General features: G+C 74.2%; 50 protein-coding genes and 1 riboswitch (2 of these 51 running past the window's edge). Of the genes, 33 read left to right on the top strand and 17 right to left on the bottom strand.

Annotation, left to right across the window (positions count from 1 at the left end):
* Positions 1-1,287, bottom strand: the 5' portion of a protein-coding gene (gene pknB, locus ADL22_RS20510; protein WP_079064291.1) for a Stk1 family PASTA domain-containing Ser/Thr kinase. 705 nt of this gene lie to the left of the window's left edge; the window shows 1,287 of its 1,992 coding nt (coding positions 1-1,287); the start codon lies at positions 1,285-1,287; its stop codon lies beyond the left edge, outside the window.
* A 186-nt stretch (positions 1,288-1,473) separates the two neighbouring features.
* Here pknB and ADL22_RS20505 point away from each other — a divergent pair, with 186 nt between their 5' ends.
* The 3 genes from ADL22_RS20505 (at position 1,474) to ADL22_RS20495 (ending at position 4,400) form a co-directional block, all read left to right on the top strand.
* Complete coding sequence (locus tag ADL22_RS20505) at positions 1,474-1,881, top strand: MerR family transcriptional regulator (protein ID WP_420711582.1); 408 nt, start codon at positions 1,474-1,476, stop codon at positions 1,879-1,881.
* Positions 1,882-1,995: 114 nt separating this feature from the next.
* Complete coding sequence (locus ADL22_RS20500; protein WP_234430781.1) at positions 1,996-2,409, top strand: tRNA-dependent cyclodipeptide synthase; 414 nt, start codon at positions 1,996-1,998, stop codon at positions 2,407-2,409.
* A complete protein-coding gene (locus ADL22_RS20495; RefSeq protein ID WP_066981540.1) occupies positions 2,406-4,400 on the top strand; it encodes an ATP-binding protein in 1,995 nt (664 codons plus the stop codon). Before ADL22_RS20500 ends, ADL22_RS20495 begins: the two co-directional genes overlap by 4 nt.
* A 116-nt stretch (positions 4,401-4,516) precedes the next feature.
* On the opposite strand, the gene ADL22_RS20490 is transcribed toward ADL22_RS20495, so the two are convergent.
* The 3 genes from ADL22_RS20490 to thiO all read right to left on the bottom strand — a co-directional run bounded on the left by ADL22_RS20490 (position 4,517) and on the right by thiO (position 6,901).
* Entirely contained in the window at positions 4,517-5,374 is an 858-nt protein-coding gene (locus tag ADL22_RS20490; RefSeq protein WP_066981537.1) for a thiazole synthase, read from the bottom strand.
* 4 nt (positions 5,375-5,378) lie between these two features.
* The gene (thiS, locus tag ADL22_RS20485) at positions 5,379-5,579 is read right to left on the bottom strand and encodes a sulfur carrier protein ThiS (RefSeq protein WP_066981717.1); all 201 of its coding nucleotides are present in this window, start codon (positions 5,577-5,579) and stop codon (positions 5,379-5,381) included.
* Positions 5,580-5,656: 77 nt separating this feature from the next.
* Positions 5,657-6,901, bottom strand: a complete 1,245-nt coding sequence (gene thiO / locus ADL22_RS20480; protein WP_079064290.1) for a glycine oxidase ThiO — start codon at positions 6,899-6,901, stop codon at positions 5,657-5,659.
* Positions 6,899-7,011: riboswitch (TPP riboswitch) on the bottom strand. It overlaps the preceding gene by 3 nt.
* 166 nt (positions 7,012-7,177) lie before the next feature.
* On the opposite strand from thiO, the gene ADL22_RS20475 reads away from it, so the two are divergent.
* The 5 genes from ADL22_RS20475 to ADL22_RS20455 all read left to right on the top strand — a co-directional run bounded on the left by ADL22_RS20475 (position 7,178) and on the right by ADL22_RS20455 (position 12,064).
* On the top strand, positions 7,178-8,449 hold the full coding sequence (locus ADL22_RS20475; RefSeq protein WP_066981534.1) for an NAD(P)/FAD-dependent oxidoreductase: 1,272 nt from the start codon (positions 7,178-7,180) through the stop codon (positions 8,447-8,449).
* 147 nt (positions 8,450-8,596) lie between these two features.
* Complete coding sequence (locus tag ADL22_RS20470; protein ID WP_066981531.1) at positions 8,597-8,962, top strand: Rv2175c family DNA-binding protein; 366 nt, start codon at positions 8,597-8,599, stop codon at positions 8,960-8,962.
* 99 nt (positions 8,963-9,061) lie between these two features.
* Positions 9,062-9,709, top strand: coding sequence for a thiamine phosphate synthase (gene thiE / locus ADL22_RS20465; protein ID WP_066981528.1), 648 nt, complete (start codon positions 9,062-9,064; stop codon positions 9,707-9,709).
* Positions 9,710-9,842: 133 nt separating this feature from the next.
* Positions 9,843-10,760, top strand: coding sequence for a methylenetetrahydrofolate reductase [NAD(P)H] (metF, locus tag ADL22_RS20460; RefSeq protein ID WP_066981526.1), 918 nt, complete (start codon positions 9,843-9,845; stop codon positions 10,758-10,760).
* Positions 10,761-10,801: 41 nt separating this feature from the next.
* Positions 10,802-12,064, top strand: a complete 1,263-nt coding sequence (locus ADL22_RS20455; RefSeq protein ID WP_066981523.1) for a hypothetical protein — start codon at positions 10,802-10,804, stop codon at positions 12,062-12,064.
* Positions 12,065-12,112: 48 nt separating this feature from the next.
* Here ADL22_RS20455 and ADL22_RS20450 read toward each other — a convergent pair whose 3' ends face one another.
* From ADL22_RS20450 to ADL22_RS20440, 3 genes are all read right to left on the bottom strand, one after another.
* Entirely contained in the window at positions 12,113-13,636 is a 1,524-nt protein-coding gene (locus tag ADL22_RS20450; RefSeq protein WP_079064289.1) for a phytoene desaturase family protein, read from the bottom strand.
* A gap of 78 nt (positions 13,637-13,714) precedes the next feature.
* Positions 13,715-14,347 (bottom strand): DUF4126 domain-containing protein, encoded by a 633-nt coding sequence (locus ADL22_RS20445; protein WP_066981518.1) that lies wholly within the window; start codon positions 14,345-14,347, stop codon positions 13,715-13,717.
* A gap of 380 nt (positions 14,348-14,727) precedes the next feature.
* Positions 14,728-15,342 carry a TetR/AcrR family transcriptional regulator gene (locus ADL22_RS20440; protein ID WP_066981515.1) on the bottom strand — a complete coding sequence of 205 codons (615 nt, stop codon included), beginning with the start codon at positions 15,340-15,342 and terminating at the stop codon, positions 14,728-14,730.
* A 249-nt stretch (positions 15,343-15,591) separates the two neighbouring features.
* Between ADL22_RS20440 and ADL22_RS20435 the strand changes: the two genes are divergently transcribed.
* From ADL22_RS20435 to ADL22_RS20425, 3 genes are all read left to right on the top strand, one after another.
* The gene (locus ADL22_RS20435) at positions 15,592-16,095 is read left to right on the top strand and encodes an SAV_6107 family HEPN domain-containing protein (RefSeq protein WP_066981512.1); all 504 of its coding nucleotides are present in this window, start codon (positions 15,592-15,594) and stop codon (positions 16,093-16,095) included.
* Positions 16,096-16,269: 174 nt separating this feature from the next.
* A complete protein-coding gene (locus ADL22_RS20430; RefSeq protein WP_066981509.1) occupies positions 16,270-17,025 on the top strand; it encodes a class I SAM-dependent methyltransferase in 756 nt (251 codons plus the stop codon).
* Positions 17,026-17,462: 437 nt separating this feature from the next.
* Complete coding sequence (locus ADL22_RS20425; protein ID WP_066981506.1) at positions 17,463-17,858, top strand: DUF3040 domain-containing protein; 396 nt, start codon at positions 17,463-17,465, stop codon at positions 17,856-17,858.
* 346 nt (positions 17,859-18,204) lie between these two features.
* Here the strand turns inward: ADL22_RS20425 and ADL22_RS20420 are convergent, their stop codons facing one another.
* From ADL22_RS20420 to ADL22_RS20405, 4 genes are all read right to left on the bottom strand, one after another.
* On the bottom strand, positions 18,205-20,634 hold the full coding sequence (locus ADL22_RS20420; protein WP_066981503.1) for a transglutaminaseTgpA domain-containing protein: 2,430 nt from the start codon (positions 20,632-20,634) through the stop codon (positions 18,205-18,207).
* Positions 20,635-20,637: 3 nt separating this feature from the next.
* Positions 20,638-21,996 (bottom strand): DUF58 domain-containing protein, encoded by a 1,359-nt coding sequence (locus ADL22_RS20415; protein ID WP_066981716.1) that lies wholly within the window; start codon positions 21,994-21,996, stop codon positions 20,638-20,640.
* Positions 21,996-23,021 (bottom strand): AAA family ATPase, encoded by a 1,026-nt coding sequence (locus ADL22_RS20410; RefSeq protein WP_066981500.1) that lies wholly within the window; start codon positions 23,019-23,021, stop codon positions 21,996-21,998. Before ADL22_RS20410 ends, ADL22_RS20415 begins: the two co-directional genes overlap by 1 nt.
* Before the next feature lie 246 nt (positions 23,022-23,267).
* Positions 23,268-23,828 (bottom strand): beta-class carbonic anhydrase, encoded by a 561-nt coding sequence (locus tag ADL22_RS20405; protein ID WP_066981497.1) that lies wholly within the window; start codon positions 23,826-23,828, stop codon positions 23,268-23,270.
* A gap of 409 nt (positions 23,829-24,237) precedes the next feature.
* Between ADL22_RS20405 and rsmH the strand changes: the two genes are divergently transcribed.
* The 16 genes from rsmH (at position 24,238) to ADL22_RS20325 (ending at position 42,336) form a co-directional block, all read left to right on the top strand.
* Positions 24,238-25,197 (top strand): 16S rRNA (cytosine(1402)-N(4))-methyltransferase RsmH, encoded by a 960-nt coding sequence (rsmH, locus tag ADL22_RS20400; RefSeq protein WP_079064287.1) that lies wholly within the window; start codon positions 24,238-24,240, stop codon positions 25,195-25,197.
* Positions 25,194-25,853, top strand: coding sequence for a hypothetical protein (locus ADL22_RS20395; RefSeq protein WP_066981491.1), 660 nt, complete (start codon positions 25,194-25,196; stop codon positions 25,851-25,853). The genes rsmH and ADL22_RS20395 overlap by 4 nt, the downstream gene beginning before the upstream one ends.
* Positions 25,854-25,967: 114 nt before the next feature.
* Positions 25,968-27,941 carry a peptidoglycan D,D-transpeptidase FtsI family protein gene (locus tag ADL22_RS20390; protein ID WP_079064286.1) on the top strand — a complete coding sequence of 658 codons (1,974 nt, stop codon included), beginning with the start codon at positions 25,968-25,970 and terminating at the stop codon, positions 27,939-27,941.
* Positions 27,942-27,959: 18 nt separating this feature from the next.
* Positions 27,960-29,696, top strand: coding sequence for a UDP-N-acetylmuramoyl-L-alanyl-D-glutamate--2,6-diaminopimelate ligase (locus tag ADL22_RS20385; protein WP_066981488.1), 1,737 nt, complete (start codon positions 27,960-27,962; stop codon positions 29,694-29,696).
* Positions 29,697-29,758: 62 nt separating this feature from the next.
* A complete protein-coding gene (locus ADL22_RS20380; RefSeq protein WP_066981485.1) occupies positions 29,759-31,198 on the top strand; it encodes a UDP-N-acetylmuramoyl-tripeptide--D-alanyl-D-alanine ligase in 1,440 nt (479 codons plus the stop codon).
* A gap of 5 nt (positions 31,199-31,203) precedes the next feature.
* On the top strand, positions 31,204-32,268 hold the full coding sequence (mraY, locus tag ADL22_RS20375) for a phospho-N-acetylmuramoyl-pentapeptide-transferase (protein WP_066981482.1): 1,065 nt from the start codon (positions 31,204-31,206) through the stop codon (positions 32,266-32,268).
* The gene (murD, locus tag ADL22_RS20370; RefSeq protein ID WP_066981479.1) at positions 32,265-33,716 is read left to right on the top strand and encodes a UDP-N-acetylmuramoyl-L-alanine--D-glutamate ligase; all 1,452 of its coding nucleotides are present in this window, start codon (positions 32,265-32,267) and stop codon (positions 33,714-33,716) included. Before mraY ends, murD begins: the two co-directional genes overlap by 4 nt.
* A 59-nt stretch (positions 33,717-33,775) precedes the next feature.
* Positions 33,776-35,125, top strand: coding sequence for a putative lipid II flippase FtsW (gene ftsW, locus ADL22_RS20365; protein ID WP_066981476.1), 1,350 nt, complete (start codon positions 33,776-33,778; stop codon positions 35,123-35,125).
* A gap of 6 nt (positions 35,126-35,131) precedes the next feature.
* Positions 35,132-36,223 carry an undecaprenyldiphospho-muramoylpentapeptide beta-N-acetylglucosaminyltransferase gene (gene murG, locus ADL22_RS20360; RefSeq protein WP_066981474.1) on the top strand — a complete coding sequence of 364 codons (1,092 nt, stop codon included), beginning with the start codon at positions 35,132-35,134 and terminating at the stop codon, positions 36,221-36,223.
* 22 nt (positions 36,224-36,245) lie between these two features.
* Positions 36,246-37,061 carry a cell division protein FtsQ/DivIB gene (locus ADL22_RS20355; protein WP_066981470.1) on the top strand — a complete coding sequence of 272 codons (816 nt, stop codon included), beginning with the start codon at positions 36,246-36,248 and terminating at the stop codon, positions 37,059-37,061.
* Positions 37,062-37,343: 282 nt separating this feature from the next.
* Positions 37,344-38,582, top strand: coding sequence for a cell division protein FtsZ (gene ftsZ, locus ADL22_RS20350; protein ID WP_066981467.1), 1,239 nt, complete (start codon positions 37,344-37,346; stop codon positions 38,580-38,582).
* Positions 38,583-38,596: 14 nt separating this feature from the next.
* On the top strand, positions 38,597-39,349 hold the full coding sequence (gene pgeF, locus ADL22_RS20345) for a peptidoglycan editing factor PgeF (RefSeq protein WP_066981464.1): 753 nt from the start codon (positions 38,597-38,599) through the stop codon (positions 39,347-39,349).
* Positions 39,346-40,080, top strand: coding sequence for a YggS family pyridoxal phosphate-dependent enzyme (locus tag ADL22_RS20340; protein WP_234430779.1), 735 nt, complete (start codon positions 39,346-39,348; stop codon positions 40,078-40,080). The genes pgeF and ADL22_RS20340 overlap by 4 nt, the downstream gene beginning before the upstream one ends.
* 124 nt (positions 40,081-40,204) lie before the next feature.
* Complete coding sequence (locus tag ADL22_RS20335; protein ID WP_066981459.1) at positions 40,205-40,825, top strand: cell division protein SepF; 621 nt, start codon at positions 40,205-40,207, stop codon at positions 40,823-40,825.
* A gap of 67 nt (positions 40,826-40,892) precedes the next feature.
* Positions 40,893-41,186 (top strand): YggT family protein, encoded by a 294-nt coding sequence (locus tag ADL22_RS20330; RefSeq protein ID WP_066981456.1) that lies wholly within the window; start codon positions 40,893-40,895, stop codon positions 41,184-41,186.
* A 49-nt stretch (positions 41,187-41,235) separates the two neighbouring features.
* Entirely contained in the window at positions 41,236-42,336 is a 1,101-nt protein-coding gene (locus tag ADL22_RS20325; protein ID WP_066981453.1) for a DivIVA domain-containing protein, read from the top strand.
* A 235-nt stretch (positions 42,337-42,571) separates the two neighbouring features.
* Here ADL22_RS20325 and ileS read toward each other — a convergent pair whose 3' ends face one another.
* Positions 42,572-45,715, bottom strand: a complete 3,144-nt coding sequence (ileS, locus tag ADL22_RS20320; protein ID WP_066981450.1) for an isoleucine--tRNA ligase — start codon at positions 45,713-45,715, stop codon at positions 42,572-42,574.
* A gap of 505 nt (positions 45,716-46,220) precedes the next feature.
* Complete coding sequence (locus tag ADL22_RS37015; protein ID WP_420711581.1) at positions 46,221-46,544, bottom strand: hypothetical protein; 324 nt, start codon at positions 46,542-46,544, stop codon at positions 46,221-46,223.
* Between ADL22_RS37015 and ADL22_RS37010 the strand changes: the two genes are divergently transcribed.
* From ADL22_RS37010 to ADL22_RS20300, 4 genes are all read left to right on the top strand, one after another.
* Positions 46,543-47,022 (top strand): TraR/DksA family transcriptional regulator, encoded by a 480-nt coding sequence (locus tag ADL22_RS37010; protein ID WP_420711580.1) that lies wholly within the window; start codon positions 46,543-46,545, stop codon positions 47,020-47,022. The genes ADL22_RS37015 and ADL22_RS37010 overlap by 2 nt on opposite strands.
* 136 nt (positions 47,023-47,158) lie before the next feature.
* Positions 47,159-47,761 (top strand): signal peptidase II, encoded by a 603-nt coding sequence (gene lspA, locus ADL22_RS20310; RefSeq protein WP_066981444.1) that lies wholly within the window; start codon positions 47,159-47,161, stop codon positions 47,759-47,761.
* A 92-nt stretch (positions 47,762-47,853) separates the two neighbouring features.
* Positions 47,854-48,795 carry an RluA family pseudouridine synthase gene (locus ADL22_RS20305; protein ID WP_066981441.1) on the top strand — a complete coding sequence of 314 codons (942 nt, stop codon included), beginning with the start codon at positions 47,854-47,856 and terminating at the stop codon, positions 48,793-48,795.
* 121 nt (positions 48,796-48,916) lie between these two features.
* Entirely contained in the window at positions 48,917-50,509 is a 1,593-nt protein-coding gene (locus ADL22_RS20300) for a Na+/H+ antiporter (RefSeq protein WP_066981438.1), read from the top strand.
* A 50-nt stretch (positions 50,510-50,559) separates the two neighbouring features.
* Here the strand turns inward: ADL22_RS20300 and ADL22_RS20295 are convergent, their stop codons facing one another.
* Complete coding sequence (locus tag ADL22_RS20295; protein ID WP_066981711.1) at positions 50,560-51,630, bottom strand: mechanosensitive ion channel family protein; 1,071 nt, start codon at positions 51,628-51,630, stop codon at positions 50,560-50,562.
* 96 nt (positions 51,631-51,726) lie between these two features.
* On the opposite strand from ADL22_RS20295, the gene ADL22_RS20290 reads away from it, so the two are divergent.
* Positions 51,727-52,350, top strand: coding sequence for a dienelactone hydrolase family protein (locus ADL22_RS20290; RefSeq protein WP_066981435.1), 624 nt, complete (start codon positions 51,727-51,729; stop codon positions 52,348-52,350).
* Between the two features lie 53 nt (positions 52,351-52,403).
* Here ADL22_RS20290 and ADL22_RS20285 read toward each other — a convergent pair whose 3' ends face one another.
* The 3 genes from ADL22_RS20285 to ADL22_RS20275 form a co-directional block, all read right to left on the bottom strand.
* Positions 52,404-53,342, bottom strand: a complete 939-nt coding sequence (locus ADL22_RS20285; RefSeq protein WP_066981432.1) for a thioredoxin domain-containing protein — start codon at positions 53,340-53,342, stop codon at positions 52,404-52,406.
* A gap of 150 nt (positions 53,343-53,492) precedes the next feature.
* Complete coding sequence (locus ADL22_RS20280) at positions 53,493-54,338, bottom strand: thioredoxin domain-containing protein (RefSeq protein WP_066981429.1); 846 nt, start codon at positions 54,336-54,338, stop codon at positions 53,493-53,495.
* Between the two features lie 103 nt (positions 54,339-54,441).
* On the bottom strand, positions 54,442-55,098 hold the full coding sequence (locus ADL22_RS20275) for a hypothetical protein (RefSeq protein ID WP_066981425.1): 657 nt from the start codon (positions 55,096-55,098) through the stop codon (positions 54,442-54,444).
* A 230-nt stretch (positions 55,099-55,328) separates the two neighbouring features.
* On the opposite strand from ADL22_RS20275, the gene dnaE reads away from it, so the two are divergent.
* On the top strand, positions 55,329-57,330 hold the 5' portion of the coding sequence (gene dnaE / locus ADL22_RS20270; RefSeq protein ID WP_066981422.1) for a DNA polymerase III subunit alpha. 1,550 nt of this gene lie beyond the right edge of the window; the window shows 2,002 of its 3,552 coding nt (coding positions 1-2,002); the start codon lies at positions 55,329-55,331; its stop codon lies off the right edge, out of view.

The following is a 57,330-nucleotide window of genomic DNA, read 5'->3' as shown; positions in this document are numbered from 1 at the left end:
GTAGCCGCGGGTCACCTTCACCCGCAGGCCCTCACCGCGCAGCGTCTGCTCCGCCTTGGCCTGCGGCATGTCCAGCACCGCCGGGACGCGGGTGAACTGGCCGGAGTTGATGTACCAGACGCCCGTACCGAGGCCCAGGACGAGCAGGACGGCCGCGAGGACGGCGGCGAGCCGGCGGCGCCGGACGCGGCTGCCGGGACCGCTGGGGGCGGCAGGGGCGGCCGGGCCGTCCGGGGGCGGGCGCAGCCGGGTCGTCCGGCCGTCCGCGTCCGCCGCGGCGGCCGGCGGCACCTCCAGGCGGCTGGTGCGGTCCAGCCCGGCGCCCTCCTCGGCCCCCGGCAGGGCGAGCTGCACCCCGGCGGGGCGCGGCAGCACGTCCGTCCGCTCGTCGTCCGCGGAGACCGGCCTGGCCTGCGGCGGGTCCAGGTCCAGCTGCTCGTCGGTCAGCCGCGCGCGGGCCGCCCGGGCGCTGGCCAGCAGCGCCACCGCGTCCTGCGGGCGCTCCTCCGGGTCGCGGGCGGCGGCGGCCGCGACCAGCGCGTCCAGCTCCGGCGCCAGGCCCGGGACCAGCTCGGAGGGCGGGGTGATGTCGTCGTGCAGATGGCTGTAGAGGATCTGCGCGGCTGAGCCGCCGGTGTGCGGCTTGCCGCCGGTGAGCATCTCGTAGAGCACCACCCCGCAGGCGTAGACGTCCACCCGGGCGTCCGCGGTGCCGTGCTCCATCTGCTCGGGGGCGAGGTACGAGACCGTGCCCAGGACCGAGCCGGTGGACGACGTGGTGTGCGTGTCCACCGCCCGGACCAGGCCGAAGTCGGCGACCTTGACCCGGCCGTCGTCGCCGATCAGGACGTTCTCCGGCTTCATGTCGCGGTGCACCAGACCGGCCCGGTGGGCCGCGCCCAGGGCCGCCAGGATCGGCTCCAGGATGTCCAGGGCGGCCCGCGGCCGGAGCGCGCCGCGCTCGCGCAGCACGTCCCGCAGGGTGCAGCCGGCGACGTACTCCATGGCCAGATAGACGTACGTGCCGTCGGTGCCCTGGTCGAAGACGCCGACGACGTTCGGGTGCGAGAGCCGGGCGACGGACTTGGCCTCCCGGATGAAGCGGTCGACGAACGCCCCGTCCACGGCCAGGCTCGGGTGCATGACCTTCAGCGCCAGCACGCGGTCCAGCCGGGTGTCCACGGCACGGTAGACGGTGGCCATGCCGCCGGCGGCGATGCGGCCCTCGACGCGGTACCGGCCGTCGAGCAGCCGGCCCACGAGCGGGTCCTGGAGCGTCGTATCCACGGCAGACGAGTCTACGAGGCCGCGCCGACACGCCGTACGCTCCGGCCGCCGGCCCGGGGGACCGCAGCGGAACCGTGACACGCGGCGGGCGGCGGCCCCCGGCGGGGCACGGAATAATCCCGTCCCGGCCGTGGTCGCACCTGTCGGAGCGGCGCCCGGCCGCCACGGCAACGGAAGGGGGAGGGCATGACCCTGCTGATCGGCGAACTGGCCCGGCGGACGGGCACCACCGAGCGGCTGCTGCGCTACTACGAGGAGCAGGGCCTGCTGAGCCCCGAGCGGACCCCCGCCGGCTACCGCGTCTACCAGGACGCCGACGTCGCCCAGGTGCGCCGCATCCGCACCCTGCTGACCTCCGGGCTGAACACCGCGACCATCGCCCAGGTGCTGCCCTGCCTGCGCGACGACGACGGCCGGCTGGTGCCGACCTGCCCGCAGCTGCTCGGCGAGCTGCACCGCGAACGCGACCGGCTCACCGGCTCCATCGAGGCCCTGCTGGCCTCCCGCGCCCTCCTCGACGAGGTGATCACGGCCGCGCCGCCGGAGTTCGCGGCGGGGGCCGAGCGGGCGGGCGTGGGGGCCGGCGCGGCCTGAGCGGCGGCCGGGGCGCCGCTTCGCCGTATTCCGTCGTTCCGGTTGGCACGGCGGCGCCCAGGGGCTGTACTGGTGGGCACCAACTTCACTCTGGACACGCCAACGGGGGTATACGTGTCGGACCTCGAAGTGATGCTCGGTCAGATCGTGCCGGCCGCGGGAGCGGCGGTGGCCGCGTACGGCGCCGCGGTGCTGCGGCAGGCGGAGGACGAGGCGGCCGGCGCCACCGTGCGGCTCGGCCGGCGGATCCTCGCCCGCCTTCGGGGCCGCGCCGCCGACCCGGCCGCGCTCGACGGGGCGGTGGCGGACCTCGCCGCCGAACCGGACGATCCGGACGCGCTGGCCGCCCTGCGCTTCCAGATCAGGCGGGCCCTCGCGGCCGATCCCGCGCTCGTCCAGGAGATCGCCGCGCTGCTCCCCGCCGCCGGGCCGGACCGGAACGGCGGAGCCGGCAGCGTGGCGGTGGGCGGGGACGTCTCGGGAATCGTCTCGGTCGGAGACGGTGCGACGAACATCGTCCGCCGGTGACGGGCGACCGCGAGGTGCCGGACGAGGCCGCGCCCGCCGGCGAGCGCGCGCGGGCCGCCCGCGACGGCGCACCCGTCGTCGTGCACGGCGACGTCACCGGCATCGTCGCCACCGGCGCCCACTCCCTCAACGTCATCTACGACGGGCGCGCCCTGGTCGAGATCACCAGCCTCCGCGACCTCACCCCGCGGCAGCCGCCGCCGCTGCCGGCCGCGGGCCGGACCACGCTGTTCGGCCGGGACGCGCTGGTGGCGGACGTGGTCGCGCGGATCCGCGGCGGCGGCAGCGCGCAGCTCTACGGGAAGCCGGGGGTCGGCAAGAAGGCCGTGGCCGCGGCCGTCCACCGCGAACTGGCCGTCCAGGGGCGCCGGGGCCACGTCCTGTATCCCCGCACCGGGGCGGACGAGGAGGAGTCGCTGCAGACGCTCTACGGGCGGCTCGCCGGGGCGCTCTTCGGGACGCACTTCCTGCGGGCCGTCGACGAGACGCAGCTGCGCGCGGCCGTGGCCGCCGCCGACTTCGCCGGCGCGCACCTCACCGTCATCGACTGCGCCCTGCCGCAGAGCGATCTGACGCGGCTCCTGGAGACCTTCCCCGGCTGCACCTTCCTGTTCACGTCCCCGTACGCGACGCTGCCGGACACCGAAGGGGCCCATCCCGTCCGGCCGCTGTCCCGTACCGCCGCCGTCGAGCTGCTCAGCGCCGAGATCGGGCTCCCGCTCGGCCCGGCGGGGCTGCGGAACCTCCAGTTCGACCACGTGTGGCGGGAGTCGGGCGGCGAACCGCAGCGGATCTGCCAGTACGCCCAGTTCATCAAGGGGATCGACCAGTGGGAGCGGCGGGTCCGCGAGGACGGCGAACCGCCGGACGAGCCGGCTCCGGTCGACCCGGCACTGCTCAGCCCGCGGCGCCAGGCCGAAGCGCTGGCCGTCGCCCTGAGCGAGCCCGCCCGGCGCGCCCTGCTCGCGCTGGCGACGTTCGGGACCGCGCTGCCCGCCGCCTGGATCGCCCCGGTCACCGGATACCCGCAGGACGGCGCGGCCGTCGCGGAGCTGCACGACCGGCGGCTGGTCCGGCACGTCGGCGGGGCGTACGGGATCACCGAGGACGCCGCGGCGGCGGTCCGCGGCCAGGAGTGGGCGCCGGCCGCGGCGGCCACCGCGGCGGAGGGCCTGCTCGCGGCGTTCGCCCGGCAGGACGGACCGTCCGGGCCCGAACCGGACCCGTACCTCTTCCTGGCCGTCGCCCGGGCGCTGGTCCACGAGGAGCGGTGGGCGCTCGCCGCCCGCTTCGCGCGGACCGCCGGGCCCCGGGCGCTGACCCAGGGACGCGGGCAGCCGGCGCTCCAGCTGTACGTGCTCGGCCGGATGGCGGCCGCGCGCAGCGGCCTGGCCAAGGAGGTCGAGTTCTACGACCGGGCCGAGAAGCTGACCCGCGACCTCCTCGACGGCGACAAGGCGGGCACCGCCGCGGTCGCCGCGGTGCTGCTCGCCCCGGCTCTCGGGGCGGCCGCGGTCGAGGGCGGCAAGACCCTCGGCTTCCTGGGGAAGCTCGCCGCCACCGTCTCCACCAAGACGGGTGCCGCCGTGACCGCCGGTGCGGTCGTGGTGGCGGCGACCACCGTGGTCGTGGCGGTGAACGCGAACGCCATGCCCGCGGGCTGCAAACCGGCCTACGCGGCCCTGGAGGCGTACAGCGGCAGCGACAAGACCCGCACGTACGACCAACTGGCGGACGATACGCGGACGTTGACCTCGGCGCTCCGGTCCGCCGCCGCCGAGGCGTCCGAGGCGGACATCAAGTCGAAATTCACCCAGCACGCGGACGGCCTGGACACCGAGACGGCGGCCGCGGTGCGCAAGAACAGGGAGCAGATGAACGTGAAGTACCCGCCGCACCCCGACGTCATCGCGGCCCTCGCGGGCAGCGAGCGGCTGCGCCACCAGATCTCGACCCTCCAGGCGATCCGGGCGGTCTGCCCGAGCGAGTGACTCGGCGAGCGGCGCCCGGGGGAGGGCACCCGGGCGCCGCTCAGGTCACCGGTCGGCCCTCCGGACCGCGCGTCAGCGGTCGGTTTCGACCGCGGACCGAACCGCTGCCGCCGGCCTCAGCCGTGGAACGCCGGCCGTTCCGGGTCCAGGTCCGCGACGCCCTCCCCGGGGGAGGAGGCCAGGGCGAAGTGGCGGCGGGGGATCCGGCCCGCCCGGTGGGCCAGGCGGCCGGCGGCCACCGCGTGGCGCATCGCCGCGGCCATCAGCTCCGGCTCCTGGGCCCGGGTCACCGCCGACGCCAGCATCACCGCCGCGCAGCCCAGCTCCATGGCCAGCGCGGCGTCCGAGGCGGTGCCGGCGCCCGCGTCCAGGATGACCGGGACGCCCGCGCGCTCGGTGATCAGCTGGAAGTTGTGCGGATTGCGGATGCCCAGGCCGGAGCCGATCGGCGAGCCGAGCGGCATGATCGCCGCGCACCCCGCGTCCTCCAGCTTCCGGGCCAGCACCGGATCGTCATTGGTGTACGGGAGGACGGTGAACCCGTCGTCCACCAGGGTCTCGGCGGCGTCCAGCAGCTCGACCGGGTCGGGCAGCAGGGTCCGCTCGTCGGCGACCACCTCCAGCTTCACCCAGTCCGTGCCCAGCGCCTCCCGGGCGAGCCGGGCGGTGAGCACCGCCTCGCCCGCGGTGAAGCAGCCCGCGGTGTTGGGCAGCACCCGGACGCCGTTGCGGCGCAGGACGGACAGCACCGAGCCCTGCACGGTCGGGTCCAGCCGCCGCATGGCGACCGTCGTCAGCTCCGTCCCGGAGGCCAGCAGCGCCCGTTCCAGGACGTCGAGGCTGGGGGCGCCGCCGGTGCCCATGATGAGCCGGGAGCGGAAGGCGGTGCCGGCGATGACCAGGGGGTCGGCGGCGGGGTCGTCCGGGGCGGGGGCCGCGGGGGCGGTGCCCCGTTCCGCTGCGGTACCGGTCATGCGGTCAGCCTCCCTGGACGGCGGTGAGCACTTCGACGCGGTCGCCGTCGCCGAGCGCGGTGGCGGCCCACTGGGTGCGCGGCACCACGGTCTCGTTGACCGCGGCGGCGACCCCGGAGGAGGCCCGGGACAGCGTGGCGACCAGGTGGTCGAGGGTCAGCCCGGCCGGGAACCGGCGGGCCTCCCCGTTCACCGAGACGGACACCGTGGCGCCCTCGGGGGCGCCGGGGGCGAGGGACGGGGCGGGGGACGGCGCGGAGGCGCCGGGGGTACCGGGGGCGCTCATACGGGCTGCTCCTCCAGGGTGCGGGCGCGCCCGGTCCCCCCGCAGGCGGGGGAGAAGCGCGCGGGGGAGAACGGGCGGGCCGCTTCCGGCAGGTCCCCGGTGGCCAGCACCTCGGCCAGCACGTCACCGGTGACCGGCGTCAGCAGGACGCCGTTGCGGAAGTGGCCGGTGGCCAGGTGGAGGCCGGGCAGCTCGGTCGGGCCGAGCAGCGGCGCGTTGTCGGGGGAGCCGGGGCGCAGTCCGGCGCGGCTCTCGGTCAGCGGCAGCTCGGTGATCCCCGGGACCAGCTCGTGGGCGTCCCGCAGCAGCTCGTAGACCCCGCCGGCGGTGACCGTGGTGTCCCAGCCCAGCTCCTCGCTGGTGGCGCCGAGGACCAGTTCACCGCTCTCCCGCGGCACCAGGTAGACGGGATTGCCGCGGACCACGGCCCGTACGGTGCGGGACAGGAACGCCTGCCCCCCGGGGAGCGCGTCCGGCATCCGCAGCCGCAGCACCTGGCCCTTGACCGGCCGCACCGGCGGCAGCACCGCCTCCGGGACGCCGGCCAGCCGGCCGCTGCGGCTGCCCCCCGCCAGGACGACCTGGCCGGCCGCCACCCGGGTCCCGTCGCCGAGTTCGGCCCCCGCGGCGCGCCCGCCGGCCACCGTCAGCCGCTCGGCCCAGGTGCGGTGGAAGACCACCCCGGCCCGCTCGCAGGCGGCCAGCAGCGCGCTCGCCAGCCGGCGCGGATCGACCTGGTGGTCGCCGTCCACCCGGAGGCCGCCGCGCACCCCGGGGGCCAGCATCGGCTCCAGGCGGCGGCACTCCCGCCCGGTCAGCCACTGGGAGTCCAGCCCGCACCGGGCCTGGAGGGCGTGCAGCTCCCGCAGATACGCGCGGTCGTCGGCGTCCAGCGCGACGGCCAGGGTGCCGCAGCGGCGGTAGCCGATCCGCTGCCCGCTCGCCTCCTCCAGCTCCGCGGTGAAGTCCGGATAGCGGCGCGCGGAGGCGAGGTTGAGGTCCAGCAGGGTCTCCTCGCCGTAGTGCAGCTCGGTGACCGCGGCCAGCATGCCGGCCGCGACCGACGCCGCGCCGCCGCCGGGCGCGGGATCGGCCACCGCGGCGCGCAGTCCCCGGCCGGCCGCCCGCCAGGCGGTGACCAGCCCGATGACGCCGCCGCCGATGACCAGGACATCGGGGTGCCCGGTGCCCGGCCGCCCCGATGGCGCGGCGGACGATGATGGTGTGGCGGATGGATGCATGGGCGTCCAGCCCCTCCCTTCGCCGGCATGACCCGGATCAGGTTCGTACGGTCGGAGGCCGGCCAGCCTCCCTCTCAGCCCGGTCCGTCCGGGCTCCCGCGAGTGCGTGCAGCCGCCACCCTAATACGGGGCGCCACGCGCCGTAAGGGAGCGCCCCGGCGCGCGCCCCCGGTGCCCGCGGGTGTTCCGGCCGCCCGGCCGGGCCGTTGACGCTGTGTCAGAGATCTCCTTGCGCGCTGCTGCGGGCCGCGTCCTCCGCCGTCCTACAGTGAGCGGGTGAGCGAGCAGAGCAAGTCCCCCCAGGCCCCTGACCGCACCCCGCGCGTGGTGATCGCGGGCGCCGGGATGGCGGGTGTGCAGACCGCCGTGGCGCTGCGCGAACAAGGCTGGCGCGGCGCGATCACGCTCCTCGGCGACGAGCCCCACCAGCCCTACGACCGCCCCCCGCTCTCCAAGGCGGTGCTGCTCGGCAAGGCCGACGGCGCCACCCTGGACGTCGACTTCCCCGGCCTCGGCATCGACCTGCGCCTCGGCTGCCGGGCCACCGCGCTGCGCCCCGCCGACCGGCTGGTCGAGACCGACCAGGGGCCGGTCCGCTACGACTACGCGGTGCTCGCCACCGGGGCCGCGCCGGTCCGGCTGCCCGGCACCGAGGGCCTGTCCGGCGTCCACCTGCTGCGCACCCTCGACGACGCCGAGCGGCTGCGCCCGGAACTCGCCGGCCGGCGGCGCATCGTGGTGGTCGGGGCCGGCTGGATCGGCGCGGAGTTCGCCACCGCCGCCCGCGAGGCGGGCTGCGAGGTGACCGTCGTGGAGGCCGCCGACCGACCGCTCGCCGGGGCGCTGCCCCCGGAGGTCGCCCGCTACATGGCCGGCTGGTACGGGGACGCCGGCGCGGAGCTGCGGACCGGGGTCGCGGTCGCCTCGGTCGCCCCGGGGGCGGTGACCCTGGCGGACGGCACGGTCCTGCCCGCCGACACCGTCGTCGTCGGCATCGGCGCCCGGCCCGCCACCGCCTGGCTGGCCGGCTCCGGCGTCGCCCTCTCGCCCGTGGACGGCTCGGTCCTCGCCGACGAGCGGCTGCACACCTCCGTCCCCGGTGTCTACGCGGTCGGCGACTGCGCCTCCTTCCCCTCGGCCCGCTACGGCACCCGGCTGCTGGTCCACCACTGGGACAACGCCCTCCAGGGCCCGCGCGCGGTGGCCGAGAACATCGCCCGCGGCGAGGCGGAGGGCGTGGTCTACGACCCGGTCCCGTACTTCTGGTCCGAGCAGTTCGGGCGGTTCGTCCAGTACGCCGGGTACCACGGCGACGCCGACGAGCTGGTCTGGCGCGGCGATCCGGCGGGCGCGGCCTGGTCGGTGCTGTGGCTGCGGCGCGCGGACGGCCCGGACGCCGTGGCGGGGGCCGGCCGGCTGGTCGCGCTGCTCGCGGTGGGCCGGCCGCGCGACCTCGCCCAGGGGCGCCGCCTCATCGAGCGCGGGGCGCTGCTGGACCGGGAACGGGCCGCGGACGCCACCGTTCCGCTCAAGGCGGCGGTGCGGTAGGGGCTCCGGTACGCGGCCGGCCGGCGGCCCGTTGGGCGGCCGCCGCCGGGCCGGGCGGCGCGCGGCGCTCGGCCGGCCGGGCGCGGCGCGCACCCCGACGGCGAGGCCCGGCTACCGGCTGTCAGTGGGAGGTGGCAGGCTTGTCCTGTGACCGAGATTGACGCAAAGATCGATGGACTCGTCCCCGCCTGGCTCACCCTCCCCGACATCGCCGAAGAGCTCGACGTCGAGGTGACCCGCGTGCGGCAGCTGGTGAAGGAGGGCCAGCTCATCGCCGTCCGCCGCGGCGAGAACCGCGTGCTCCAGGTGCCCGCCGCATTCATCAAGGACGGCAAGGTCGTCAAGGGCCTGGCCGGCACGCTGACCCTGCTGCGGGACGACGGCTTCACCGACGAGGAGATGCTGGAGTGGCTCTTCACCGCCGATGACACCCTGCCCGGCACGCCGGCGGACGCGCTGCGCGAGAATCGCGGCACGGAGGTCAAGCGCCGCGCCCAGGCGCTCGCCGTCTAAGGGCACCTCCGGCAGCAACCGCACCATCCACAACCGCATCCGCGGCGTACGGACCGGCCCCGCCCGCTCCGTACGCCGCCGACGAGGGGGAGCCGCCCGATGACCACCGCCCGCCAGGCCCTGTCCGACGCCCGCCTGTATCTGTGCACGGACGCCCGCACCCGCCAGGGCGACCTCCCGGAGTTCCTCGACGCGGTGCTCTCCTCCGGCGTGGACATCGTCCAGCTCCGCGACAAGGGCATGGAGGCCGGCGAGGAGCTGCGCCACCTGGAGGTCTTCGCGGACGCCTGCCGCCGGCACGGCACCCTCCTCGCCGTCAACGACCGCGCCGATGTCGCGCACGCCGCCGGCGCCGACGTCCTCCACCTCGGCCAGGGCGACCTGCCGGTCCCGGCCGCCCGCGCGCTGCTCGGTCCGGCGCCCCTGATAGGCCGCTCCACCCACGCCGAGGCCGAGGTGGACGCCGCCCTCACCGAGCCCGGCGTGGACTACTTCTGCACCGGCCCCTGCTGGCCGACGCCCACCAAGCCCGGCCGGCCAGCCCCCGGTCTCGACCTCGTCCGCTACACGGCCGCCCGCGCCCCCGAGCGCCCCTGGTTCGCGATCGGCGGTATCGACGCCGGGAATCTCGACGAGGTGCTGGACGCGGGCGCCCGCCGGGTCGTGGTGGTCCGCGCGATCACCGAGGCCGACGACCCGGGCGCGGCCGCAGCCGAGCTGGCCAAGCGGGTCCGGGCCCGCTCCTGACGGCCCCGGCGGGTGGCCGCCGGGAGACCGCTCCCTGGCCCCGAGATGTCCACGTAGTGGACAGGAACCGCACCAACCAGGCATTACGCCGATGCCGGTTGGTGTCCGTCAGGGGTGTGGTTAACCTGCCCGTATGGCACTGGGTACAGCTTCCACCAGGACAGATCGCGCACACACCGTGCGCGACCTGCTTGCTTCCGGCAAGCAGTCCTATTCGTTCGAGTTCGCCGCGCCGAAGACCGAGAAGGGCGAGCGGACGTTGTGGAACGCCATTCGCCGCATCGAGGCCGTCTCCCCGACCTTCGTATCGGTGACCTACGGCGCCGGCGGCACCTCCCGCGACGGCACGGTCCGCGCCACCGAGCGCATCGCCACCGACACCACCCTCACCCCGGTCGCCCACCTGACCGCGGTCAACCACTCCACCGCCGAGCTGCGCAACATCATCGGCCAGTACGCCGGCGCCGGGATCCGCAATATGCTCGCGCTGCGCGGCGACCCGCCGGGCGACCCCATGGGCGAGTGGGTCCGCCACCCGGACGGCGTCGGCTACGCCGCCGATCTCGTCCGCCTGATCAAGGAGTCCGGCGACTTCTGCGTCGGCGTGGCCGCCTTCCCCGAGATGCACCCGCGCTCGACGGACTGGGACGCCGACATCCGGCACTTCGTCGACAAGTGCCGGGCCGGCGCCGACTTCGCGATCACGCAGATGTTCTTCTACCCGGAGGACTACTTCCGGCTCCGGGACCGGGTCGCCGCCGCGGGTTGCTCCACGCCCATCATCCCGGAGATCATGCCGGTCACGAACGTGCGCCAGATCGAGCGGTTCGCGCAGCTCAGCAACGCCGCGTTCCCGCCCGAGCTCGCGGCCCGCATCCTCGCGGTCAAGGACGACCCCGCGGCGGTACGCTCCATTGGCATCGAGTACGCGACCGAGCTGTGTGCGCGCTTGATGGCCGAGGACGTGCCCGGGTTGCACTTCATCACCCTGAACCACTCCACGGCGACCCTGGAAATCTACGAGAACCTGGGGCTGCACCAGCGGCCCTGACCGGTGGCCGGAATCCGTGATCCGGCGGAAGAGGGGCGCAAATGGGCTGGACGATCCTCTACATCGCGTTCGGCCTGGTCGCTCTGTGGCTGCTGGGGGAGGTCCTCTTCCAGCACAAGGCCCGGCTGCGCTGGCGCGCGCTGGCGCTGGCCGGCTTCCTCGGTGTGGTCATCGGCGTGATCATCCCGTCGGTGATCGTGGTCGCCCTCGGCGCGATCGCCTTCGCCACCGGGCAGACGTATGTGACGCTCTCGGTCCGCCGCGGCTTCGCGGCCGGCTGGACGGTGGGCGGCCGGCCCAAGCCGAACCGCCGGCGCCGCGCCCGCCCGGCCCGCGGCGCGGGGCCGACGCTCCAGGTCTCCGGGCTGGCGGAGGAGCGGGCGGCGGAGGGGGCCGCCGGGGCTGGTGCCGGTGCCGGGGAGAACGATCCGGCGGGGGAGGGGACGGCTGGTCACGAGGCCGGCGGTCACGACGTCAGTGGCCACGAGGTCAGCGGCCACGATCCGTATGCCGCGCAGCCGGCCGCGGCGCCGGCCGGGGCGGCGACCGGCGGGCCGGCCGCCCCCGGCGCGGACTTCGGATACGCCTTCGCCGACGCCCCCACCGTCTACGCCCCGCAGCCGCTGCCGGACGAGACCGGCGCCTACGGCGTCTACAGCCCCGACGCCCGCGCCGACCGGGCCGCCGCCCCCGTCAGCTACGACCTCTTCGGCAACGCCACCACCGACGGCGACCCCGCCGAATACGGCCAGGACCCCGCCAACGGCTATGGCTACGGCGGGAGTTACGGCGGACAGGCCGGCCACGACGGCTACGGCACCCACGACGGCCGCGCCGACCCGTACCCGGCCTACGACGGCTCCTACCAGGGCGCCCAGGCCCCCTACTCCGACCCGTACATCGGCACCCAGCAGTACGCCGCGGCCTACGACCCGTACGAGGAGCCGGACCCCTTCGGCGGGACGCGCGGGGCGCCGTACGCCCCGGGCCCGCACGACGGGTCCGGCGGCCGGCAGGACCAGCAGTACGGCGAGCAGCACTTCGGCGAGCAGCACTACGGCGAGGGTTACGGGGACCAGGGCTACGGCGACCAGCACTACGGGGGCCAAGGCTACGGCGACCGGAACCACGGTCAGGGCTACCACCCGGGGACCCCCACCCCGCCGGACGGCGTATGGGTGCCGCAGCAGCGCGACACCGGGCACGCCGCCGCCGACCAGCAGCCGCAGCAGCCGCCCTACCCGCCGCAGCCGGGCCACGAGGGCCAGCCGGGCCCCTACGACGGGCAGCGCTACCCCTATTAGCCGCTAGGAGCTATTAGCCGCTACGAGCCCCGGCCGCCGGCCCCGGGCTCACTGCGAGCCGTGCCAGTCGTCGCCGTGCACGATCAGGCCCGCGACCAGCGCACCGGACATCCCGGCGTGCGCCAGCCCGCCGCCCGGGTGCGACCAGCCGCCGACCGCGTACAGCCCCGGTATCCGGGTGCGGTTGGCCGGGCGCAGGAAGCGCCCTTCCTGGCCCGGCAGCGCCGGGCCAGGCACCGGGCCGCTGTCCGCGGGGCTCAGCACCTCCCGCCACAGCTCCCGCTCCGGCAGGTCCGGTATGGCGGCCCCGGCGGCGCGGACCAGCCCGTCCGCCGCCGCCCGCAGGGTCTCGGCGTCCCGCCAGTCCACCGGGCCGTGCGGCGCGACGGTGGCCGTCAGGGTGACCGCCTCGTGCTCGTCGTCGGGCCGGGTGGCCGGGTCGTCGGGGCGCAGCACCGCCACCGTCGGCCGGGCGCAGGGCTCGCGGTGGCCGCGCCCGTCGCCGCCGCCGAAGACGGCAGCCAGCTCCGCCTCGCGGTCCGCGGCGTGCACCACCGTGCGGTGCGGCGCGTCCGCCGGGCGGGCGCCGCGCAGCGCCAGACAGACCGTCAGCCGGGCCGTGCGGGGCGCGCCGCCATCGGGGCGGACGTCGTCCGCGCCCCAGGGCTCGCGGCCGCCGCACAGCGCGGGCAGCCCCGCCGGGTCGAGGCCGGCGACCACGTACTCCGCGTCCACCACCCGCCCGCCGGCCAGCTCGACGCCCGCCGCCCGGCCGTCCTTCTCCGTGATCCGCACCACCTCCGCGCCGAAGGTGAACTCCACGCCCCGGGCCCGGCAGCGCTCGTACAGCGCCTCGGCCAGCGCCCGCATCCCGCCGCGGACGTACCATCTGCCGAAGGTCTGCTCCATGTACGGGAGCACGGCGGCGCTCGCGGGGGCGGTGCGCGGGTCGAAGCCGTGGGCCAGCGCGTGGCTCTCCAGGAGGGCCACCAGCCGGGGGTCGGCCAGCTCGCGCGCCGCGATCCCGGCGAGCGTGGCGGTGGTCGGCCCCTTGGCCCGGCCCCGCCCGAACAGGCCGCGCCGGCGCACCGCCGGATACGGGTCGCGGCCCAGCACCCGCCAGTCCGCCCACAGCGGCTCCTCCAGCAGCGGGCGGCGGGTGGCGTCCCACGCCTCGCGGGCGCGGACCATGACCTCGCTCCAGCGCTCACCGCACCCGGCGCCCAGCGCCCCGTCCAGGGCCTCCATGACCCCGGCCCGGGAGGCGTTGGGCAGCGTGGCGGTGGTGCCGTCGGCGAAGACGTGGCGGCTCGCGGGATCGACCTGGGCCAGCCCGACGCACGCCTCCAGCGGCTCGCGGCCGGTCTTGAGGAACAGATCGCGGTAGACCGCCGGGAGGTGAAGCAGACCGGGGCCGGTGTCGAACGCGAAGCCGTCCCGCTCATACCTGCCCACCGCGCCGCCGTACGTCGAGCCGCGCTCGAACACCGCCACCCGGTGGCCCGCGACGGCCAGCCGGGCGGCGGCCGTCATGGCGCCCGTCCCGGCGCCGATCACCGCAATCCCTGCCATGCCTGCGACTGTAACCGGCGGCACTGACAACGCCCGCCGCCGGCCGCCCCGACCCTTTCCGGACCGGCCGGTTCCGGCTCAGCCGTCCTGCGGCGCCAGCCCGTCCCCGGTCGCGGGCCCCCTCCGCTCCCGCTTCTCCGCGCGCCGCTCCCGCCTCCGCCGCAGATACCGGCGGATCCGCGACCACAGGAAGACCACCACGGCGATGCCCGCGACCAGCAGCGCCGCCGCGATGCCCGCCGCCACCCACGGGTGGAACAGCGCGAACGCCACCAGCCCGGCGACGCCCAGGTCCTCGGCCAGGCTCAGCACGATGTTGCTGGCGGGCTCGGGCGAGGTGTTGACCGCGATCCGCGTACCGGCCTTGACCAGGTGGCTCAGCAGCGCGGTGGAGCCGCCCACGGCGCCGGCCGCCAGCTCCGGCAGCGAGCCGTCGTGCCCGGCCAGCAGCGCCGCCACCACACCGCCGGCGACCGGCCGGACCACGGTGTGCACCGCGTCCCAGACCGAGTCCACGTACGGGATCTTGTCGGCCACCGCCTCGGCCAGGAAGAGCACCGCGGCGGCGATCAGCACATCGGGCCGCTCCAGGGCCGCCGGCACCTCGTCGGAGACGCCGGTCGCGCCGAGCACGCCGAGCAGCAGGACGACGGCGTAGGCGTTGACGCCGCTCGCCCAGCCGCTGGTGAAGACCAGGGGAAGTACGGACACGCGCCGATCGTAGGCGCTCCGGGGGCGCCGTGCCCCGGTAACGGGTGAGGGGTGCTCAGCCCGTGAGTATCCGTACTCAGACGCCGAGATGAGTAGGTACGCGGATGGGCCGGGGGCGGCCCGGACGGAAGAGTGGGGGCCACGGACGGGAAGCGGCGCCGCACCGCCGGCACGGGGCGGCGGAGCGGCGCGGCTCCCGGACGGCACGGGGAAGGACCGGAGGCTCCACGGGGGAACAACCGGAGCCCTCCACGGGGGAAATACGGGGGAACCACGGGGGGCGGCGCCGCCCTGGTCGGATCGGTCGGGGGAACGATCCGTGCCAGGGCGGCGCCGTCGTGCTGCTGCCCGTTGACGCCGCCGGCCGTTCACCCCGTCCCTCAGGCGGGGCGCCCGGACACCCGCCCCTGGAGGAGCCGGGACAGCGCCGCGTGCACGTCGTCGATCGACCGGTCCGGCTGGTACGACCGCCAGTCCAGCGCGGCCACCAGCACCATCCCGAACAGCGCGGACGCGGTCAGCGGGATGTCGATCTCCTCGCTCAGCTCCCCGCCGGCCACCGCCTCCCGCAGCACGTCCTCCACCACCGTGATGGCCCGCTCCCGCACCACCATCAGCGTGGACTGCCAGGCCCGGTTGGTGCGCCACAGCTCGGCGACGTAGAGCTGGGTGAGCGCCGGGTAGCGGGCGATGAAGACCAGGCCCGCCCGGATCATCGCGTCCAGCGCGTCGACCCGGGTGCCGCCCCGGTCGGCGACCTCCTCCGAGGCCGCCTGGAGGGAGGTCGCCAGCAGCTCGATACCGTGCCGCAGCAGCTCCTCGAAGAGGACGTTCTTGCTCGCGAAGTTGTAGTAGACGGTGCCCTTCGCGACCCCCGCCCGTTCCGCGATCTCGTCCACCGTGGTGGAGGAGAAGCCCTGTTCGGCGATGAGGGTGACCGCGGCCTCGAAGAGCTTGCGCCGGGTGGCGTCGCGGCGAGTGTTGGAGCTGTCCATGGGGGTTGATTGTGCCGGGTGCCGCTGTGCGCCCGCTCACAGGCCCGGCCCGGGGGCGTTCGCGTACCCGGCCTCGGGCGGCGGGCCGCGAGCGCGCGACCCATGCGGCCCCCCGAAACCTCCGCACCTCTCCCGTTCCTGACGAAACCGCAGGTCAGAGGCGATTGTCAGTGGTGTGCCGCACGATGGGCGCATACGGTCCGCATCGGCATCCGGCCCCGGCCGGCATGCGACGACAGGAGGTTCGTCATGGCAGCTCGTCCCGCCGCGGGCAGCTCCGCGGCGTACGGTCCCCCGAGCGATGTCCACCCCGTCCTGCGGCGCGCGGCCGCCCCGCCCGCCGCCCTCGACCTGCTCACCAAGGCCCGGGACGGCCTCGACGAGGCGCGCGCCCTGGAATCCCCCAACGAGCGGTTCGCCACCGCCCATCTCGCCGCCCTGCGCGCGGCGGCCGCGGTGCTCGCCGTGCGCGGCCGGCCCGAGCCCACCGCCCGCGGCCGCAAGCGCATCCGCAGCGCCTGGGAGGTCCTGCCCGAGGTCGCGCCCGAACTCGCCGAGTGGAGCGCCCTGTTCGCCGCCGGCGCCGCCCGCCGGGCCCGCGCCGAGGCGGGCATAGCCGGCGCGGCGGCGCCGCGCGACGCCGACGACCTGCTGCGGGACGCCGGAATGTTCCTCCGCCTGGTCGAGCGGACGCTCCGGCTCCAGCCGGTGCTGCCGGCGGTGCCCCCGCAGCGGGCCGGCCGCGCCGGCTGACCGCCCGGCCGCGTCCGGTGCGCGGTGCGGCGGTGCTCCGTCCCGTCCCGCGCCCGCGCGGCGGCGGGACGGCCCGGCCGCGCGCGGTGTGCGGGCCGCGCACGGCGGCGGCCGCCCGACGGAATAGGGTGGTGAACGACTGGATGTCCCTGTCCCGCCGAGGAGCCACCCACCGTGTCTGACCCGCTGCGCCCGCGCGCATCCCTTCGTACCGCCGTGGTCTGGGACGTCCTCAAAGACGCCCTGGAGCGCCGGGTCAAGGCGGCCGGGCGCGACGCCCTGGACGTCCTCGACACCGGCGGCGGAAGCGGCAACTTCGCCGTGCCGGTGGCCCGCCTCGGCCACCGCGTCACCGTCGTCGACCCCAGCCCCAACGCCCTCTTCGCCCTGGAGCGGCGGGCCGCCGAGGCCGGGGTCGCCGACCGGATCCGCGGCGTCCAGGGCGACGCCCACGGCCTCTTCGACGTCGTCGAGCGCGGTGGCTACGACGCGGTGCTGTGCCACGGCGTCCTGGAGTACGTCGACGACCCCGCCGAGGGCCTGGCCAACGTCGCCGGCGCGCTGCGGCCCGCCGGCACCCTCAGCCTGCTCGCCGCCGGCCTGGGCGGCGCGGTCCTCGCCCGCGCCCTGGCGGGCCACTTCACCGAGGCCCGCCGCGCCCTGACCGACCCCGCGGGCCGCTGGGGCGAGGGCGACCCGGTGCCCCGCCGCTTCACCGCCGAGCAGCTCACCGAGCTGGTCACCGCCACCGGCCTCCAGGTCGGCGCGGTGCACGGCGTCCGGGTCTTCGCCGACCTCGTCCCCGGCGTCCTGGTCGACACCGAGCCCGGCGCCCTGGACGCCCTGCTCAAGCTGGAGGCCGCCGCCGCCGAGCAGCCGGCCTTCCACTCCGTCGCCACCCAGCTCCACGTCCTCGCCGAACGCGACTGACCGGGGACGGTCGGCTGCGGGCTGCGGGCTGCGGGCTGCGGGTTGCGGGTTACGGGGCCGGGGCGCGCGGCGGCGTGCGGACGTGGCGCCCCGGTCGGCGCCGGTCCGCGCCCCGGGTCTCCCGGCCCGGTCCCGCGCGGGCCTGCGGAGGCCATCGGCCGGGGGCCGGGCCGGTGGCCCGGGCCGCTGTCCCCGGGCACCGCGTGCGGTCGGCCACAGGCCACCCGAACAGCCGCTTCGCCCCGTATGATCGAGGTACGACGTTCCGGCATGACGGACTGGCGGGTGGGGAATGCAGCCAGCATCACCATCAGCCGCCGCGGCGGTGCGGACGGTGAATTGGCGTAGAGGGGCGGGTTTCACGGGGGCGATTCCCTGCCTATCCTGAAAGGGTCGCACCCCGGTCGCCCCCCGCGACCGACGAGTAGGAGGACTCCGTGCCGCTCTCGGAGCACGAGCAGCGCATGCTCGAGCAAATGGAGCGAGCGCTGTACGCCGAAGATCCCAAGTTCGCGACAGCGCTTGAGGGAAGCGGGCTGCGTACGTACACCCGGCGACGGGTCTACCAAGCGGTCGCGGGCTTCCTGGTGGGTATCGCCCTGCTCATGGCCGGAATGGTCGCGCAGCAGATCTGGGTCAGCGTCGTCGGCTTCCTCGTCATGCTCGGCTGCGCCGTGCTGGCCGTCACCGGCTGGCGCAAGGCCCCCCGCCCCGGCGACCGGACCGCGGGCCCCGGCGGCCCCCAGGCACGCCGCCAGTCCAGGCCGCGCCGCTCCATGATGGACCGCATCGAGGACCGCTGGCAGCGCCGCCGCGACGAACAGGGCCACTGACCCCCGGCCCCGTATGGGGCGCGATCCCGTTCTCCTGCCTGCCCCACCTACCGGCCAGCCGTCCGCATCCGGCCAATTCCGCGACCCTTTTTCGCTGAGCCTTTTCCGTTCCCTGGCTGCCACTGAGCCTGTTCCGGCTGCCTTCTCGGCCCGGGCCCCGGCTGCTTTTCCGGCACGCCCGCGCCCAGCTCGGGGCTCCGCGCCCTTGCGCCCCGGCGGCTGGCGCCCGCCCGGTTTTCTGCCGCCAGTGGCCCCTGGCCCCTGGCCCCTGGCCCGTTCCGTCTTGCCCGCCCGACTCCGGCGGCTCCCCTCCCCGCGCGCCTGCCGCAATACGTAACGCCCCCGCCTACCCCCGTCCCGCCCCTCGCCGCAGTGCAGTCCGGACGGTCGCGGCCGCGCGGCGGGCGAGGGTGGCCGGGCGGCTGGTGCGGCAGCGGTGGAGGAGGGCGGAGCAGCGGGTCGCGGTGGTGTGGCGGAGGCGGGCGGCGGAGCGGGGGGCGAGGTGGGCGCGGAGGCGTACGGGGCGCGGCGCGGCGGTGTGCAGGCCGGCGCGGACCTGCCGGACGTCCGCGGCGAGGCCGGTCGCCGGCAGGGGGTGCGGGGCGTACAGGGCCTGTTCGACGGCGGTGGCGACGCGGCGGGCGGCGTCGGCGGCGTCCGGCGGGAGTTTTCCGATGCGAATGATCCGGGCGGCGGCGGCCCGGGGCGTCAGCGAGCGGTCCGGGAGGATGCCGTGGTCCCAGCCGGTGTCGAGCAGCTCCTGCCAGGCGGCGAGGGTGGCCGCCGCGGCGTCCCCGGCCGGTCCGGGGCCGGACAGCCGCCGGGCGCGGACCCTGGCCCGCCACAGCACCGGCACCGCGGGCACCGAGAGGAGGACGAGCGCGCCGAGCGTGAGGAGGACGAGCGTCCACGGCAGCCCGCCGCCGTGCGGCGACTGGGCCGTGGGTGTCGCGGGCGCCGCGGCGCAGCCGCCCCCGCCCCCTGGCCCCCCGGGGCCGGCACGGCGCTCCCCCGGCCCGCAGCTCGGGGCCGTCGACGGCCCCGCGGAAGGCGCCTCCGACGGCGTGCCGGCGCGGTCAGGAGCACCGGAGGCGCCGGTACGGTCGGCGTCCGGGTAGGCGTAGTCGGGGACGGTGCCGCGGCTCGGGGTGGGTTCGAAACGGGTCCAGCCGACGCCCTGGAAGTACAGCTCGGGCCAGGCGTGGGCGTCCTTCAGGCCCACCGACGTCGTGCCGTCCGGCTGGCGGGTGCCGGGGGTGAAGCCGACCGCGACCCGGGCCGGGATGCCCAGGGTGCGGGCCATCGCCGCCATGGTGAACGAGAAGTGGACGCAGAAGCCCTCCTTGTCCTCCAGGAAGCGGGCGATCGCCTCGGTGCCGCTGCCCGCGCGGACCTCGGTGTTGTAGCTGAAGCCGCCGTCGACCGCGAACCAGTCCTGGAGCCGGACGGCCTTGTCGTACGCGGTGCGGGCGCCGCGGGTGACCTGGTCGGCGGTGGTGCGGACGATCGGCGGGAGGTCGGGGGGGACCTGGGTGTACTCGCGCTCCAGGGCGGCGGGCGGCGCCGGGGCGGCGGCGAGCTGGCGGGCGGTGGGCCGCACCTGGAGGCTTTCGACCTGGTACTGGAGGCCGTGGGTGTTCTGGCCGCGGTCGCCGACCAGGGTGCGGCCCTCGGGCTCGAACCGCCAGCGGCCGGGGAGGTCCACCCGGGCCGCCGGGTAGGGCAGCGGGAGCCAGTTCTGGGCGTACCACGCGGCGGTGGAGACGGAGGTGGTGATCCGGGTGACCGCCACGTCGGTGCTGAGGCCGGGCGGGCGCGGCAGCTCGCCGGGGACGTCGGTGACGGTGCGCTCGGAGGGCTTCCAGGCCGTCCCGTCGAACTGGTCCAGGGCGACGATGCGGAGATACAGGTCGCGGGTGTCGGCGGCGGTGGTGCGGTAGTTCAGGACCTCGCGGTCCTCGGGTTGGTTGAGGCTGTCCTGGAGGGAGACCAGGGGGTTGACGGCGGAGATGGTGCCGCCCCCGCCGTCCGGGCCCGTACCGCCGGCGGACGGGCCGAGCAGGCCGCCGCCCAGGGACGGCAGGACGGCGGGGACCAGCAGCGCCACGCCCAGGGCCAGTGCGCCGATGCGCCGGCCCGTGCGGACGGGCACCGGGGCGCCGTGCGTACCGTCCGGGCGGGGGCGGCCGAAGACCCGGCCCCACTGGGCGAGCCGGTCGCGGCCCTCGGCGAGCAGGAGCAGGAGATAGCCGGCCGCGGCGACCAGGAACCACAGCCAGCCCGAGCCGCCCGGGGACAGCCCGGCCGCGACGGAGTACAGCGCGAGCAGCGGCAGCCCGGCGGGCGCGGCGCTGCGGTACGTGACCGCCAGCGCGTCCACCAGCAGGCCGACCAGCAGCACCCCGGCCACCAGCAGCAGCTTGATGCCGGGCGTGACCGGGGCAGGGATGGCGTACCGGCCGACGTCCCGCAGCCCGGCCCGGGCCAGATCGGCGAGGGCCTCGGCGGCGTCCGGCCCCGGCAGCACCCCGGCTATCGCGTGGCCCCGGGCGAACAGGGCGGTCAGGAGGAGGACGGCCGCCAGCGCCTGCGCGCCGAGGGTCAGCGGTCTGGCCAGCGGCACCCGCCGGGCCAGCGCGCCCACGCCCGTCACCAGCGCCAGCACCGCCGCCGCCTGGAAGAGCCAGGTGACCGGATCCACCAGCGGCAGCAGCGCGCACCCGGCGCACAGCGTCGCCGCGATCGCGGCCAGCGCCAGCCGCGCCCGTCCGCTCATGCCCTACGCCCCCCTCCGCCCGGCGGCCCACCCGGGGTCGGCGCCCGCCGCCCCGGCACCGTCCGCCGCCCGCCACAGATCGGCCAGCGCGTCGCCCGGCGCCACCGGCAGCGCCGTCCAGCCCGCCTCGCGCAGCCGCCGCAGCCGCTCGCCGACCGGCGCAGCCCCGGTGGCGAAGCGGATGCCACCGGGCCCCAGGGCCCAGGCGTCGCCGTCCAGGACGAAGGCGACCGCGGTGGCGCAGCGCCGCCGGATCCGGCCGGCCAGCGCCGCCTGCTCCTCGTCCAGATCGCCGAAGAAGGCGACCAGCAGGCCCTCGCCGCCGCCGCGCAGGGCGTCGTACGCCCCGGCGAGGGTCTCCTCCTCGGAGTGGCGCACCACGGCGAGGGTGTCCAGCAGCAGGCCTGCGGCGTCCCCCGGCTCCCCGGCGGCCCCGCCGGCCTCCGGGCCGGGCACCGCGCCGCCGGTGTCGGTCAGCAGCCGCACCGAGAAGCCGAGCCCGAGCAGGTGGACGGCCACCGAGGCGGCGCCGGCCACCGCCCATTCGAAGGCCGAGTCGGGTCCGGAGCCGTCGTGGGCCACCGCCCGGGTGTCCAGCAGGACCGTGCAGCGGGCCCGGCGCGGCTGCTCCTCGCGGCGCACCATCAGCTCGCCGTGGCGCGCGGTGGCCCGCCAGTGGACCCGGCGCAGATCGTCGCCGTGGCGGTAGCCGCGCGGAATGACGTCGTCCTCGCCGGCCGCCGCGAGCGCGCTGTGCCGCCCGTCGCCGTACCCGGAGCTCTCGCCGGCCAGCCGGACCGCCGGCAGCGGCTCGACCCGCGGCACCACCGTCAGGGTGTCGGACGTGCTGAACGCGCGGGTCAGCTCGCACATCCCGAACGGGTCGGCCATCCGCAGCTGCAACGGGCCCAGCGGATAGCGGCCGCGCAGGTCGGAGCGGACGCGGTAGGACACCTCGCGGCTGCCGCCGGGCTCGACGCGGTCCAGTACGAAGCGCGGGCGCGGCCCGAGGACGTAGGGGACGCGGTCCTGGAGCATCAGGACGCCGGTGGGGAAGCGGGCGACGTTCTCCACCCGGAGGCGCACCTGGGCCTCGGCGCCCGCCGGGACCCGGGCGGGCGCCAGCGCGCGGCCGCCCGCGACGCGGTAGCGGGTGCGGTGCAGCACCAGGACGCACACCAGCGGCAGCGCCGCCAGCAGCAGCCCGACCCGCAGCAGATCCGCCTGCCCCAGGAGATAGGCGCAGGCCGCGGCGGCCGCCCCGGCCGCCAGGAACGACCGGCCGCGGGTGGTCAGCCCCCCGAAGGCGGCGCGCAGCCCGCCGCCCCCCTCCGGTGCCCCCGTGCTCCCCCCCGCGGACATCAGGCCCCCCGGGGGCCGGGCGGCCGCAGGCCGGGCGCGGACTGCCCCCACTGCGGGGCGGACGGCTCCGGGACCGGGGTGCGGCGGACGATCTCCAGCACCACCTGCTCGGCCGACCGGCGGTTCAACTGCGCCTGGGCGGTGGGCAGCAGACGGTGCGCCAGCACCGGGACGGCCAGGCTCTGCACATCGTCCGGGAGCGCGAACTCCCGCCCGGCCATGGCCGCCGCGGCCTTCGCCGCGCGCAGCAGATGGAGCGTGGCCCGGGGCGAGGCGCCGAGCCGCAGATCGGGGTGGTGGCGGGTGGCGGCGACCAGCTCGACGGCGTACCGCCGCACGGCCTCGGCGACGTGGACGGCGCGCACCGCCTCGGTCAGCCGCACGATCTCCTGGGCGCCCGCCACCGGGCGCAGCCCGTCCAGCGGGGAGGCGCCGCCGTGCACATCGAGCATCCGCAGCTCGGCCGCGGGGGAGGGGTAGCCGATCGAGACCCGGGCCATGAAGCGGTCGCGCTGCGCCTCGGGGAGGGGGTAGGTGCCCTCCATCTCGACGGGATTCTGGGTCGCGACGACCATGAACGGGCTGGGGAGCGGGTAGCTCTGCCCGTCCATGGTGACCTGGCGCTCCTCCATCGACTCCAGCAGCGCGGACTGGGTCTTGGGGGAGGCGCGGTTGATCTCGTCGCCGATCACGATCTGGGCGAAGATCGCGCCGGGCTTGAACTCGAACTCCTGCCGCTGCTGGTCGTAGACGCTGACGCCGGTGATGTCGGAGGGCAGCAGATCGGGGGTGAACTGGATGCGGCGCACCGAGCAGTCGATGGACCGGGCCAGGGCCTTGGCGAGCATGGTCTTGCCGACGCCCGGCACGTCCTCGATGAGCAGATGGCCCTCGGCCAGCAGGACCGTCAGCGCGAGCCGTACGACCTCCGGCTTGCCCTCGATCACGGCCTCCACCGACCGGTGCACCCGCCCGGCGGTGGTGGTCAGATCGGCGAGGCTCGCTCGTTCGTCATACGTCGTCACTCGGCCCTCCTCGGCCCGTTTCCGGGTGGCCGACGCCCCTCGGCGGCCCTCCCCGTGTGCGCGGACGCGCCCGGCCGCGGCCGGGGCGATGTCACCTACGCATTCTTGCCGCCCGCGCGGCCCCGCGTCATGGCCTGTGGACAACTCACACCGCCCGGTCCGGACCAAGCGGACAAGCCCGGCGAACCGGGTGGGAGGGGGAGGTGGACGGGGCCGGCCGCACCGCGCGGCGGGCCCCGGCGCGGCTCAGTCCCGCGGGTCGATCTCCCGCAGCAGCCCCGTGGTGACGTCGAAGACGAACCCGCGCACATCGTCGGTGTGCGGCAGGAACGGCGAGGTGCGCACCCGCTGCATGGACTGCCGCACGTCCTCGTCCAGGTCCTTGAACGCCTCGACCGCCCAGGTGGGCCGCTGGCCGACCTCGGCCGCCAGCTCGTGCCGGAAGTCCTCGGTCAGGCTGAGCAGCCCGCAGCCGGTGTGGTGGATGAGGACCACCGACCGGGTGCCCAGCGCCCGCTGGCTGATCGTCAGGGAGCGGATGATGTCGTCGGTCACCACCCCGCCCGCGTTGCGGATGGTGTGGCAGTCGCCCAGCTCCAGGCCCAGCGCGGCGTGCAGGTCCAGCCGGGCGTCCATGCAGGCCACCACGGCGACCCGGCGCACGGGGCGGGCGTCCATCCCGGGGTCGGTGAAACCGGCCGCGTAGCGCCGGTTCGCCTCCACCAGGCGGTCGGTCACGGTGCCGCCCCCGGAGGCGGCACCGGTGTCGGCGGACGGGGCGGACGGCTGGGACGCGGGTATGGCCATGGCCTCACGGTAATCGCTCCCGGCCGCCCCGGCCCCTCCGGTCCGCGGGCGTACGAGGCGGCCGCCCGGCGTGTGAGGTACTCCACAGCCCCCGGCGGCGGGGACGAAGCCGAACAAACGCCCCGTACGCACCCCGCGGGGGACGCGCGGAACCGGTTGATTGACCGGGACGGCAGGTGGACTAAAGTGACGCGAAGTGGGAGGCGTGACGCTCTCCTCGGATCTTCGATCCCTCGCGTGCGTGACCGTACGTACGGTTCGGCCTCCTCCCGCTCCACCGGTCTTCCGACGTCACTTCCCCGTCGCCGGAGGGCCACTTCCCCTTCAGAGCGGGCGGGGACCAAGCGGTACGTGCGGCATCCCCCAGCCAACGGCCGGGACCCACCTGCCGCCCACCATCGGAAGGCGCATGAGCAGCAACACTCGCCACGTACCCGTCATGCTCCAGCGGTGCCTGGACATGCTCGCCCCCGCGCTCACCGAGCCCGGCGCGGTCGTCGTCGACTGCACCCTCGGCCTCGGCGGGCACAGCGAGGCGCTGCTCTCCGCCTTCCCCGAGGCCCGGCTCGTCGCCCTGGACCGCGACCCGTCCGCGCTCCGGCTGGCGGGAGAGCGGCTGGCCCCCTATGGGGACCGCGCCACCCTCGTGCACGCCGTCTACGACGAGCTGCCCCAGGTCCTCGACCGGCTCGGACTGCCCCGCGTGCAGGCCGTCCTGTTCGACCTCGGCGTCTCCTCCATGCAGCTCGACGAGGCCGACCGCGGCTTCGCGTACGCCCAGGACGCCCCCCTCGACATGCGGATGGACCAGACGACCGGCATCAGCGCCGCCGAGGTCCTCAACACCTACCCGCCCGGTGAACTGGTGCGGATCCTGCGCGCCTACGGGGAGGAGAAGCAGGCCAAGCGGATCGTCGCGGCGGTCGTCCGGGAGCGCGAGAAGGAGCCGTTCACCAACAGCGCCCGGCTGGTCGAGCTGATCCGGGACGCGCTGCCGCAGGCCGCCAAGCGCACCGGCGGCAATCCCGCCAAGCGCACGTTCCAGGCGCTGCGCATCGAGGTCAACGGCGAGCTGGCCTGCGTCGAGCGGGCCATTCCGGCCGCCGTGCGGGCGCTCGCGGTGGGCGGCCGGATCGCCGTGCTCTCGTACCACTCGCTGGAGGACCGGCTGGTCAAGCAGGTCTTCGCGGCCGGCGCGGCCACCACCGCGCCGCCCGGCCTGCCGGTCGTCCCCGAGCGCTACCAGCCCCGCCTGAAGCTGCTGACCCGGGGCGCCGAGCTGCCCACCGAGGAGGAGGTCGCCGAGAACCGCCGGGCGGCCCCCGCCCGGCTGCGCGGCGCCGAGCGCATCCGCGAGGACATCGCGTGAGACGGCCGGGGGGAAGCCCGCGCGGCCGGCAGCGCCTGGCCGCGCTGCTGCCCTCCGCGCCGCGCACCGGCACCGCCGCGCGCGCCCCCTTCGTCCTGCTGGTCGTGGTGCTGCTCGGATCCGGGCTGATCGGCCTGCTGCTGCTCAACTCCGCGCTCAACCAAGGGTCGTTCGAGCTGAGCCGGCTGGAGCGGCGGACCGGCGAGCTGACCGACGAGCAGCAGGCCCTCCAGCAGGAGGTGGACGGCTACTCCGCGCCCGGCGCGCTGGCCCGCCGGGCCCGCGAGCTGGGCATGGTGCCCGGCGGCAACCCGGCGTTCCTGCTGCCGGACGGCACGGTGCGCGGCGCCCCCGGACCGGCCCCGGCCGCCGGCGCCGCGCTGTCCGCGTCCGCCGGGCCGCTCGCGCCCCTCACCGCGGCCGTGCGGCCCGCCGCGCCGGCGAGCCTGCCGCCGGCCCTCGCGCCGCAGCCGGTGCGGTCCCCGGCCGGGCCGCTGGCCCCCAGCACCCCGGGCGTCCCGTCGTCCCCGGGCCCGCTGGCCGCGCCCGAGGCCCCGGCCTCCGTCCTCACGCCCGACTCGCCCGCCCCGCCGGCCCCCGCCGCCCGTGCCGCGGGCCCGTCGGCCGGCCCCACCCCGCCCGCCACCGGCAGGTGACCCCGTGACGCCCGCACCCGCCTCCCGCCGCGGCGCGCCCACCCGCCCGTACGGCGCCGCCCCGCGCCCCGTCTTGTGCCCCGCCACCCCCGCGTACGCCCCGGAGACCGCGGTATGACCGAGCCCAGGGATCCCCGCCGTGTGCCGCGCCCGGCCCGGTCCGGCGGCCGTCCGCCGGCCCGCCGGTCCGGCACCGCCCGGCCGCCCGCCGCCCGCCGCCCGGGCCCGCCGGGCCGCCCCCGGCCCGCCACCGGGCCGCTGCGGCCGGTCAGCCCGCGCCCCCGGCTGCGGCTGATCGCGCTGGCGCTGACGCTGGTGATGTTCGCCTTCACCGTCCGCCTGGTGCAGGTGCAGGGCGTGGACGCCGCGGCGTACGCGGCCAAGGCCAACGAGAACCGCTACGTCCCGGTCAAGCTCGCCGCCGAGCGCGGCGCGATCACCGACCGCAACGGCGTCGACCTCGCCACCACCGTGGACGCGTACGACATCACCGCCGACCCCAGCCTGCTGGCGCCCGCCAAGATCAAGATCACGGACGCCCCGGCGCGGGCCGCCGCGCTGCTCGCGCCGATCCTCGGCGAGTCCCGGCAGACCCTCGCCGCCAAGCTCGACCGGCCGGCGTCCCGCTACGTCCTGCTGGCCCGCCAGCGCACCCCCCAGGTCTGGAAGCGGATCAAGGAACTGCGCGGCAAACTGGACGCGGAGGCGGCCGCCGCCCCCAAGAGCGCGCCCCGCCCCAACGTCCTGGTGGGCATCTTCGCCGACAAGCACAGCAAGCGGGTCTACCCGGGCGGCGACCTCGCCGCGGGCGTCCTCGGCTTCGTCAACGGCCAGGGCCGCGGCGCCGGCGGCCTGGAGGCCCAGCTCGACAAGGAGCTGGCGGGCAAGGACGGCAAGCTGGTCTACGCCCAGTCCGGCGGCCGCCGGGTGCCCACCGCCGACACCCAGGAGCACCCCGCCGTCCCCGGGAGCGACGTCCAGCTCACCCTGGACCGCGACATCCAGTGGGCGGCCCAGCAGGCGATCAGCGAACAGGTCTCCCGCTCCCGCGCCGACCGCGGCTACGTCGTCGTCCAGGACACCCGCACCGGCCAGATCCTGGCGCTGGCGAACGCCCCCGGCTTCGACCCGAACGACATCACCCGGGCGTCCCCCGAGGCGCTCGGCAACCCCGCGCTCACCGACGCCTTCGAGCCCGGCTCCACCAGCAAGGTGATGTCGATGGCCGCCGTCCTGGAGGAGGGCGCCGCGACCCCGTACACCCGGGTCACCGTCCCCAACCGCCTCCACCGGGGCGACCGGCTCTTCTCCGACGACGTCGACCACGCCACCTGGCACCTCACGCTCAACGGCGTGCTCGCCAAGTCCAGCAACATCGGCACCATCCTGGCGGCCGGCCAGCTGGGCGCCACCCAGCCGCAGGCCAACCAGGTCCTCTACTCCTACCTGCGGAAATTCGGCATCGGCCGGCCCACCGGACTGAACTTCCCCGGCGAGACGGACGGCATCCTGGCCAAGCCCCAGGACTGGAACACCTCCCAGCAGTACACCATCCCCTTCGGCCAGGGCCTGTCCCTGAACGCCGTGCAGGCCGCCTCCGTCTACTCCACGATCGCCAACGGCGGCGTCCGGATCGCGCCCACCCTCGTCCGCGGCACCACCGGCCCGGACGGCCGCTACGCCCCGGCGCCCCCGCCCGCCCGGTCCCGGGTGGTGAGCGAGAAGACCGCCACCACGCTGGCCGCCATGCTGGAATCGGTGGTGGACGACGAGGAGGGCACCGGAGCGAAGGCGAAGATCGACGGCTACCGCGTCGGCGGCAAGACCGGCACCTCCAACCGGGTGGACCCGAAGACCGGCCGCTACCACGGCTACACCGCCTCCTTCGCCGGTTTCGCGCCCGCCGACCAGCCCCGCGTCACCGTCTACTGCGCCATCCAGAACCCCACCCGGGGCAGCTACTTCGGCGGCCAGATCTGCGGCCCGGTCTTCCAGCGGGTCATGACCTTCGCGCTGAAGTCCCTCCAGGTCCCCCCGACCGGTACGCCCTCCCCCCGGCTGCCGGTCACCTTCACGCCAGGCGAATGAAATCGAGGCAACCCCGCCGTGACGACCATCACTCCCGACGGCCCGCAGCCCCCCGGCGACAGCGGCCCGCCGACGCCCTCACTTCGCCCCGGGCCCGTTCTGCCCGGTACGCTCACCGCCGTGTCACAAGCTGATCAGTCCCCGAAACCCCAGCCCGCGGAGAGGGGCGGCCCCGGTGGATACCCGGGCGCCCCGCGCCCTGAGGAGGTCCGCCCCACCCCCCTGGCCGACCTCGCCCGGCAGCTCGCGGTCCCGGTACCGGACGGCGCCGGCGCGGTCCGGGTCACCGGCATCACGCACGACTCCCGTGCGGTCCGCCCCGGCGACGTCTACGCCGCGCTGCCCGGCGCCCGCCTGCACGGCGCCGACTTCGTCGCCCAGGCCGCCGACCTCGGCGCCGCGGCGATCCTGACCGACCCCTCGGGCGCCGGGCGGGCCGCCGCGACCGGCCTGCCGGTGCTGGTCGCCGACGACCCGCGGGCCCGGATGGGCGCCCTGGCCGCCGCGATCTACGGGACGCCGGGCGCGGACCTCCTCCAGATCGGGATCACCGGGACGTCCGGCAAGACCACCACCGCGTACCTCATCGAGGGCGGGCTGCGGGCCGCGGCCGCCAAGGAGGGCGGCGGGCTCACCGGACTGATCGGCACCGTCGAGTCGCGGATCGGCGACGAGCGGCTGAAGTCCGAGCGGACCACGCCCGAGGCCACCGACCTCCAGGCGCTGTTCGCGGTGATGCGCGAGCGCGGCGTGCGCTCGGTCGCCATGGAGGTCTCCAGCCACGCGCTGGTCCTCGGCCGGGTCGACGGCTGCGTCTTCGACGTGGCGGTCTTCACCAACCTCAGCCCGGAGCACATGGAGTTCCACTCCGGTATGGAGGACTACTTCCAGGCCAAGGCGCAGCTGTTCACCAAGGCCCGCAGCCGGGCCGGGGTGGTCAATCTGGACGACGAGTACGGCCGCCGGCTGGCCGCCGGCGCGTCCGAGGTGCCGGTCACCACGTTCTCCGCCGAGGGCCACCCGGACGCCGACTGGCGCGCCGCCGACGTCGAGGTCGGCGCGCTCGGCTCCACCTTCACCGTGCACGGCCCCGGGGGCGTGGTGCTGCGCGCCGCCTCCCCGATCGCCGGCCCGTTCAACGTCTCCAACGCGCTCGCCGCGATCACCGCGCTCGCGGTGGCGGGTGTGGACCCGCAGACCGCCGCCGCCGGCGTCGCCGCGGTCCCCGGCGTCCCCGGCCGCCTGGAGCGGGTGGACGCCGGCCAGCCGTATCTCGCGGTCGTCGACTACGCGCACAAGACGGACGCCGTCGAATCGGTTCTGCGCGCCCTGCGCAAGGTCACCGCCGGCAAGCTGCACGCCGTCCTCGGCTGCGGCGGCGACCGGGACCGGCAGAAGCGGATGCCGATGGGCGCCGCGGTGGCCCGGCTCGCCGACACCGCCGTGCTGACCTCCGACAACCCCCGCTCCGAGGATCCGCTCGCGATCCTCGCCACCATGCTCGCGGGCGCCGCCGAGGTGCCCGTCCACGAACGCGGCACCGTCCTCGTCGAGGAGGACCGGGCCGCCGCCATCGCCGCCGCGGTCGCCCGCGCGGAGCCCGGCGACACCGTGATCGTCGCCGGCAAGGGCCACGAACAGGGCCAGGACATCGCCGGAGTGGTCCGCCCCTTCGACGATCGCCAGGTGCTGCGCGACGCCATCGCCGCGTCGCGGAAACCGCAGCCGTCACAGCAGCCGAACCACCAGGGATGACACACCGCCATGCGCGCACAATCCTCTTGTTGGCACCTCCTGCACGGCCCCGGGGGTGACCTGTGATCTCCCTGACCCTCGCCGAGATCGGACGCATCACCGGCGGGCAGCAGCACGACATACCGGACCCGGACCGCGTGGTCACCGGGCCGGTCGTCTCCGACTCCCGGGCGGTCCGCCCGGGTGGCTTGTTCGTTGCGTTCGCCGGTGAGCGGGTGGACGGCCACGACTTCGCCGCGGGCGCGGTCGAAGCCGGTGCGGCGGCCGTCCTCGCGGCCCGCCCGGTCGGTGTCCCGGCGATCGTCGTGGACGACGTCGTCGCAGCTCTCGGCGCTCTCGCCCGCGCCGTCGTGGAGCGGCTGGGCACCACCGTCATCGGCCTGACCGGCTCCGTCGGCAAGACCGGCACCAAGGACCTGATCGCCCAGCTGCTCCAGCGGCACGGTCCCACGGTGTGGCCGGAAGGCAACCTCAACAACGAGATCGGGCTGCCGCTCACCGCGCTCCGCGCCGACGCCACCACCCGCCACCTCGTGCTGGAGATGGGCGCCCGCGGCATCGGCCACATCCGCTACCTCGCCGAGCTGACCCCGCCCCGCGTCGGCGTGGTGCTCAACGTCGGCTCCGCGCACGTCGGCGAGTTCGGCGGCCGGGAGAAGATCGCGCAGGCCAAGGGGGAACTGGTCGAGGCGCTGCCGGCCGCCGAGGACGGCGGGGTGGCGGTGCTCAACGCCGACGACCCGTTCGTCCGCGCCATGGCGTCCCGCACCAAGGCCCGCACGGTCTTCTTCGGCGAGTCCGCCGAGGCGTCGATCCGTGCCGAGAATGTCCGGCTCAACGCCCTCGGGCAGCCCGCCTTCACGCTTCACACACCCTCCGGGTGCGGCGATGTGACCATGCGGCTGTACGGTGAGCACCACGTGTCGAACGCGCTCGCCGCGGCCGCCGTCGCCCATGAGTTGGGCATGCCCGCAGACGGGATCGCCACCGCGCTCTCCGAAGCCGGCACGCTCTCCCGCTGGCGGATGGAGGTCACCGAGCGCGCGGACGGCGTGACGGTCGTCAACGACGCCTACAACGCGAACCCCGAGTCCATGCGAGCGGCGCTGCGTGCGCTGGTCGCCATGGGCGCCGCCAAGTCGGCGGAGGGGGGCCGCACGTGGGCGGTGCTCGGTGAGATGGCCGAGCTGGGCGAGGAGTCACTCGCCGAACACGACGCGGTCGGACGGCTGGTCGTCCGGCTCAACGTCAGCAAGCTCGTGGCGGTCGGCGGCAGGGAAGCGGCCTGGCTCGACATGGGCGCCAAGAACGAGGGTTCGTGGGGTGAGGAGTCGGTGCACGTGTCCGACGCGCGGGCGGCGGTCGACCTGTTGCGCAGGGAGCTGCGACCGGGAGACGTCGTGCTGGTGAAGGCGTCCAGGTCGGTGGGTCTGGAGCGGGTGGCCGCGGCATTGCTGGACGGCGAGGGTGCCGGGACCGAGGGCGGGGCCGCGTCCCGATGAACTCCATGAAGCAGATCCTCTTCTCCGGGATGATCGGGCTCTTCCTGACCCTGATCGGCACCCCCCTGCTCATCAAGCTGCTGGCCAGGAAGGGGTACGGGCAGTTCATCCGCGATGACGGCCCGCGCACCCACGGCAGCAAGAAGGGCACGCCCACCATGGGCGGTATCTCCTTCATCCTGGCCACGATCATCGCCTACGCCCTGACGAAGGTGATCACCTCCAGCGACCCGACGTTCTCGGGCGTCCTGGTGCTCTTCCTCTTCGCGGGCATGGGCCTGGTCGGCTTCCTCGACGACTACATCAAGATCGTCAAGCAGCGGTCGCTGGGCCTGCGGGCCAAGGCGAAGATGGCCGGCCAGCTGATCGTCGGCATCGCCTTCGCGGTGCTCTCGCTGCAGTTCGCCGACCTGCGGGGCGCCACCCCGGCCTCCGACCGGCTCTCCTTCACCCAGGACTTCGGCTGGCAGATCGGCCCGGTGCTGTTCGTCATCTGGGCGCTGTTCATGATCCTGGCGATGTCCAACGGCGTGAACCTCACCGACGGCCTCGACGGCCTGGCCACCGGCGCCTCGGTGATGGTCTTCGGCGCGTACACCTTCATCGGCATCTGGCAGTACCAGGAGTCCTGCGCCAACCAGATCACCGCCGGACCCGGCTGCTACGAGGTCCGCGACCCGCTCGACCTGGCGGTGGTCGCCTCGGCCCTGATGGGCGCCTGCTTCGGCTTCCTGTGGTGGAACACCTCGCCCGCCAAGATCTTCATGGGCGACACCGGTTCGCTGGCCCTGGGCGGCGCGCTGGCCGGTCTGGCGATCTGCTCCCGCACCGAACTGCTGCTGGCCGTCCTGGGCGGTCTGTTCGTCCTGATCACCATGTCCGTGGTCATCCAGGTCGGTTCGTTCCGCATGACCGGCAAGCGGGTCTTCCGGATGGCGCCACTCCAGCACCACTTCGAACTCAAGGGGTGGTCCGAAGTCCTTGTCGTGGTCCGGTTCTGGATCATCCAGGGCATGTGCGTGATCGTCGGTCTGGGCATCTTCTACGGCGGCTGGCAGGCGGCGAAGTGACCGTGTACGACCCGCGCTCCCCGGAGGACTTCGCCGGACACCGCGTGACCGTGGCCGGCCTCGGCGTGAGCGGCGTCCCCGCCGCCCGCGCCCTGGCCGGGCTCGGCGCCCGCGTCACCGTCGTCAACGGCGGCGACGGCGAACGGGAGCGGGCCCAGGCCGCCGAACTGGAAAAGCTCGGCATCACCGTCCGGCTCGGCGACGGCGAGACCCTCCCCGAGGGCACCGAGGTCGTCGTCACCTCCCCGGGGTGGAAGCCCACCAGCCCGCTCTTCCGGGCGGCCGGGGAAGCCGGCGTCCCGGTATGGGGCGATGTCGAACTGGCCTGGCGGCTGCGCGGCCCGCACTCCGCCCCCTGGCTGGCGGTCACCGGCACCAACGGCAAGACCACCACCGTCCGGATGCTGGCCGCGATCCTGTCCGCGGCCGGGCTGCGCACCGCCGCGGTCGGCAACATCGGCGTCCCGCTGGTCGACGTGGTCCTCGGCGAGGGCCGCGCGCAGGAGACCACGTACGACGTCCTGGCCGTGGAGCTCTCCAGCTACCAGCTGCACTGGGCCCCGTCCGTACGGGCGCACTCCGCGGCCGTGCTCAACCTCGCGCCGGACCACCTCGACTGGCACGGCTCCATGGAGGCGTACGCCGCCGACAAGGGCCGGATCTACGAGGGCAACACCGTCGCCTGCGTCTACAACGCCGCCGACCCGGCCACCGAGGACCTGGTCCGCGCGGCCGACGTCGAGGAGGGCTGCCGGGCGATCGGCTTCACCCTCGGCACCCCGGGCCCGTCCCAACTCGGCGTCGTCGACGGCATCCTCGTCGACCGCGCCTTCGTCGAGGACCGGCACCGGCAGGCCCAGGAGCTGGCCGAGGTCGCGGACGTCACCCCGGCCGCGCCGCACAACATCGCCAACGCGCTGGCCGCCGCCGCGCTGGCCCGCGCCTTCGGCGTCCCGGCCGCCGCGGTCCGCGCCGGCCTGCGCGCCTTCCGCCCCGACGCGCACCGCATCGAGCACATCGCGGACGTCGCCGGGGTCGCCTACGTCGACGACTCCAAGGCCACCAACACCCACGCCGCCGAGGCGTCGTTGGCGGCGTACGAGCCGATCGTGTGGATCGCCGGCGGCCTGGCGAAGGGCGCCACCTTCGACGAGCTGGTGGCCGGGGCCGCCGGGCGGCTGCGCGGGGTGGTCCTGATCGGCGCCGACCGGGCGCTGATCCGCGACGCGCTGGCGCGACACGCCCCCGATGTCCCTGTTGTCGACCTGGAACGGACCGACACTGGGGCGATGTCCGAAGCGGTGCGGCGGGCGGCCGGCCTGGCCCGGCCCGGCGACACCGTGCTGCTGGCGCCGGCCTGCGCCTCGATGGACATGTTCGTCAATTACAACGAGCGGGGCGAGGCGTTCGCCGCCGCGGTGGGCGAACTGGCCGCCGGCGGTCACTAGCCCGGTGCTCCCCGCTGCCGCCCTCCCCGGCGGCGAGCGCACCTGTGGAGGGGACGACGATGACCGCCCGACCGGCGAAACCGGCGCCGCGCCCGGTGCGCCGGACCCCCGCGACGGCGCGCCCGGCGCGGGCCGGCCGCACCCCGGCCGGCCCGCGCGGGCTCTACCTCCGGGCCCGCCGGGCCTGGGACCGTCCGCTGACGGCGTACTACCTGATCCTCGGCGGCAGCCTGCTGATCACCGTCCTGGGGCTGGTGATGGTCTACTCGGCCTCCCAGATCAAGGCGCTCCAGTCCGGCCTGGCCCCGTCGTACTTCTTCCGCAAGCAGCTGCTGGCCGCCGCCCTCGGGGGCGGACTGCTGCTGCTCGCCTCCCGGATGCCGGTCCGCCGGCACCGGGCGCTGGCCTATCCGCTGCTGGCCGGATCGGTGTTCCTGCTGATCCTGGTGGCGATCCCCGGCATCGGCGTCGCGGTGAACGGCAACCAGAACTGGCTCAGCCTCGGCGGCCCTTTCCAGGTGCAACCGAGCGAGTTCGGCAAACTGGCGCTCGTCCTGTGGGCCGCCGACCTGCTGGCCCGCAAGGAGGAGAAGCGGCAGCTGACCCAGTGGAAGCAGCTGCTCGTACCGCTGACGCCGGTGACCTTTCTCCTGCTCGGGCTGATCATGCTCGGCGGCGATATGGGCACCACCATCATCCTGACCGCGATCCTCTTCGGGCTGCTGTGGCTGGCCGGCGCCCCGACCCGGCTGTTCGCCGGGGTGCTCGGCGCGGCCGCGGTGCTCGGCGCCCTGCTGATCAAGACCAGCGCCCACCGGATGTCGCGGCTCGCCTGCATCGGCGCCACCGACCCGGGCCCGGGCGACCAGTGCTGGCAGGCCGTGCACGGCATCTACGCGCTGGCCTCCGGCGGGCTCTTCGGTTCGGGCCTCGGGGCGAGTATGGAAAAATGGGGAGAACTCCCCGAACCGCACACCGACTTCATCTTCGCCATCACCGGGGAGGAACTGGGACTGGCGGGGACGCTGTCGGTCCTCGCCCTCTTCGCGGCTCTAGGCTATGCGGGTATCCGCGTGGCCGGACGCACGGAGGACCCCTTCGTACGGTACGCAGCGGGTGGCGTGACCACCTGGATCATGGCCCAGGCCGTGATCAACATCGGTGCGGTGCTCGGTCTGCTGCCGATCGCCGGAGTCCCGCTCCCGCTGTTCTCCTACGGGGGTTCCGCCCTGCTGCCGACGATGTTCGGGGTCGGGCTGCTGATCGCCTTCGCGCGTGACGAGCCCGCCGCACGGGCGGCGTTGACGGCGCGGTCGGCGCGGAGGCCGGCATCCGGCAGGAAGCCGGCCGGGGTGAGATGGAAGACGATGAGACGGCGCGCCATGAGGCGGCCGTCCGGAGAGCGGTGAATTTCGGTGCATGTCGTACTCGCCGGTGGGGGGACCGCCGGCCACATCGAGCCCGCGCTCGCCCTCGCGGACGCCCTGCGGCGGCAGGACCCGACCGTGGGGATCACGGCACTCGGCACGGAGCGCGGCCTGGAGACCCGGCTGGTGCCCGAACGGGGCTATGAACTGGGCCTGATCCCGGCCGTCCCGCTGCCCCGCAAGCCCACCCCCGAACTGATCACCGTCCCCGGGCGGCTGCGCGGCACGATCAAGGCGGCCGAGCAGATCCTGGAGCGCACCAAGGCGGACTGCGTGGTGGGCTTCGGCGGCTATGTCGCGCTCCCCGGCTACCTCGCCGCCAAGCGCCTGGGCGTGCCGATCATCGTCCACGAGGCCAACGCCCGCCCCGGCCTGGCCAACAAGATCGGGTCGCGGTACGCCAGCTTCGTCGCGGTCAGCACGCCGGACAGCAAGCTGCGCGGCGCCCGCTACGTCGGCATCCCGCTGCGCCGCTCGATCGCCACCCTGGACCGCGCCGCGGTCCGCCCGGAGGCGCGCGCCGCGTTCGGGCTCGACCCCAACCTCCCGACGCTGCTGGTCTCCGGCGGTTCGCAGGGCGCCCGCCGGCTGAACGAGGTCGTCCAGGCCGCCGTGCCCGCCCTTCAGCGCTCCGGCATCCAGGTGCTGCACGCGGTCGGCCCGAAGAACGAACTGCCGCACGTCGACAACATGCCGGGAATGCCCCCCTACGTCCCGGTACCGTATCTGGACCGGATGGATCTCGCGTACGCCGCGGCCGACATGATGCTCTGCCGCGCGGGCGCGATGACCGTCGCCGAGCTGTCCGCCGTCGGGCTGCCGGCCGCCTTCGTCCCGCTGCCCATCGGCAACGGCGAGCAGCGGCTCAACGCCCAGCCGCTGGTCAACGCCGGCGGCGGCCTGCTGGTCGACGACGCCCAGCTGACCCCGGAGTGGGTGCAGAACAACGTGCTCCCGGTCCTGGGCGATCCGCACCGGCTGTACGAGATGTCCCGCGCGGCCTCGGAGTTCGGCCGCCGGGACGCCGACGAACTGCTGGTCGGCATGGTCTACGAGGCGATCGAGCAGCACCGCAAGTAGCGGACGAGAGAAGGCGGAGAGCGTGGCCGGACCGACCACCGCCAGACGCGGCGCGACGACGTCACGGTCCGGTCCGCCTGCGCCGCCCGGGGCCCGGCGCTTCCGGCTGCCGCGCCCGCGGCTGCGGCTGCGCCGCCCGGGCCGCCGCGGTGTGATCATCATCGCGGTTCTCGCGGCGCTGCTCGGCGGGTTCGGCGCCTGGGCGCTCTACGGTTCGGACTGGCTCCGGCTGGAGAGCGTCCGGGCCGCCGGCACCCAGGTGCTCACCCCGCGGGAGGTGGTCGCCGCCGCGGCCGCGCCGCTGCACACCCCGCTCGCCTCGGTCGACACCGACGCGATCGAACACCGGCTGCTGGCCCGGCTCCCGCGTATCAAGCGCGTCGAGGTCACCCGTTCCTGGCCGCACACCCTCGGTCTGGAGGTGACCGAAAGGACGCCGGAACTGCTGCTGCAAACGAACGGGAAGTTCGAGGAAGTGGACGGCGAGGGCGTCCGGTTCGCCACGGTGGCCCGCGCTCCCAAGGGCGTACCGCTTCTGACGCTGACCGTTTCCGACCCGGCGGGTTCGCGGCGTTTCGGAACCGGTCGTTTGCTGCGCGCCGCGGTCGCCGTCGCGCGCGACCTCCCGCCCGCCGTCCGCCCGGACGTCCGGTCCGTCCGGGTCCGCTCGTACGACGCGATCAGCCTCGAACTCGCAGGTGGCCGCACGGTGCTGTGGGGCAGCAGCGAGCAGGGTGCCGAAAAGGCGAAGGTGCTGGCAGCGCTGCTGAAGGCGGCGCGTGACGCGCGCCACTTCGACATCTCGGTCCCCAGCGCGCCCGCGGTGTCCGGGAGTTGACGTACCGCGACGCAGGCCAGCACCCTGGATGGCTACGACTATGGGTGATCACATAGGGTGAAAAGAAAAACGGGAGGTTCGGCGTGTTCGTTGAACGCGCGCGCCTTGTCGACTTAGTGTCTCGTTCCAAAGGGACCGTGGAACCAGGAGCACAGGCACAGTAACCCTAAACTTCAGGCTTAGGGTTCGGGTCGGCAGAGACGGACCACCCCTTCGGCATCAGTCGGCGTCCACACGCAATGTGCGGCGACGACACGTAAATCGAGGCGAGAGGCCTTCGACGTGGCAGCACCGCAGAACTACCTCGCAGTCATCAAGGTCGTCGGCATCGGCGGCGGTGGCGTCAACGCCATCAACCGGATGATCGAGGTCGGGCTCAAGGGCGTCGAGTTCATCGCGATCAACACCGATGCGCAGGCGTTGCTGATGAGCGACGCCGACGTCAAGCTCGACGTCGGCCGCGAGATGACGCGCGGACTCGGCGCCGGCGCCAACCCCGACGTGGGCCGCAAGGCGGCCGAGGACCACCGCGAGGAGATCGAGGAGGTCCTCAAGGGGGCCGACATGGTCTTCGTGACCGCGGGCGAGGGCGGCGGCACCGGCACCGGGGGTGCCCCGGTCGTCGCCAATATCGCCCGCTCCCTGGGCGCCCTGACGATCGGTGTGGTCACCCGGCCGTTCACCTTCGAGGGCCGCCGCCGCGCCAACCAGGCCGAGGACGGTATCGCGAGCCTGCGCGAAGAGGTCGACACCCTCATCGTGATCCCCAACGACCGCCTGCTGTCCATCTCGGACCGCCAGGTGAGCGTGCTCGACGCGTTCAAGTCCGCTGACCAGGTGCTGCTCTCGGGCGTCCAGGGCATCACCGACCTGATCACCACCCCGGGCCTGATCAACCTCGACTTCGCCGACGTCAAGTCCGTGATGTCCGAGGCCGGCTCGGCGCTGATGGGCATCGGCTCGGCGCGCGGCGACGACCGCGCGGTGGCCGCCGCGGAGATGGCGATCTCCTCGCCCCTCCTGGAGGCGTCGATCGACGGCGCCCGCGGTGTGCTGCTCTCCATCTCCGGCGGCTCCGACCTCGGTCTCTTCGAGATCAACGAGGCCGCGCAGCTGGTCAGCGAGGCCGCGCACCCCGAGGCCAACATCATCTTCGGCGCGGTCATCGACGACGCCCTGGGCGACGAGGTCCGGGTGACCGTCATCGCCGCGGGCTTCGACGGCGGCCAGCCGCCGGCCCGCCGCGACTCCCAGCAGACCGGTATGCCGGCCCCCAAGCGCGAGGAGACCGCCCCGGCGCCGGTCCGCTCCGTGCCGGCCGACCCGCCGCGCACCGCCCCGTCGTTCGGCGGCCTCGGCACCCTGCCCCCGGTCCGCGACGAGGCCCCGGCGACCGCCGAGTCCTCCTCGCCGGGCGAGATCTCCACCCCGCCGAGCGGCCCCGCGCCGTCGGTCCCCCCGGCCCGTCCGTACTCCGACGCCGCGGCCGAGGAGCTGGACGTCCCCGACTTCCTGAAGTGATGTAAAGCACCGACGTGATAGGGCAACAGCACCACGTGAGCGGCGCGCACTTCGCCTTCACCGACAGGTGGGGCGGGGTGAGCGCCGCTCCGTATGAGCAGCTCAACCTCGGCGGCGCGGTGGGCGACGACCCCGCCGCCGTCCGTACCAACCGCGAACGGGCGGCCCGCGCGCTGGGCCTCGACCCGGCCGCGGTGGTCTGGATGAACCAAGTCCACGGCCGGGACGTCGCGGTGGTCGACGGCCCCTGGACCGGGGACGCGATCCCGTCCGTGGACGCGCTGGTGACCACCCGGCGCGGACTGGCGCTGGCCGTGCTGACCGCGGACTGCACCCCGGTCCTGCTGGCCGACCCGGTCGCCGGGGTCGCGGGCGCCGCGCACGCCGGCCGGCCGGGCCTGGTCGCCGGGGTGGTCCCCGCGGTCCTGGCCGCGATGACCGAGCTGGGCGCGCAGCCGTCCCGGATCCTGGCCTACACCGGGCCGGCGGTCTGCGGGCGCTGCTACGAGGTCCCCGAGGCGATGCGCGCGGAGGTCGCCGCGGCGGTGCCGGAGAGCCGGTCGACCACCTCCTGGGGCACCCCGGCGGTGGACGTCACCGCGGGCGTGCGGGCCCAACTCGCCGCGGGGGGCGTGCCGTTGCGGGAGCAATCGGCGGTCTGCACCCGGGAGTCGGCGGACCACTACTCGTACCGACGCGACCGCACGACCGGGCGGCTCGCCAGCTATGTATGGCTCGGGGACGCCCCCGGAGAGGCTCTGCTGTGACCGACGACCGCAGAACGCAACTGGCCGACAGCCTCGCGCGGGTGGAGGATCGTATCTCCACCGCCTGCACCAAGGCCGGCCGGGCCCGTGACGAGGTGCAGCTGATCGTCGTCACCAAGACCTACCCGGCGAGCGACGTCCGGCTGCTGGCGGAGCTGGGGGTGCGTCAGGTCGCGGAGAACCGCGATCAGGAAGCGGCACCGAAAGCGGCCGAATGCGCCGATTTGCCGCTGACTTGGCACTTCGTCGGTCAGTTGCAGACCAACAAGGTGCGCTCCGTGGCCCGCTACGCCGGGGTCGTCCAGTCCGTGGACCGCCCCCGGCTCGTCACCGCGCTCTCCAAGGAGGCGGTCCGGGCCGGCCGGGAGCTGGGCTGCCTGATCCAGGTGGCGTTTGACGTCGAATCAGGACAGGACGGGCGGATCACCGGCGACCGCGGCGGGGTGGCGCCCGAGGGCGTCGCCCAGCTCGCCGAGGTGATCGCCGGCGCCGAAGGGCTGCGCCTGGACGGAGTGATGACGGTCGCTCCGCTGACCGGACCGTACGCCGGACGTCAACGCGCCGCGTTCGAGCGGCTCATGGAAATCTCATCCGACCTGCGCGCGACCCATCCTGCTGCCACCATGGTGTCAGCAGGTATGAGCGCGGACCTCGAGGACGCCGTGGCGGCCGGGGCGACACATGTGCGCATCGGCACCGCGGTACTCGGAGTCCGACCACGGCTCGGGTAACGTCGCCAAGCAAGTCGGACCACAGCACAAAATATGGTCATTCCCGCAGGAAGCGGGGCAGGCCGAGTGGATCCAAGGCCCCCGGTGACGGAGCCGATCCACCACAGAGCGGAGGACGCAGAGAATGGCCGGCGCGATGCGCAAGATGGCGGTCTACCTCGGCCTCGTGGAGGACGATGGGTACGACGGCCGGGGGTTCGACCCCGACGACGAGTTCGAGCCCGAGCTTGACCCGGAGCCCGATCGGGGGCGGCGGCAGCAGCACCAAGTGCAGGCCGAGACACGCCCGGAGCGGGAGGAACCGGTCCGCGCCACGACCCCTCCGGCACCGCGTGAACCCGCCCCGCTCGCCGCGGAAAGCGGACGACCCGCGCGTATCGCCCCCGTGGCATCCATCACACCCGAACGTCCGAACCTGGAGAAGAACGCACCGGTGATCATGCCCAAAGTTGTGTCCGAGCGGGAGCCTTACCGCATCACCACACTGCACCCCCGGACCTACAACGAAGCCCGTACCATCGGGGAACACTTCCGTGAGGGCACTCCGGTGATCATGAATCTCACGGAGATGGACGACACGGACGCGAAGCGACTTGTCGACTTTGCGGCCGGTCTGGTCTTCGGACTGCACGGGAGCATTGAACGGGTGACGCAGAAGGTGTTCCTGTTGTCGCCTGCTAACGTCGATGTCACGGCGGAGGACAAGGCCCGTATCGCAGAGGGCGGGTTCTTCAACCAGAGCTGAGACGCAACACCGGGCACACCAGGGCCGTTAAGGTCACAACAGGAGCAAGGGGAGAGGGACGCGCGAGATGAGCATCGCTGGTCAGGTGATCTACATCGCGCTGTACTGCTTCCTGATCCTGCTGATCTTCCGCCTGGTGATGGACTATGTCTTCCAGTTCGCCCGTTCATGGCAACCCGGCAAGGCGATGGTGGTGATTCTTGAGGCCACCTACACTGTCACCGATCCGCCACTCAAGCTTCTGCGGCGGGTCATCCCGCCGCTGCGTCTCGGGGGCGTGGCGCTCGACCTGTCCTTCTTCGTATTGATGATCATCGTCTACATCCTGATCACCGTCGTGAGGTCGGTGTTGTTGGTGTGAACGATACGGTCTTGCCGATTGCCGACGACTACGTTGAGGTGAAGTAGAGATGCCGTTGACCCCCGAGGACGTGCGGAACAAGCAGTTCACAACCGTCCGCCTCCGAGAAGGCTATGACGAGGACGAGGTCGATGCCTTCCTCGACGAGGTCGAGGCCGAACTGACCCGCCTGCTCCGGGAGAACGAGGACCTGCGCGCCAAGCTGGCCGCCGCCACCCGGGCCGCCGCGCAGAACCAGCAGCAGGGGCTCCGCAAGGGTCCCGACCAGCAGCAGGAGCAGCAGCAGCGGCCGGGGGCACCGGTGCCCGCCGCCATATCCGGTCCGCAGCCGGTCCCGCCGCAGCAGCAGGGGATGGGTGGCCCGCCCCAACTGCCCGGTGGTGCACCGCAGCTGCCCCCCGGTCCCGGTGGCCACGGTCCGCAGGGCCCGCACGGTCCCGGCCCGATGGGCCAGGGCGGCCCGCTGGGCGGTCCGATGGGCGGTCCCGGACAGCAACTGCCGCAGGCCCCCCAGCAGCAGGGCGGCCCCGGCGGTGACAGCGCGGCGCGCGTGCTGTCGCTGGCGCAGCAGACCGCCGACCAGGCGATCGCGGAGGCCCGTTCCGAGGCCAACAAGATCGTCGGCGAGGCGCGCAGCCGCGCCGAGGGCCTGGAGCGGGACGCCCGCGCCAAGGCCGACGCGCTGGAGCGGGACGCGCAGGAGAAGCACCGCGTGGCGATGGGCTCGCTGGAGTCGGCCCGCGCGACGCTGGAGCGCAAGGTCGAGGACCTGCGCGGCTTCGAGCGCGAGTACCGCACCCGCCTGAAGTCGTACCTGGAGAGCCAGCTGCGCCAGCTGGAGAACCAGTCCGACGAGTCGCTGGCCCCGCCGCGGACCCCGGCGGCCGCCTCGCTGCCGCCGTCCCCGTCGATGGCGTCGGCCGGTGCGGGCACCATGGGCGGGAACCACACCATGGGCGGCAACCAGTCCATGGGCGGCAACCACTCGATGAGCAGCCCGTCCAGCGGCGGCCCGTCGTACGGCGGCCAGCAGCAGATGTCGCCGGCGATGACCCAGCCGATGGCGCCGGTGCGGCCGCAGGGGCCGTCGCCGATGCAGCAGACGCCGTCGCCGATGCGCGGCTTCCTCATCGACGAGGACGACAACTGACGGACCGCGGACGCCGCTAGGCGCGCCTCACGTCGGCAATCAGGGCCGGGCCCCGGGGGAACTCCCTCGGGGCCCGGCCCTGTTGCGTGCCCTGTGCGCGGTGCCCGGTGCCCGTGGTACCGGTGTCATCCGGGCGGGGGGCGCGGTGGGGGTGCGCGGGGGGCGGAGAAGAGCGCGGGCCCCGGCGCTCGGTGCGCCGGGGCCCTGCTGTGCTCTGCCGTGCTTCCGTGCTCCGTTACGCCTTGCGGAGGTGGAAGGTCAGGGTCAGCGCCTCGTCGGTGAAGGCCGGGCCGTAGGACCCGTCCGGCTCGCCGGCGGCGAAGTCGGTGGCCAACACCTCCTCGGCGATCAGCGCGGCGTGGTCGGCCAGCGCCGTGCGGACCTCCTCGTCGGTGGCGGACCAGCGCAGCGCGATCCGGTCGGCGACGTCCAGGCCGCTGTTCTTACGGGCCTCCTGGATCAGCCGGATCGCGTCCCGGGCCAGGCCGGCGCGGCGCAGCTCGGGGGTGATCTCCAGGTCGAGGGCGACCGTGGCGCCGGCGTCGGACGCCACCGACCAGCCCTCGCGCGGGGTTTCGGTGATGATGACCTCTTCCGGGCCGAGCGCGACGGTCTCGCCGTCCACCTCGACGCTCGCCGTACCCTCGCGCAGCGCGAGCGAGAGGGCGGCGGCGTCCGCGGCGGCGATGGCCTTGGCGACCGCCTGGACACCCTTGCCGAACCGCTTGCCCAGCGCGCGGAAGTTGGCCTTGGCGGTGGTGTCGACCAGCGAGCCGCCCACCTCGGACAGCGAGGCCAGCGAGCTGACGTTCAGCTCCTCGGCGATCTGGGCGCGCAGGTCCTCGGAGAGCTCCGCGAAGCCGTGCGCGCCGACCAGCGCGCGGGAGAGCGGCTGGCGGGTCTTCACACCGGACTCGGCGCGGGTGGCGCGGCCCAGCTCGACCAGCCGGCGCACCAGCTGCATCTGCGCGGAGAGCGCCGGGTCGATCAGCGCCCGGTCGGTCTCCGGCCAGGTGGCCAGGTGCACCGAATCGGGGGCGTCCGGGGTGACCGGGACGACGAGGTCCTGCCAGACCCGCTCGGTGATGAACGGGACGAGCGGGGCCATCAGCCGGGTGACCGTCTCGATGACGTCGTGGAGGGTGCGCAGCGCGGCCGCGTCGCCCTGCCAGAAGCGGCGCCGGGAGCGGCGGACGTACCAGTTGGAGAGGTCGTCGACGAACGCGGACAGCAGCTTGCCGGCGCGCTGGGTGTCGTAGCCCTCCAGGGCCTCGGTGACCTCGGCGGTCAGGGTGTGCAGCTCGCCGAGCAGCCAGCGGTCCAGCAGCGGGCGGTCGGCCGGGGCCGGGTCGGCCGCGGACGGGGACCAGCCGGTGGTGCGGGCGTAGAGCGCCTGGAAGGCGACGGTGTTCCAGTACGTCAGCAGGGTCTTGCGGACGACTTCCTGGATGGTGGAGTGGCCGACCCGGCGGGCCGACCAGGGGGAGCCGCCGGCCGCCATGAACCAGCGGACCGCGTCGGCGCCGTGCTCGTCCATCAGCGGGATCGGCTGGAGGATGTTGCCCAGGTGCTTGGACATCTTCCGGCCGTCCTCGGCGAGGATGTGGCCCAGGCAGACGACGTTCTCGTAACTGGACTTGTCGAAGACCAGGGTGCCGACGGCCATGAGGGTGTAGAACCACCCGCGGGTCTGGTCGATGGCCTCGGAGATGAACTGCGCAGGGTAGCGCTTCTCGAACAGCTCCTTGTTGCGGTACGGGTAGCCCCACTGCGCGAACGGCATCGAACCGGAGTCGTACCAGGCGTCGATGACCTCGGGGACGCGGGTGGCGGTGTGCGCGCAGCCGTCCTCGGGGCAGCCGAAGACCACCTCGTCGATGTACGGGCGGTGCGGGTCCAGGCCGGACTGGTCGGTGCCGGTCAGCTCGGTCAGCTCGGCGAGCGAGCCGACGCAGGTGAGGTGGCCCTCCTCGCAGCGCCAGATGGGCAGCGGGGTGCCCCAGTAGCGGTTGCGGGAGAGCGCCCAGTCGATGTTGTTGTTCAGCCAGTCGCCGAAGCGGCCGTGCTTGACCGACTCGGGGAACCAGTTGGTGCGCTCGTTCTCCCGCAGCAGGGCGTCCTTGACCGCGGTGGTGCGGATGTACCACGACGGCTGGGCGTAGTAGAGGAGCGCGGTGTGGCAGCGCCAGCAGTGCGGGTAGCTGTGCTCGTAGGCGACGTGGCGGAAGAGCAGGCCGCGCGCGTCGAGGTCGCGGACCAGGGCCTCGTCGGCCTTCTTGAAGAACTGGCCGCCGACGAGCGGCAGCTCCTCCTCGAAGGTGCCGTCCGGGCGGACCGGATTGACCACGGGGAGGCCGTAGGCGCGGCAGGTCCTGAGGTCGTCCTCACCGAAGGCGGGGGCCTGGTGGACGAGGCCGGTGCCGTCCTCGGTGGTGACGTAGTCGGCGTTGACGACGAAGTTGGCGCCGTCCAGCGCGACGAAGGAGAACGGGCGGTCGTAGGCCCAGCGCTCCATCTCGCGGCCGGTGAAGGTCTCGCCGGTGGGGGCCCAGCCCTCGCCCAGCGCCTTGGCCAGCAGCGGTTCGGCGACGACCAGCCGCTCGGTGCCGTCGGTGGCGACGACGTAGGTGACGTCGGGGTGGGCGGCGACGGCGGTGTTCGAGACCAGGGTCCAGGGGGTGGTCGTCCAGACCAGGAGGGCGGCGCGGCCGGCCAGCGGGCCGGAGGTCAGCGGCAGGCGGACGAAGACCGAGGGGTCCACGACGGTCTCGTAGCCCTGGGCCAGCTCGTGGTCGGACAGGCCGGTGCCGCAGCGCGGGCACCAGGGGGCGACGCGGTGGTCCTGGACCAGCAGGCCCTTGGTGAAGATCTGCTTCAGGGACCACCACACCGACTCGATGTAGCCGGGGTCCATGGTGCGGTACGGGTCGTCCAGGTCGGTCCAGTAGCCCATCCGCGTGGTCAGCTCGGCGAAGGCGTCGGTGTGGCGGGTCACCGACTCGCGGCACTTGGCGTTGAACTCGGCGATGCCGTACGCCTCGATGTCCTTCTTGCCGTTGAAGCCCAGTTCCTTCTCGACGGCCAGCTCGACCGGGAGGCCGTGGCAGTCCCAGCCGGCCTTGCGGTTGACGTGGTAGCCGCGCATCGTGCGGAAGCGGGGGAAGACGTCCTTGAAGACCCGGGCCTCGATGTGGTGGGCGCCGGGCATGCCGTTGGCGGTCGGGGGGCCCTCGTAGAAGACCCACTCGGGCCGGCCCTCGGACTGCTGGAGGGAGCGGGCGAAGACCTTGCGCTCCTGCCAGAAGTCGAGCACCGCGTGCTCAAGGGCGGGCAGGTCGACCTGGGCTGGTACCGGGCGGTACTGGGGCGTGGGACTCATCGGTTCCTCCGGCGGACACCTGGTGCGTTCTCCGACCGGAGGGACGAGAGCGCCTGCTCCCGCGGTACCACCCTCCTTGGCGGCGCTGTCCGCACCGCCCCCTCATTGGGGTCGCGCTGCCGGTTCTACTCGCCCCACGGGCTTTCTTCCGGCGGCTCCGGGCTGATCTTCACGTCAGGCACGCCCCCGGGCTCACACCGTCCCCGGGTCGCTGCGCGGCTGCGTATGACGCTACTCGTCCCATCGACGCCTTTCGCTCCGCCCAGTGTAAAGGGCCGCGCGGGGCCCGGCCGACCGGATTGCGGACGCCCGGGGCGGCCGCGGCGGGTGACCCGAATGGCCGGACTCGCAGAGCGGGGCATTCCGGTCGGATTACGGCGCGGGGAGCGGGGCACAACGGAGGCAGACCGGGCGTACGGCGGTGGCGGCGGGGTGGCCGGGCGGTGCGTCCCGTTGCCGCGTGCCGTGCGGCGATTTATCGTTCCCGCACGATTCGCGCACAAGATCACATATGTGAAGGGGTCGCGGCCATGGTGGCGAAGAAGACCGCCGCGGAGCAGACCACGACGTCCGCCGGGCCCGCTGACGAGGACGTCGTGAAGGGGGCCGCCGGCGCAGCGGCGGCCGCCCCCGCGAAGGCGGAGAAGAAGACGCCGGCCAGGAAGGCGGCGGCGAAGAAGACGCCAGGGAAGAAGACGCCGGGGAAGAAAGCGGCGGAGAAGAGGACGGTCGCGAAGAAGGCGGTCGCCGGGAAGGCCGCCGGTGGCGAGCCGGCGGAGACGAGCGCGGCCGGGCAGGACGCGGCCGGGGAGACGGGAGCTGGGACCATGGCGGCGAAGAAGACGGCGGCCGCACCGGCCTCCCGGCCGGGCGCGGACTCCGCGGCGCCCCCGGCCCGTACGACCGCGGACCCCGGGGACCTGGCGGTCCGGCCGGGCGAGGACCCCTGGACGCCGGAGGAGGTGGACGAGGCGCGGGCCTCCCTGATGGGCGAGGTGGGGCGGCTGCGGGCGGAGATCACCGCCGCCGAGGACGCCATCGCCGGGCTGATGCGGGACTCCGGCGACGGCGCGGGCGACGACGAGGCGGACACCGGCACCAAGAACATCACCCGCGAGCACGAACTGGCGCTGGCCTCCAACGCCCGCGAGATGCTGCACCAGACCGAACGGGCCCTGGGCCGGCTGGACGCGGGCACGTACGGCCTGTGCGAGAACTGCGGCAAGCCGATCGGCAAGGCCCGGATGCAGGCGTTCCCGCGGGCGACGCTGTGCGTGGAGTGCAAGCAGAAGCAGGAGCGGCGCTGACGGGTGGCGCGGCGGGCCGGTCGCGGGGTGCGGTGGAGCGCCCCCGGCCGGCCCGCTCGCGCGCGGGTGTGCCGTAGTCTCGTGGGCAGCCGGGCACGGCCCGGCGGCGGACTCGACGGGCTGAGGGACACACGACGTGGCAGAGGCGGAGCGCATCACCGGTACGCCGGAATCCGAGCCGGGTTCCGGGGCGGACCCCGCGGCGGGGTCCGAGGGGGGACGGCCGGCGGAGGGCGAGCGGCCCACCGCCCGCGGCAGGCGGCGGATCGCCGCGCTGCTGCTGGTGGCCGCGGTGGTCTACCTCCTCGACCTGGGCAGCAAGCTCGCGGTGGTCGCCAAACTGGAGCACCACGCGCCGGTGGAGGTCATCGGGACGCTGCTGCAGTTCAGCGTGATCCGCAACCGCGGCGCGGCCTTCGGCTTCGGGCAGGCGCTGACGGTGTTCCTGACGATCATCGCCGCGGTGGTGATCGTGGTGATCTTCCGGATCGCCCGCAAGCTCTACAGCCTGCCCTGGGCGATCGCGCTGGGGCTGCTGCTGGGCGGCGCGTTCGGCAACCTCACCGACCGGATCTTCCGTGCGCCGGGCGTCTTCCAGGGCGCGGTGGTGGACTTCATCGCCCCGGCGCACTTCGCGGTCTTCAACCTCGCCGACTCCGCGATCGTCTGCGGCGGCGTCCTGATCGTGCTGCTGTCCTTCCGGGGGCTGGACCCGGACGGGACGGTCCACCGGGACTGACGGCCGGTCCGATCAGGGCCCGCGGCCCGGTGCCGGATCCGGGCATTCCGGGCCCGGGCCGGGCCGCGGCGCGGGACTGCCATACTCGTGGGGTGAGCACGCTTCCCGAGATCCGCACCCTGCCCGTACCGGACGGCCTGGAAGGCGAGCGCGTGGACGCCGCGCTGGCCCGTATGTTCGGCTTCTCCCGGACGAAGGCGGCCGAGCTCGCCTCGGCCGGCAAGGTCCGGGTGGACGGCTCGGAGGTGATGAAGTCCGAGCGGGTCCGCGGGGGCGCCTGGCTGGAGGTCGAGATGCCGGCCGCCGCCGCGCCGGTGGAGATCGTCGCCGAGCCCGTCGAGGGCATGGAGATCGTGCACGACGACGACGACGTCGTGGTGATCAGCAAGCCGGTGGGCGTCGCCGCGCACCCCAGCCCCGGCTGGACCGGCACGACGGTGATCGGCGGGCTGGCCGCGGCCGGCTACCGCGTCTCCACCTCCGGTGCCGCCGAGCGGCAGGGCATCGTGCACCGCCTCGACGTCGGCACCTCCGGGCTGATGGTGGTCGCCAAGTCGGAGCGGGCGTACACCTCGCTGAAGCGGCAGTTCAAGGAGCGGGTGCCGGACAAGCGCTACCACGCGCTGGTCCAGGGCCACCCGGACCCCATGAGCGGCACCATCGACGCCCCCATCGGGCGCCACCCCAACCACGACTACAAGTGGGCGGTCACCGCCGACGGCAAGCCGTCGGTCACCCACTACGACCTCATCGAGGCGTTCCGGGCCGCGAGCCTGCTGGACATCAAGCTGGAGACCGGGCGGACGCACCAGATCCGGGTGCACATGTCCGCGCACCGCCACCCGTGCGTCGGCGATCTGACGTACGGCGCGGACCCCACGCTCGCCAAGCGGCTCGGGGTGTCCCGGCAGTGGCTGCACGCGGTGCGGCTGGGCTTCGAACACCCCTCGGACGGCCGCTGGGTGGAGTTCGAGAGCGCGTATCCGGACGACCTCCAGCACGCGCTGGACACCGTCCGCGAGGAGAGCTACTGATCCCTCCGGCGCGCCGTCCCGTTACGGGCGGCGGCTGAGCGGCGAAACGGGCATCCGATCACTTCATGGCACGCTTGGGACGGAAAGTGATCGAGAACGACCGCCCCGGAGCGTAGTCACCGTGGATCAGTTGGCCCTGCTGTTCGTTCTGCTCCTCGGAGCCGTGGTGACGGTGCCGCTCGGCGACCGGCTGGGGCTGCCCTCGCCGGTGCTGATGACGCTGGCCGGTGCGGTGCTGGCGCTGCTGCCGTTCGTGCCGAACGTCCAGATCCCGCCGGAGTACATCCTGCCGATCGTGCTGCCGCCGCTGCTCTACGCGGCCGTCCAGCGCACGTCCTGGCGGCAGTTCACCGCCAATCTGCGGCCGATCCTGCTGCTCGCGGTGGCGCTGGTGTTCGCCACCACGGCGGCGGTCGCGGCGGTCGCCCAGGCGGTCGTGCCCGGGATGCCGGTGGCCGCGGCGGTGGTGCTCGGGGCGCTGGTCGCCCCGCCCGACCCGGTGGCCGCCACCGCGGTGGCCGGGAAGCTGGGGCTGCCCCGCCGGCTGGTCTCCATCCTGGAGGGCGAGGGGCTGTTCAACGACGTCACCGCGATCGTGCTGTACCACGTCGCGCTGGCCGCGGTGATCAGCGGCAGCTTCTCGGTGCCCGGCGCGGTCGGCTCGCTGGTGCTCTCCGCGGTCGTCGCCATAGCGGTCGGCCTGGTGCTGGGCTGGGTCACGAACAAGCTGATGGGGCTGCTCGGCGACCCCACGCTGCAGATCGGGCTGACGCTGCTGGTGCCGTTCGTGGCGTACGTCCTGGCCGAGGAGTTCCAGGGCTCGGGCGTGCTGGCGGTGCTGACCACCGCGCTCTTCCTGGCCGAGTACGCGGTCGACCCGGACGACGTGCTGGGCCGGCTGGCCGGCTACACCTTCTGGGAGGTGGTCGACACCCTCGTCACCGGGGTCGCGTTCGGGCTGATCGGCCTGGAGCTGCACAACATCTTCGGGGCCGCGTCCGGCCACTGGACCGCGATGCTCGGCGCCGGCGCCGCCGTCGTCGCGGTGGTGGTCGCGGTGCGCCTGCTGTGGCTGCTGCCCGCCGCCTGGCTGGCCAAGCGGATGCACAAGCGCCGGGACTACGACGAGGACATCCCGATGAGCTGGCGCGAGACGGTCATCATGTGGTGGTCCGGGATGCGCGGGGTGGCCTCGGTGGCGCTGGCCCTGGCCATCCCCTACGGGGTGGACGGCGGGCCCTTCCCGGCCCGCGACGAGATCCTGTTCATCGCCTTCGCGGTGGTGCTCGCCACGCTCATCGTCCAGGGGCTGACGCTGCCCTGGCTGGTGCGCCGGCTGCGGGTGCGGGCCGACACCGACGCCGCGGACGCGCTGGAGCGGGAGCTGGCGCTGCGGGTGATCAAGGCGTCCAAGCGGCGGCTGAGGGAGATCCTGGACGTCGAGGAGGTCTCCGACGAGGTCGCCGACCAACTGGCGCGCCGGGCCTACGACATCGGGGCCCGGATCGCGCCGGACATCGTCGACGACGAGCGGCGCGAGCTGTTCGAGAAGCGGATCTCCCGGATGAAGAAGGTCCAGCGGATCCAGGGCGAGATGCTCTCGGCGGCCCGCCACGAGGTGCTGTCGGCGCGCAGCGAGCCGGGCGCCGATCCGGAGGTCGTGGACCGGGTGCTGCGCAATCTGGACATGCGGAGCCTGCGGGCGGCGCCGTAGCGGGGCGCCGGCCGATCAAGGCGCCGCCCCCGATCGGCGCTCGCGGCCGGTCAGTGCTGCCGGCCGCCCTCCGGCCCGTCCCTGAGGGCCGGCGCCGGGGCGGTGGCGATCCGCGGCAGCGCGTAGGCGTGCTCGGCGCGCAGCCAGTCGATCATCCGCTCGCGGACCTGGCAGCGCACCGTCCACAGCGCGTCCGAGTCCCGCGCGGTGACCAGCGCGCGCACCACGATGGTGGACGGGGTGGTGTCGGTGACCACCAGGCTCCAGGCTCGGCCGTCCCACTCCGGGCTCTCCTGGAGCAGCTCGTGCAGGTGCTGGCGCATCTTCTCCACCGGGGCGGAGTGGTCGAGGTGGAAGAAGACCGCGCCGGTCATCTGGGCGCCGCCGCGCGACCAGTTCTCGAACGGCTTGCTGGTGAAGTACGACACCGGCATGGTGATCCGGCGCTCGTCCCACGTCCGCACGCTCAGGAACGTCAGGGTGATCTCCTCGACCGTGCCCCACTGGCCGTCCACCACCACGGTGTCCCCGATGCGCACCATGTCGCCGAACGCGATCTGCAGCCCGGCGAAGAGGTTGCCGAGCGTGGACTGGGCGGCGATACCGGCGACGATGCCGACCAGCCCGGCCGACGCCAGCACCGAGGTGCCCACCGCCCGCATCTGCGGAAACGTCAGCAGCATCGAGGCGGCCGCGACGACGATCACCGCGGCGGTCACCACCCGCTGGATCAGCGTCACCTGCGTCCGCACCCGCCGCACCCGCGCCGCGTCCCGCGCGCTCGCCGCGTAGCGGGTGTACGAGGACTCCACGATGGCCGCCGCGGCCCGCACCAGCAGCCAGGCGGTCGCGGCTATCAGCACCAGCGTCAGCGCCTGGCCGATACCGGCCGCGTGGTGGACCACCACCGGGATCCGGGTCTGGTCGTACGAACCGAGCAGCAGGGCCGCGGCGAGCAGCGCCTGGAGCGGTATCCGGCAGCGCCGCAGCAGGCCCCACAGGGGGGTCTCCGGGTGCCGGTGGTCGATGCGCTGCAGCGCCCGGTCGATCAGCCAGACCACGACCACGGTGAGCGCGATCGAGCCGCCGATGACGAGGATCGGGCGCAGCACGGCCTCCAGGGACACAGGACTCCTCCTCGGTGGGTGTGCTCGGGGCGGTACCGCCGACCGTAACTGGCACGATGGGGGAAGAGCGATCCAACCCAGGGAAGTGAGATGTCTGTGCCCGCCTCCACCGAGCCCGTATCCAGCGGGTACCCCACCGTCGTGCTGTTCCACTCGGTGTGCGGGCTGCGCCCCGCGGTGCACGCCGCCGCGGACCGGCTCCGGGCGGCGGGGCACGAGGTGATCGTCCCCGATCTCTTCGGCGGCCGGACCGCCGACTCGGTGCCGGACGGCATCGTGATCAAGGACGAGATCGGCAAGGAGGAGCTGCTGCGCCGGGCGGTGGCGGCCGCCGCCCCGTATTCCGACCGCGGGCTGGTCTACGCCGGTTTCTCGTTCGGCGGCGCGGTCGCGCAGAATCTCGCGCTGGCCGACGAGAAGGCCCGCGGCCTGCTCCTGCTGCACGGCACCTCCGACCTCGCCGACGACGCCTCGGCCGACGACCTGCCGGTCCAGCTGCACGTCGCCGACCCCGACCCGTACGAGCCGCACGACTGGCTGAACGCCTGGTACCTGCGGATGCGCCGGGCCGGGGCGGACGTGGAGGTGTTCCGGTACGCCGGCGCCGGCCACCTCTTCACCGACGCCGGGCTGCCGGATTACGACGAGGAGGCGGCGGAGCGGGCCTGGAAGGTGGCGCTGGGCTTCCTGGCGGACCTGCCGGAGCGCGGCTGATCCCCGGCGGCCGTCCCGCGCCGGCGGGACGGCGGGGCGGCCCGGCCGCGCGGTCAGTGGCCGCCGGTGGGGTCCTTCTCGCCCTTGGCGATGCCCTGGCCGCCGTCCTTGCCCGCGTCCTTCCCGCCGCCGTCCTTGGCACCGTCCTTGCCGGGCGCCGGGCCGAACTCCTTGTCGATCATCGTGCGGAAGTTGGCCCGGGCCAGCTCGTTGTACTGCTCCTGGGTCATCTGCCGCTGCGGGATCTCGGCCATCGCCAGCTTCTTGCCGCCGTGCATGAAGGTCGGCGTGCCGCGGACGCCCTTGCGGCCGAAGAGCGCGGTCATCTCCATCGTCCAGCGGTCGTACGTGCCGTTCTTCACCGCCTTCTCGAACGCGGCGTTGCCCTTCAGCTCGGGCACGTCGGCGGCCGCCTTGAGCAGCTCGGAGTCCTTGGCGTAGAGGTCCTCGCGCTCGTCGGGGTGGTACTTGGCCGAGTACAGCACCGACTTGTACTTCAGGAACGCCTCGGGGGAGACGTTCAGCGCGGCGCCCAGCGCGCTCAGCGCGTTCTTCGAGCCCTCGCCGCCCTGCATGGAGTCGATGAACGTGTACATGGTGAAGCGGACCTTGAAGCGGCCGTCGTGGATGTCCTTGAGCAGCTCCTCGCCGGTGCTCTGCTCGAACGCCGCGCAGGCCGGGCAGCGGACGTCCTCGAAGACCTCCAGGGTCTCCTTGGCGTTCTTGTCGCCTATCAGGATCTCGGTGCCGTTGGGGCCCTGGGTGTGCGCGGGGGCGACCAGCTTCGCTTCCTTGGCGGCCTCCCAGCCGGTCGGCGCGTTCGCCTTCATGACGGCGAAGCCGATGCCGCCGGCGACGGCCAGCACGCCGACCACCGAGACCGCCACGACGAGCTGGCGGCGCAGCCGCTCCTTCTTCTTCTCCCGCTCGCGCTCGGCGCGGATCCGCTCGCGGGCGGCCTGCTTGGTCGTCTGAGAGTTCCGGTTGCTCATGGGGGGTGTCCGATTCCTTCGGTCCGGCGCGGGTGGAACGGTGCGCCGGGAGTCTGCCATGAGCACGGCGGGAAACCGGGTCAAGATTTGGCATCGGCCGGCGTGCGCGGGGCACGCCGGCCGATGCCGGTACGCACGTCGTGAACGGCCCTACTTCTTCAGGTCCTTGTCCACCATGGTGTTGAAGTCCGCCACCGTGGACGGCGCGACCTTGCCCTGCGGGCTGTCGGTGCCCAGCAGCGTGCCGTTGAGCTTGAGCGACGGGGTGCTGTGGACGTCCTTGTGCGAGTCGAACTCGTTCGACATCGCCATCGCCCAGGCGTCGTACGTGCCGTTCTTGACGGCCTTCTGGAAGGCGGCGTTCCCCTTCAGCGCGGGGACGGTGTCGGCCACCTTGATCAGGTAGCTGTCGTCGGCGAACTTGTCCGGGCCGGTCTCGTCCGGGTGGTATTCCTTCGAGTACAGCGCGTACTTGTACTTCAGGAAGGCGTCGGGGGAGACGTTCAGCGCGGCGCCCAGCGCGCTCAGCGCGTTCTTCGAGCCGGTGCCCTGGAGGTTGCCGTCCAGGAACGTGCCGATGTGGTACTGCGCCTTGTACTTGCCGTCGCTGATGTCCTTCTCCACCGTGGCGCCGGCGGTCTGCTCGAAGGCGGCGCAGCCGGGGCAGCGCGGGTCCTCGAAGAGCTCCAGGGTGTTCTTGGCGTCCGGCTTGCCTATCACGACGGTGGTGCCGTTGGTGCCGGCGGTGTGCGCGGGCGGGACGGGCTTGGCCTTGGCGGCCTTGGCCCAGACGTCCGGGCCCGAGCCGCCGCTGTCGCCGCCGCCGGAGGTGGCGACGGCCAGCCCGATGCCGCCGGCCACCGCCAGGACGGCGACGACCGAGCCGGCGACGATCAGCTGCCGGCGGGTGCGCTCCTTCTTGGCCTGCCGCTCGCGCTCGGCGCGCAGCCGCTCGCGGGCCGCCTGCTTGTTGGCCTGGGTGTTGCGGTTGCTCATGACTGTTCTGCTCCGTGGATGGTGTGGTCCGTGGGACGGGTGCGTGCTGGGGGGCGTACGCGCCGTAGCGGGGCGTACGGGGCCGCCGGGCCGGGAGGGGCCGTCAGGCGGCGAGCGCGCAGGGCGGCCCGCGGCGCACCACGGAGTGCACGAGCAGGGGAGCGGACCGGGCGGGCGGCCCGGTCCGTACGGGGGCGGGCACCGCGCGGCGCGGTGCGGGAACGCGGCCCAGGACCGCGGCCGCGATCAGCAGCGGCCGGAACGCGAAACCGGCCACCGCGCCCAGCAGCCGCACCAGGGCGGCCTCGCCGCGGCGCAGCCAGGCGGCCGCCAGCAGGCCCACGGCCAGATGCCCGGCGAGCAGCAGCAGCCAGACCGGGGCCGGGGTGCCGCCCTCCTGGGCCAGCCGGGCCAGCGGGCCGCCGACCGGGCCGCCGCCGCAGAACAGCACCGCGCCCAGCGAGCGCAGCGGAACGGGGTGGGTGCCCCCGGAGCCGTAGCAGGTGTGCTGGCCCAGGCTGAAGACCGCGTCCGCGGCCAGCTCCAGGGGGAGCAGCAGCCCGGCGATCCGGCCGAAGCCGCGCTCCCGGCCGGCCAGCGCGTAGGCCAGCGCGAACACCGCCGCGCCGGTCGCGCCCACGGTGACCGGCGGCAGCGGCATCCTGGAGAGCAGGACGTGGGACGCCGACGACAGCGTCACGCACAGCGCCGCGAAGAGCGCCGCGCGCAGTGCCCGCAGGTGTGCCGCCGAGATGTCCATCGCTGCGAGTCTGCCATGCGGCGGGCCGGAGCGGCACCGGGGCCGCCGCGGGGGCCCCGGCGCGGGGGCCCGGCGCGAGGTGGCCGGGACGGGCCGGTGCGCCCCGCGGCGGGCGCTCGTTGTCAGTGCCGGGTCGTAGACTTCGAGACCGTCCCAGCCATCCCTCGCGACCCCTTCCGACACCGCTTTCCCAGCCCCCCGACAACTGCCGCTACCGGAGGTTCAGCGCCGTGGCCACCTCGTCCAGGCCCCCCTTCACGCACCTGCACGTGCACACCCAGTACTCCCTGCTGGACGGTGCGGCGCGGCTGTCCGACATGTTCAAGGCGTGCCAGGACATGGGCATGACACATATCGCCATGTCCGACCACGGCAACCTCCACGGCGCGTACGACTTCTTCCACTCCGCGAAGAAGGCCGGGATCACCCCGATCATCGGTATCGAGGCGTATGTCGCGCCCGAGTCGCGGCGCAACAAGCGCAAGATCCAGTGGGGCCAGCCGCACCAGAAGCGCGACGACGTCTCCGGTTCCGGTGGTTACACCCACAAGACCATCTGGGCGGCGGACAAGACCGGTCTGCACAACCTCTTCCGCCTCTCCTCCGACGCGTACAAGGAGGGCTGGCTCCAGAAGTGGCCGCGGATGGACAAGGAGACCCTCTCCCAGTGGTCCGAGGGCCTGATCGCCTCCACCGGCTGCCCGTCCGGTGAGCTGCAGACCCGGCTGCGGCTGGGCCAGTTCGACGAGGCGCTGAAGGCGGCGGCCGAGTACCAGGACATCTTCGGCAAGGGCCGGTATTTCCTGGAGCTGATGGACCACGGCATCGAGATCGAGCGCCGGGTCCGCGACGGCCTGCTGGAGATCGGCAAGAAGCTCGGCATCCCCCCGCTGGTCACCAACGACTCGCACTACACCTACGCGCACGAGGCCACCGCCCACGACGCGCTGCTGTGCATCCAGACCGGCAAGAACCTCTCCGACCCGGACCGCTTCAAGTTCGACGGCACCGGCTACTACCTCAAGTCCACCGACGAGATGTACGCCATCGACTCCTCGGACGCGTGGCAGGAGGGCTGCCGCAACACCCTCCTGGTCGCCGAGCAGGTCGACACCACCGGCATGTTCGAAAAGCGCGACCTGATGCCGAAGTTCGACATCCCGGAGGGCTACACCGAGGTCACGTGGTTCCAGGAGGAGGTCCGGCGCGGGATGGAGCGCCGGTATCCGGGCGGCGTCCCCGAGGACCGCCGCAAGCAGGCCGAGTACGAGATGGACGTCATCATCCAGATGGGGTTCCCGGGCTACTTCCTCGTCGTCGCCGACTTCATCATGTGGGCGAAGAACAACGGCATCGCGGTCGGCCCCGGCCGCGGCTCCGCGGCCGGCTCGATCGTCGCCTACGCCATGGGCATCACCGACCTCGACCCGATCGAGCACGGCCTGATCTTCGAGCGGTTCCTCAACCCCGAGCGCGTCTCCATGCCCGATGTCGACATCGACTTCGACGAGCGCAGGCGCGTCGAGGTGATCCGGTACGTCACCGAGAAGTACGGCGCCGACAAGGTCGCCATGATCGGCACGTACGGCAAGATCAAGGCGAAGAACGCCATCAAGGACTCCGCCCGCGTACTGGGCTACCCGTACGCCATGGGCGACCGGATCACCAAGGCCATGCCCGCCGACGTCCTCGGCAAGGGCATCGACCTCGACGGCATCACCAACCCCCAGCACCCCCGCTACAACGAAGCGGGCGAGGTCCGGGGGATGTACGAGAACGAACCGGACGTGAAGAAGGTCATCGACACCGCCAAGGGCGTCGAGGGCCTGGTCCGGCAGATGGGTGTGCACGCGGCCGGCGTGATCATGTCCAGTGAGCCGATCATCGACCACGCCCCGGTCTGGGTGCGGCACACCGACGGCGTCACCATCACGCAGTGGGACTACCCGCAGTGCGAATCGCTCGGCCTGCTGAAGATGGACTTCCTGGGCCTGCGCAACCTCACCATCATGGACGACGCCCTGAAGATGGTGAAGGCCAACAAGGGCATCGACCTGGAGCTGCTCTCCGTCCCGCTCGACGACCCCAAGACCTTCGAACTCCTCTGCCGCGGTGACACCCTCGGCGTCTTCCAGTTCGACGGCGGCCCGATGCGCTCGCTGCTGCGCCAGATGCAGCCCGACAACTTCGAGGACATCTCCGCCGTCTCGGCCCTGTACCGCCCGGGCCCGA

Source organism: Streptomyces sp. NRRL F-4489 (assembly GCF_001509485.1).
GTDB lineage: Bacteria > Actinomycetota > Actinomycetes > Streptomycetales > Streptomycetaceae > Streptomyces.
Note: the sequence above shows the minus strand (reverse complement) of the source record. Positions and strands in the feature narration are given on the sequence as shown.

Bases quoted from the DNA above. Each gene is read 5' to 3' on its own strand.
- rsmH (WP_079064287.1), top strand. From the start codon at position 24,238: ATGAGCAGCAACACTCGCCACGTACCCGTCATGCTCCAGCGGTGCCTG.
- thiO (WP_079064290.1), bottom strand. From the start codon at position 6,901: ATGCATCCATCCGCCACACCATCATCGTCCGCCGCGCCATCGGGGCGG.
- ADL22_RS20450 (WP_079064289.1), bottom strand. From the start codon at position 13,636: ATGGCAGGGATTGCGGTGATCGGCGCCGGGACGGGCGCCATGACGGCC.
- thiE (WP_066981528.1), top strand. From the start codon at position 9,062: ATGACCACCGCCCGCCAGGCCCTGTCCGACGCCCGCCTGTATCTGTGC.
- ADL22_RS20505 (WP_420711582.1), top strand. From the start codon at position 1,474: ATGACCCTGCTGATCGGCGAACTGGCCCGGCGGACGGGCACCACCGAG.
- ADL22_RS20275 (WP_066981425.1), bottom strand. From the start codon at position 55,098: ATGGACATCTCGGCGGCACACCTGCGGGCACTGCGCGCGGCGCTCTTC.
- ADL22_RS20290 (WP_066981435.1), top strand. From the start codon at position 51,727: ATGTCTGTGCCCGCCTCCACCGAGCCCGTATCCAGCGGGTACCCCACC.
- mraY (WP_066981482.1), top strand. From the start codon at position 31,204: ATGAAGCAGATCCTCTTCTCCGGGATGATCGGGCTCTTCCTGACCCTG.
- ADL22_RS20455 (WP_066981523.1), top strand. From the start codon at position 10,802: ATGGGCTGGACGATCCTCTACATCGCGTTCGGCCTGGTCGCTCTGTGG.
- ileS (WP_066981450.1), bottom strand. From the start codon at position 45,715: ATGAGTCCCACGCCCCAGTACCGCCCGGTACCAGCCCAGGTCGACCTG.
- ADL22_RS20325 (WP_066981453.1), top strand. From the start codon at position 41,236: ATGCCGTTGACCCCCGAGGACGTGCGGAACAAGCAGTTCACAACCGTC.
- ADL22_RS37010 (WP_420711580.1), top strand. From the start codon at position 46,543: ATGGCGGCGAAGAAGACGGCGGCCGCACCGGCCTCCCGGCCGGGCGCG.
- ADL22_RS20435 (WP_066981512.1), top strand. From the start codon at position 15,592: ATGGCAGCTCGTCCCGCCGCGGGCAGCTCCGCGGCGTACGGTCCCCCG.
- ADL22_RS20405 (WP_066981497.1), bottom strand. From the start codon at position 23,828: ATGGCCATACCCGCGTCCCAGCCGTCCGCCCCGTCCGCCGACACCGGT.
- ADL22_RS20420 (WP_066981503.1), bottom strand. From the start codon at position 20,634: ATGAGCGGACGGGCGCGGCTGGCGCTGGCCGCGATCGCGGCGACGCTG.
- ADL22_RS20490 (WP_066981537.1), bottom strand. From the start codon at position 5,374: ATGACCGGTACCGCAGCGGAACGGGGCACCGCCCCCGCGGCCCCCGCC.
- ADL22_RS20280 (WP_066981429.1), bottom strand. From the start codon at position 54,338: ATGAGCAACCGCAACACCCAGGCCAACAAGCAGGCGGCCCGCGAGCGG.
- ADL22_RS20330 (WP_066981456.1), top strand. From the start codon at position 40,893: ATGAGCATCGCTGGTCAGGTGATCTACATCGCGCTGTACTGCTTCCTG.
- ADL22_RS20335 (WP_066981459.1), top strand. From the start codon at position 40,205: ATGGCCGGCGCGATGCGCAAGATGGCGGTCTACCTCGGCCTCGTGGAG.
- ADL22_RS37015 (WP_420711581.1), bottom strand. From the start codon at position 46,544: ATGGTCCCAGCTCCCGTCTCCCCGGCCGCGTCCTGCCCGGCCGCGCTC.
- ADL22_RS20440 (WP_066981515.1), bottom strand. From the start codon at position 15,342: ATGGACAGCTCCAACACTCGCCGCGACGCCACCCGGCGCAAGCTCTTC.
- metF (WP_066981526.1), top strand. From the start codon at position 9,843: ATGGCACTGGGTACAGCTTCCACCAGGACAGATCGCGCACACACCGTG.
- ADL22_RS20285 (WP_066981432.1), bottom strand. From the start codon at position 53,342: ATGAGCAACCGGAACTCTCAGACGACCAAGCAGGCCGCCCGCGAGCGG.
- ADL22_RS20415 (WP_066981716.1), bottom strand. From the start codon at position 21,996: ATGTCCGCGGGGGGGAGCACGGGGGCACCGGAGGGGGGCGGCGGGCTG.
- ADL22_RS20390 (WP_079064286.1), top strand. From the start codon at position 25,968: ATGACCGAGCCCAGGGATCCCCGCCGTGTGCCGCGCCCGGCCCGGTCC.
- ftsW (WP_066981476.1), top strand. From the start codon at position 33,776: ATGACCGCCCGACCGGCGAAACCGGCGCCGCGCCCGGTGCGCCGGACC.